This is a genomic window from Streptomyces boetiae, assembly GCF_031845405.1.
GTDB lineage: Bacteria > Actinomycetota > Actinomycetes > Streptomycetales > Streptomycetaceae > Streptomyces > Streptomyces boetiae.
In genome coordinates, this window is sequence record NZ_JAVREN010000042.1 from 1 (window position 1) to 42960 (window position 42960).

The window sequence follows — 42960 nt, forward strand, 5'->3', positions numbered from 1 at the left end:
AGTGACGCGTGGGGGTTGGGGGTTGCCAGGCGGCACGGGGGGCGCCGGCGACGGGCCGGGGAACGCCCGGCAAAGGTGGCGTCTCCGGGTCTCGTTCCGTCAGTTCGGCGTGGCACAATCCGAAGGGAGCCAGTTGAAGCCCAGTTAGGTGGTGAGTTCGATGGACGAAGAGTCCGACCAGGGAGACATCAACAACATCATCGGCGGCATTGCTCCTGACTGGGGGCCGTTCTCCGATCTCGGAGCCGAGGCCCGCACGATGGTCCAGGTCGTCATGGCGATCGCCATCCTCATCTGCCTCGCCATCGCCATCTGGGGCGCGGCGAAGCAGCGGATCGGCTCGACGGCGCTGCGCGACTCCTTCAGCGCCGAGCAGGGCAAGGGCCTCATCGTCGCGGGGCTGACCGGGATCTTCATCATCGGGTCGCTCGGCACGCTGTTCACGATCGTCTACGGGATGGCGATCTAGACGGCTCGCGAACGGCGTTGCCCGTCCGCGTCCCGGTGGGGCGGACACGTACCCGGCGCCTCGCCGGAGTTGACCCACTACCCTCTCCCCTGCGAGCAATTCCCGGAGAGGACCGAGGAGTCGTGGCGGATGGGACGAGGTGAGCGCCGGCGCCGCTGCGCCATACCCGGCGCGCTGGCGGCCGCCCTCGCCGCCGCGCTGCTCGCCGGCTGCTCCGTGGGCCCCGCCGAGCGTCACGCCGCGTCGCTGCGGAGCGGGACGGAGTCCGAGGGGCCCGGCGAGGAGTCCCCGGGCGAGGAGACGGACGACCCGCGCGTGCCCGAGGACCCCGCGGAGAGCTCGCCGCCGCCCCCGTCCTCCGCGCCGCCGCCCACCGCGGCCCCGGAAGAGGGAACGGCCGAGGTGACCGACACGGTGGACATCGGGTCCGAGGCCGAATGCTGCCTCGCCGCGCTCGGGGACGGCGCCTTCCTGACGGGCGTCCGGGACACGGGGGCGATCAGCCTGGTCGACGCCGAGGGCGGCATCACGGAGCTGGGCTTCCTTCCCAGCGTCGCGGCGGGGGACGGCTGGCAGATGCTCGGCCTGGCGGCTCAGCCGGGTCTGGCGGACGGCGACTGGATCTACGCGTACGTCCGGGGGCCCTCGACCGGGAGGATCCTCAGGTTCCCCTACGACGCCTCGGGCGGGGAGAGTCCCCAGCTCAGTCCCAGTCAGCTCGCCCCGGTCTTCCCCGCCCCCGCGGGAGACGGCGTCGGCGTTCTCGCGTTCGGCCCCGACGGGATGTTGTACGTGGGGACCGGGGAGGGCGAGGGGGAGTTGGCGGGAGCCGTGCTGCGGATGGAGCCGGACGGGGACATGCCGGAGGGCCAGGACTCCTACGTCTACTCCTCGGGATACACCGATCCGCGGGGCCTGGCCTGGGACGGGGACCGGATGTGGGCCGTGGACGGCGGGGAGGGGACGCGGCTGTATTCCGTGGTGCCCGGGGCGGAGCCGGCGTTGCGGTGGGAGTCGGAGGAGGAGACGGCTGCCGGACTGGCGGAGGACCGAGGGGTGTTGTGGGTCCCGGTCGGCGGGGACGGCACCGCGGCGCTGCTGCGTTTTCCGCTCGAAGGAGTCGAGCTGGTTCGCGAGGAGCCGCAGCGCCTGCTGGACGGCGGGGAGTTGGGCGCGCCCCAGGGCGCCGCCGCCGTCGGCGCGGGCGAGTTGTGGGTGCCGACGGACGACGGCGTCCTGCGGGTGGAGGTCGAGTAGCGGCCTCAGCCGTCGAGGGCGACCGCGGGCGGGCCCTCCTGGGCCGGCACGGCGGGGCCGGAGCCGGCGGCGGTCTCGGCGAGGAAGTCGCGGATCGTACCGGCGACCAGGTCCGGCGCCTCCAGCATCGGCACGTGCCCGGCCTTCGGCAGCGTGGTGAACCGCGCCTCCGGCAGCCCGTCGCGGAAGACGCGGCTGTGGGAGCGCGGCGGGAGCACGCGGTCGGAGGCGCAGAAGACGACCTGCGTGGGGCAGGTGATCTCGTCCAGGCCCCTGATGCCGCCGTGGCGCAGCGCGGACGCGATGAACGGCAGGTGCCCGGAGCAGTGGGAGCTGGCCCGGATCATGTGGTGGGCGTTCTCGACGGAGACCTTGCGCGGGGCACGGCTGACGCTGCCGAGGAACTGGCGGCGGACGAACTCGTTGCGCAGCGCCGCCGCGGCGAAGATCCGCGAGGAGGGGTAGAGGGCGAGGAAGAGCGCGCCGGTGCGCAGCTCCGTGAGCGACCACTGGCGCCAGCCGCCGCCGGGGGCGATGGCGGTGACGGTGCGCGCCCGGCCCCGGCGGGCGAGTTCGAGGGAGATCCAGCCGCCGAGGGAATTGCCCGCGATGTGGCAGGTGGACCAGCCCTCCGCGTCGAGCATCCGCTCGACCGCGTCCGCCAAGCCCTTGATGCTCACGTCGCGGGCCCGCATGCGGGGACCGCCCCAGTGCGCGGGGAGGGTGGGGGCGAAGATCCGGTAGGAGTCCGACAGCTCGGCCGCCACGTCGGTCCACACGTGGTGGGAGAGCATGAAGGGGTGCAGGAGGAGAAGGGGTTCGCCCGCGCCGGTGCGCAAGGCCGGCTCGGGGGTGCGCGTGGGGCTCATCGTGGTCCTCCGGTGAGGCCGGGAGGCGGGCTCCCATTTTCCGACAAGAGTGTCCGTAATAGAGTGGAGCCGGAGTCAGACCCATGTCAACCACCTCGCCGCGCGGCCGCGGCAGACCCCGCAAGCTGCCCGTGGACGAGCAGCGCTCCCGGGTGCTGGCCGCCGCCCTCGCGGTCTTCGCCGAGGAGGGCGTGGGGGCCGCCACCATCGGGCGCATCGCCGCGGGCGCGGGGGTCTCCCGGCAGGCCGTCTACGAGCAGTTCGGCGACAAGGAGGAGCTGTTCCGGGAGGTCGTCAGCGACCTGGAGGAGCGGGCCGCGCGGGCGATGACCAGCGCGGTGACGGGCGGCGGCGCGCACCCCGACCTCCAGCCGTGGATGCGGCGGATGTACCGGTGGATGTTCGACTTCGCCGCCGAGAACCCGGGGGCCCTGGCCGTGCTGGTGGAGGCGGAGCGGCGCGGCGAGCCGGCGCTGACGCGGATGCAGGAGCGCTTCGCGCGGGTCTTCTCCGGGCCCAGCAGCGAGCGCTGGGCCGAGTACGGGGTGGACATCGGGCGGGCGCAGACGGCGCTGACCTCAATGTACGTCGGCATGACCGCCCTCGTGGTGAGCATGACCTGGCCCGACGGGACCCGCCCCGACGACGGGGCGCTCATCGACCTGCTCACCGAGTTCACCCTGGGCGGCCACGCCCGCCTCCTCACCCCGGCCGGCGCCGAGGTGATCGCCCGCCTCCGCAGCGACCCGCCCGCCGACGGCAGAAACGACCGGGGCGACGGAAACGACCGGGGCGACGGAAACGGCGAGGGCGGCGCCGGCCCCCCGGGCAACGGCCCCTGCACCTGCACCTGCTGACCGGACGGCCCGGCCCGCCCGCCCGCCAGGGCACCGCTCTCACACCGGATACCCACACGTCCCTCACGCGCGGATGCCAGCATAGGTACCTCGGACGGGCGCGAGCGCGGCCCGCACGGGAAAAGGGGAACCCCCCGGCGCCGTCCGCCCGGCCTGACCAAGAAGCGGTTCTCTCACTGGGGGATTGGTGTCTTTCCTGAGATTTCTGGAGGATGACGTGCGGGAGATGGCCAGGCGACTGGCCGCGAGCGGGGAGGAGATGCGGGCCGCCTCCCGGCACCTGGCCGGGACGGACGCCGGGCGGATCGGCACGGCGCACCTGGCGAGCCGCTGCGAGGACTTCGCCGACTCCTGGGACTACGGCTTCGGGCGGCTGTCCGACCTGACCGAGGGCATCGGCGAGGTGGCGACGAACGCCGCCGAAGCTCTCGACCAGGCCGACGCCGACCTGGAGAACGCCGCCCGGGAGCTGCGATCGCGCGACGGGCAGGGGAGCTGACCGAGGATGAACGACACGTACCCCCACCTGGGCTTCGACCCATGCCCCGGCGACGTCTCCGAGGCGGGGCGCATCGCCGGCGTCATGCGCGACGTGACCTCCCAGAGCTCCGGCACCCACGCCGCGCTCCTGGCCATCAACACCGACGGCGGCTCCTGGGTGGGGCGCGCCGCCGACGCGTTCGGCGACGCCTTCTCCGAGGTGCCACCGCACCTGGAGCGCGCGGTGAACGCCCTGGACGCCGCCTCCCGCGCCCTCCAGTCCTGGGTGACCGAGCTGGAGACCTTCCAGTCCAGGGCCCGGTCCCTGGAGGAGGAGGCCGCCCAGGCCCAGTCCGCCGTGAACGCCGCGCAGACCGCCCTGGACGGCATGCCCCCCGACACCGAGGGCATGACCGACGAGGAGCGCACGGCGCACGAGGACGAGGCCGAGCAGGGCCAGAGCCGCCTCACCACCGCCAACGCCGACCTGGCGTCGATCCGCACCCGCGCCGAGACCCTGAACGGCGAGTTCGTCAGCGCCGCGGAGGACACCGCCCGCCGCCTGGAGCGGGCCGGAGACGCCGCCCCGCCCGAGCCGGGGCTGTGGGACCGCGTCGCCGGTGCCCTGGAGAGCATCGGCGACTTCCTGGCCGACCTCGGCGAGTTCCTCCTCGATCCGGCCGTCTGGCGCGCGCTGGGCGACCTGTTCTCCAATATCGCGATGGTCCTGGGCACCATCTGCCTGATCATCATGATCTTCAGCAACCCCGCCGGGTGGCTCGTCGGCGCGGCCTTCGCCGCCTCCGCCCTGGCCCTCGGCTTCCACGCCGCCGCCCGGCTCGGCGGCGAGGACGTGGGCTGGGACACGCTGCTGTGCGACAGCCTCGGCGTCGTCGGCGGCGCACTCGGCCTGGCCGCGGGCCGCGTCGTGCAGGCAGGGCGGACCGCCGTGAACGCGGGGCGGGCCCTGCGGATCAGCGGTTCGGGCCGTCTGTTCAGCATGGACAGCCTCCGGCACGCCGTCTCGCCCTCCAACTGGTCCCTGTTCGGGGGAGCCGGGCGGGTCTGGGGCATCGGCGAGTACTTCCGGGGCGTCGGGCAGACCATGCGCGGCTGGCAGCTCATCGGCCTGGGCCAGGGCATGAACTGGGGCGGCTCGGTCGGCGGGAACACGGCGGCCTTCACGGACCTGTTCCGCAACTTCTCCACGCCCTTCCTCGCGCCGATCGACACCCTCGGCGACCTGTGGCCGGACGAGGACGGCAGCACCTCTTCGGCCGCCGCCGCGGTCAACCCCTCGGAGCGGCTGACGGCCGCCGGCGACGCGTTCATCAGCGAGCTGGACCGGTCCGACGTGGTGACGGCAGCGTGACCGCCGCTCGGAACGCCGCGGCCGGAGCCGCGCCGGCGCAGCCGTTCGACTACCGGTTCGCCTGCGAGGTGCCCGAGGACTTCGTGCCGCTTCCCCGGGCCGGGACGGACGAGGAGTGGCGGGAGGCGCTGCGCGAGCTGCTGCCGAAGGCCGAGGAGGACGCGCTCCATCTGGCCGCCGCCGCGCTGCAGGAGGCCCTGGCCCGCCTGACCCCGGAGAACACCGTCCGCACCGCGCTGTGCGTGGGACACCGCGACGACACGCTGGTGCTCGGCTTTCTCAGCGTCTCCGTCGCCCACACGGGCCACCGCAACGACCTGGTCGCCGCGGAGACGGTCTACCGGACCCTGCGGCAGGACCTGATCGGCAGCGGCGACGGCGCGGCGGTGACCCCGATCGACCGGCCGCGGGCCAAGGGGGTCCAGGGCCCGCAGGACACGATCCTCGCCGTCCGGCTCCCCTGCGGGCCCGCCGTGTCCCTGACCTCGCTGCGCGCGATGGTGCTGCCCCGGCCTCCCGGCGCGCAGGCGGAGGTGCGCGTCGGCGTCGCGAACCAGCAGCTGATCGTTCCGGCGCCGGACACCTGGTCCCTGTACGTCACGCTGTTCACGCCGACCCTCGCGCACGTGGACCTCTTCGGCGCGCAGCTCGCCGCCATCGGCAGAACGGTCACCTTCGACGTTCCCTCTCCGGCAGCCCCCGGCCAGGACGGGAAGCATGACTGACCCGCGGGAGGAACTGCTCGGCGAGCTGAGGTCGTTGACCGGCAGGCTGGAGGCGCTGGACGAGGAACACGTGCGCGCCACCGGCCCCGGCGCCGCGCTGGCCGCCGTGGCCGCCGCGCCGGCGGCGGCCGTCGTGGCGGGCGCGGCCCTCGTGCCGCTGCTCGACCCGGCCGGCCTGGGGTGGCTGGCCCTGGTCACCGTCCCCGCGGGCGGCGCGGCCGTGGCGCTCGCGTGGCGCGTGATCCGCCGCACCACCACGCCCCACGGGCCGGTCGGCGCCGCCTGCCGCGCCCTGCTGCGGCGGCGGGACGAGGTGCTCGACGCGCTCTACGCCCTCCCCGGCGGAACGTCCGGCGCCCCGGGCGCGGAGCCGGAAGCCGAGTGGAGGCGCATCGCCGAGGTGTACCGGGAGGTCGCCGACGCCGACCGGGCGGCGGCGCTCACGCGGCCCGGGGACGCGCGCGCGTCCGCCGGGCGGCTGGGACGGAACGCGGGCTGGTTCCTCGCCGGGCTGCTGCTGACCGGCCTGCTCGCGCTGCTGTGCGTGGGCGTCCCGGTGGGCGTGGCCGCCGACCCGGGCCTGTGGATTCTGCTCATGCCCCTGGCCGTCTGGGCCGCGGGCTGGGCACCCGTGCTCCGCGTCGCCTTCCTGAAGTCCCTGGGGCCGCCGCGCCGTGTGACCCGGACCAGGAAGCGCGGGTGGCGGGACGAGCTGGCCTACCGCCGGCACCGCCTGACCAGCGGCGGCGGGGTGGCTCCCTGGCGTTTCCCCGCCTTCCACGCCGAGCGGCTGTGGCGCTGGCTCGGGGGCCCGCTGTGGAGGGCGCTCGGGCTCTCCGCGGCCCGCTCGCCCGCCGAGGTGCTGCGCACGATGCCGGCCGGCGCCTCGTTCGCCCGCAAGTGGTACTGGCGCTGGGTGGGGCCGGGAACGGTTGCGCTGGCGGCCGTCGTGCTCGCCGCGGTCGCGCTGACCGTCCTGCGCGGCACTCCCTGAGAGCGCTTCCGCACAGGGCCGGGGGCGGCCCGGGGGGCGCGTGCGGGCGCGGAGAGGCGCAACGGCCGGGTGCGCGACGGGAGTAGGGCTGAGGCGGGCGTCGTTGTCGGACCCTGGCGGTAGCGTGAGAAGCGGGGTGGCGGACGACGAGCGGGAGGATGGCCAGGATGTACCGGATCGACGCCGAGCAGGCCGCCCGGCTGGACTGGATTCGCGCGGAGGTTGAGGACGGGAGCGACGAGCACTGCTTCGAAGTCGCCGCCGGCGAGGGCGACTTGATCCACATCCGGCAGACCGACGAGCCGGAGAAGATCGTCACCACCACGCAGGCCAAGTGGAACGCCTTCGTCCTCGGCGTGAGAAACGAGGAGTTCGACCACTTCATCGAGGGCCTGGGCGGCTTCGAGGCCGGGCCGCCGGCGCCGGCGGGCCCGGCCGCGCGGACGGAGGGCCCGGCCGAATGATCCCCGTCATCGACCTGGGCCCCTGGCGCTCCGGCGACGCGGAGGCCAGATCCGCCCTGGCCGCCACCGTGGACGAGGCCCTCGGCCGCGCCGGCTTCCTGCTGGTCACCGGGCACGGCGTGGACGCCGAGCTGCGCTCCCGCATCCGCTGTGCGGCACGGCAGTTCTTCCGGCTCCCGCGGGACGCCAAGCAGAGGTACGCCGTCCGCGTCGGCGAACGCGGCTGGCTCGGCCCAGGCGCGGAGGCCAACGGGTACGCCGAGGGCACCCCCACCCCGCCCGACCTGAAGGAGTCCTGGTCCTTCGCCGCCGAGGAGCCCTGCGGCGACCCGGCCGTGGACGCCGAGTGGTTCCGGCCGAACGTCTGGCCCGCCGAGGTCCCCCAGCTCCGCCTGCTCGTCACGGACTACCTCGACCGGATGCGGCGGCTTGCCGACGACCTGCTGCGGCTGATGGCCGTCGCCCTGGGCGCCCCCGAGGACTTCTTCACCCGGCACACCGCTCACCCCACCTTCGGGTTCAACATCAACTGGTATCCCGCCCGCGAGGCCACCGGCGCGCCCCTGCCCGGCCAGTTCCGCATCGGGCCGCACACCGACTTCGGCACGATCACCGTGCTGGACCGCCAGCAGGGCCGGGGCGGCCTCCAGGTCTGGGCGGACGGGCGGTGGGCGGACGCGCCCTTCGACCCCGCCGCCCTGACGGTGAACATCGGCGATCTGATGGCCCGGTGGACGGGCGACCGCTGGCGTTCCGGGCGGCACCGGGTGCTGCCGCCCCCGGCCGACGCCCCCGCGGAGGAGCTGACCTCCCTGGTCTACTTCTACGAGTGCGACCCCGGCACCCGCGTCGAGTCGCTTCCGGCCCCCGCTGGGCGGCGGCGGTACGAGCCCGTGGACAGCCACGCCTATCTGCGCGGCAGGCTGGAGGCCATCGCGGTGGACTGAGGGAGGGGCCGGGGGGCTCAGACGCCAAGGCCGCGCACCAGGAGGTCGGCCAGGGCGAAGCCGAAGAGGCTGATGCCCACGAAGCCGTTGACGGTGAAGAAGGCCCGGTTGACGCGCGAGAGGTCGCCGGGCCGCACCAGGGCGTGCTCGTAGACGAAGGCCCCGGCCACCACCACCAGGCCCGCCCACAGCAGCGGCCCGCCGTCCGTGGCGAGGGCGTACCAGGCGAAGAGGGCCAGCGTCACCGCGTGGCAGGCCCGCGCCCCGTACAGCGCGCCGGCGATCCCGAAGCGGGCCGGCAGCGAGCGCACCCCGTGCGCCCGGTCGGCCGCCACGTCCTGGCAGGCGTAGATCAGGTCGAAGCCGCCGATCCACAGCCCGACCGCGAGCCCCAGGATCACGGCCTCCCCGGACCAGGAGCCGGTCACCGCCAGCCAGCCGCCGACCGGGCCCATCGCCTGCGCGAGCCCCAGGATGGCGTGCGGGTAGTCGGTGAACCGCTTGCCGTAGGGGTAGACGACCATCGGCACCACGGCCACCGGCGCCAGCGCCAGGCACAGCGGGTTCAGCAGGGCACAGGCCCCGAGGAAGACCACGAGCGCGACCAGCGCCCCGCCCCGGGCGGTCCCCACCGACACCGCGCCGGTCACCAGCTCGCGCCCGGCGGTGCGCGGGTTGCGGGCGTCGATCTTGCGGTCGATGATCCGGTTCGCCGCCATGGCGAACGTCCGCAGCCCCACCATCGCGACGGTGACCAGGGCCAGCGTTCCCCACTCCACGGACTCGTCGGGCCCGTCGAGGTACATCGCGGTCAGCGCGGCGATATAGGCGAAGGGCAGGGCGAAGACGGAGTGCTCGATCATCACCAGGCGCAGGAACGACCGCACCCGCCCGCGCTCCGGGGGCCTGGCCGCCACGGCGCCGCCGGCCGTCACAGCCCGTACTCCTTCCACCGGCGGGTGACGCGTTCCGCCGTGTCCGGGTCGGAGACGATCATGCGCGGCCAGCCGCCCTCGCGGGCGTAGCCCTCCTCCGGCCACTTCTCGGTGGCGTCGATCCCGGCCTTGCCTCCCCAGAACTGCTGGTAGGAGGCGTGGTCGAGGTGGTCCACCGGTCCGGGGACCACCTGGAGGTCGTGCGTGTAGTCGACGTTGCCCAGCGCCCGCCAGGCGACCTCCGTCAGGTCGTGCACGTCGCAGTCGGCGTCCACCACCACGATCAGCTTGGTCAGCGACATCATGTGCGCGCCCCAGATCGCGGACATCACCTTCTGCGCGTGCTTGGGGTACTTCTTCTCGATCGAGACGATCGCGCAGTTGTGGAAGACGCCCGCCTCGGGGAGGTGGTAGTCCACCAGCTCCGGCACGATGATCTTCAGCAGCGGCAGGAAGAAGCGCTCGGTGGCGCGACCGAGCGGCCCGTCCTCGGTCGGCGGCCGGCCGACCACGATGGACTGGAGCAGCGGGTTCCTGCGGGTGGTGACGCAGTCGATGGTCAGCGCGGGGAAGGGCTCCTGCGGGGTGTAGAACCCGGTGTGGTCGCCGAAGGGCCCCTCCGGCAGCATCCGGCCCGGCTCCAGCCAGCCCTCCAGCACCACCTCGGCCTGCGCGGGCACCTGGAGCGGCACCGTCAGGCAGTCGACCAGCTCCACCCGCTTGCCCTGCACGAACCCGGCGAACAGGTACTCGTCGATGTCGCCGGGCAGCGGCGCGGTCGCCGCGTAGGTGACGGACGGCGGGCAGCCGAAGGCGATCGCGACCGGCAGCCGCTCGCCGCGCCGGGCGGCGACCTGGTAGTGGTTGCGGCTGTCCTTGTGGATCTGCCAGTGCATGCCGATGGTGCGGCGGTCGTGGCGCTGGAGCCGGTAGAGGCCCAGGTTGCGCACCCCGGTCTCGGGGTCCTTGGTGTGGGTCAGGCCGAGGTTGAAGAACGGGCCGCCGTCCTCGGGCCAGGTGAACAGGGCGGGCAGCCGCTCCAGGTCCACCTCCTCGCCCTTGTGGACGACCTCCTGCACGGGCGCGCTCTTCACCCTGCGCGGCGGCACGTGCGCCATCGAGGCCAGCTTGCCGAACGCCTCGCGCACGCCGGTGAACCCCTGCGGCAGCTCCGGCTTGAGCAGGCCGCCGATCTTCTCGCTGATCTCCTCGTAGGAGCGCAGGCCCAGGGCCTTGAGCAGCCTCCGGTCGGTGCCGAAGACGTTCATCGCCAGCGGCAGGTCCGAGCCCCGGACGTTCTCGAAGAGGAGCGCGGGGCCGCCGGCCTTGTTCACGCGGTCGGTGATCTCCCCGACCTCCAGGTGCGGGTCGACCTCGGCCTTGATCCGCTTCAGGTCGCCGTCCCGTTCGAGCGCCTTCAGCAACGCGCGGAGGTCGTCGTAAGCCATGCCGTTCAGTATTCACGACGCACTACCCTGGGCCTTGTCCAGGGGCCGGGCACACCGCCCGGCCCGGTACGACCAGGGGGACTACGATGCTGAGGGTGCTGCTGTTCCTGGTACCGCTGGCGCTGGCCGTCTACGCCCTGGTGGACTGCATCAGCTCCGACGAGGAGGAGATCCGCCACCTGCCGAAGCTGGTGTGGATCCTGCTGATCGTCGTGGCCTGGGTGATCGGCCCCCTGGCGTGGATCTTCGTCGGCCGCCGCAGGGGCGGTGGCCGCGGTCCGCTGCCGCGCCGCAACGCCCGGGGCCGGGGCGGCTGGGTGGCGCCGGACGACAACCCCGAGTTCCTGCGCGGGCTCGCCGAGGAGCGCCGCCTTGAGGAGCGCCGCAAGGCCCGGGAGGGCGAGCGGGACTCCGCGGCGGAGGCCGCGGAGGAGCGTCCGGCGGAGGACCGGGCCGAGCCCGAGGGCGAGCCCGAGCGGGACGGCCGGACCGAGGAGGAGCTGCTCGCCGAGTGGGAGGAGGACCTGCGCCGCCGCGACGGCGGCGACGAGGACCCCCCGGGCGGCGGCAGCGGGCGGCCGTAAGGGCCCTAAGAGGGCGACCGACCGCCCACCGCCGCGAGCGGCCGTTACACGCCGCCGTACGAGTGCAGGCTGTCGAAGAAGATGTTGACGCCGTAGTAGTTCACCAGGAAGCACACGAAGCCGGCGATGGCCAGGTACGCCGCCTTGCGGCCCTTCCACCCGGCCGTGGCGCGGGCGTGCAGGTAGCAGGCGTAGGCGACCCAGGTGATGAACGCCCACACCTCCTTGGGGTCCCAGCCCCAGTAGCGGCCCCAGGCGCTCTCCGCCCAGATCGCGCCCGCGATGATCGTGAACGTCCACACGGGGAAGACCGCCGCGTTGATCCGGTACGCGAACTTGTCGAGCGTCACCGAGGAGGGCAGCCGCTCCAGGATCGAGGCGCCGCGCGGCCGGGCCTGCGGGTCGGCGGCGAGCGCCGCCTCGTGCCGGTCGCGCAGCAGGAACAGCGCGGAGGAGATCGCGCCGACGTAGAACAGGCCGCCGCAGACGATGGCCAGGGGGACGTGGATCCACATCCACACCGAGTCCAGCGCGGGCACGAGCTGCGCGGTCTCGGTGTAGAGCACGGTCACGGCCAGGCCCAGGTCGAGCAGCACGGTGGTGACCAGCGGCAGGCCCATCCAGCGGACGTTCTTGCGGGCGAGCAGGAAGGCGAGGAAGGCGGCGACGACCACCATCGAGAAGGCCGTGGAGAACTCGTACATGTTGCCCCAGGGCCCGCGCTCCACGGAGATCGCGCGGCTGAGCACCCCGCCGAAGTGGAGCAGGAACGCCAGCGTGGTCAGCGAGACCGCGATCCGCCCGTAGGTGTCCCCGCGCTCGTCGCCGCCCGCGGCGCCCGGCCCGTCCGGGACCTCGGGGCGGCCGGGGCCGGTGGAGCGGGTGACGACCTCCGGCGCGGCCGGGCGTTCCAGCACGGTGGTCGACCCGCCCTTGCGGACGGCCACGGAGATCGTCGCGGGGGCGGCGGCTGCCCGGGCCGGGCGCTCCGCGTCCAGGGCCGCGGCGGTGCGGCCCACGCGGCTGCGGCTGCCGAAGATCCATTCGGCGGTGTAGGCGAGGAACGCCACGGCGTAGACGGCCATGGCCGAGTAGATCAGCGCGTTGCTGACGTCGGCCAGGCCCTCGTTCGCGGCGAGGTTCACGGAGACGTTCGCAGCGAGATTCATGGGCGTGCTGCTCCTTCCGCGGCGGCGGATTCGGCGGGGGCGGATTCGGCGGCGTGCGGGGAGGGGACGGGGTCGGGGGGCGTGCCGGGGCCGTCGCCGGGGCCGTCGTCCGGGCCCTCCCCCGGCGGGGCGGCGGCTGGGGGCGCCTCGGGCTGGAGGCGGGCGGCGAGGCGGGCCAGCTCCTCGGGGACCTTGCCGGACTCGGTGCGGCCCAGGGCGGCCATCTCCACGACGGTGGTCCCGTCCCCGGCGGACGCGGCCCGCACCCACACGCGCCGGCGCTGGAGCAGCAGCGAGCCGGCCAGCCCCGCCACGGCGGCGAAGGCGCCGGCCAGCGCCCAGTCGTTGCCGGCCTTGGTGGTGACCTGGAAGGTCGCCCACTCCTCCAGCTCGCTGTCCATCGAGATGGTGCCCAGGCCGTCGGGCAGCTCGTAGCTCTGCCCGGGGTGGAGGTTGAAGCGCAGGGGCTCGCCGCTCTCGTCGGTCAGCTGCTCCATGTTGCGGGTCTGGAGCTGGTAGACGTTCTGCGGGATGCCGGAGTTGACCCCGAGGTCGCCGCGGAAGGCGGTGAGCGTGAGCACCGGGCTGTCGGGCTCGGGGAACGTCGAGTGCGGGCCGCGCACCGCGTCGAGGGCGTAGGTGGGGCTGAAGATGCCCTGGAAGCCGAGCTGGTCGCGCGCGCCCTCCGCGTCGCGGTAGTCGCTGACCTTGATCACGCCCGTGGAGGTGAGCGCGGCGTCCTGCGGGAGGAACGGCACGGGGCCGTGGAAGGCGGTGCGCCCCTGGCCGTCGGTGACCGTCACCACGGGGGCGTAGCCGTGGCCCAGGAGGCGGACGCGCGCGTCGCCCACGGTCAGCGGGTCGTTGACCGTGATCGTGGTCTCGCGCTCGGGGCCGTCCGGGGTCCAGTAGGTGACGTCGGCGCGGAAGTCGGTGGGGGTGCCCAGGTCGGGGCCCTCGCGGACGAACTCGGCCTCGAACTCCTCCAGCGTGAAGCCGAAGGGCTCCAGGCCGTCCACGTCGAAGAGCCGCCCGGACTCGAAGTCGTCGTACTGGGTGAGGGTGTTGCTGAAGCCCTCGCCCTGGACGATCAGCTTGCCGCCCTCGGCGTAGGAGAGGCGTCCGGCGGCGAAGGCGATCAGCAGCACGATCAGGGCGAGGTGGAAGACCAGGTTGCCGGCCTCGCGCAGGTAGCCCTTCTCGGCGGCCACGTGGTCGGCGGCGGCCTCGGCGCGGAAGCGGCGCCTGCGCAGCACGGCGCGCGCGGCCTGAAGCACGCGTTCCGGCGGGGCCTCGGTGCGCCAGGTGGTGTAGGCGGGCATCCGGTCCAGCCGGCGCGGGGCGCGGGGCGGCCGGCCGCGAAGCTGCCCGACGAACTGCCAGCTTCGCGGCACGATGCAGCCGATCAGCGAGACGAACAGCAGCAGGTAGATCGCGGAGAACCAGACGGAGGAGTAGACGTCGAAGAGCTGGAGGCGCTCGTAGAACTCCGAGAGGCCGGGGTTGCGGACCCGGAAGTCCTGGGCGAGCGTGGCGTCCACGTCGTCCTGGGGGATCATCGAGCCGGGGATCGAGGCCAGGGCCAGGAGGAAGAGCAGCAGCAGGGCGATCCGCATGGAGGTCAGCTGCCGCCAGAACCACCGCGCCCAGCCGGTCAGCTCGCGCAGCAGCCAGGCCGCGGCGCCACGCGCGCCCGGCGCGCGGACCCCGCCGAAGGTGCCCTCGCCGGCCGCGGGGGCGGGCGCGGGCGGCGGGTCCTCCAGCGGCGCGGTGGACAGGCCGAGGGCGGCCTCGGCCTCGTCGCGGCCCACCGTCCCGTCCGGGGCCGCCGTGGCGGTGGCGCCGGAGGCGGCGGGGGCGGCCGTTGCGGTCTCGTCCGTGGTCATGGCTGTCAGATCCAAACGTCGAAGTCCGAGGACCAGACCTGCATTTCGTAGACCAGGTCGGCCCACACGCCGGTGATCAGCAGCAGCCCGGTCGCGATCAGCATCCCGCCCCCGAGGCGCATCACCCACACGTAGTGCCGCTTGACCCAGGCGAACGCCCCGAGCGTACGCCGGAACGCGAGCGCGGCGACCACGAACGGCAGGCCCAGACCCAGGCAGTAGACGAACGTCAGCAGCGCGCCCCGGGCCGCGGTGGCCTCGTTGATCGCCAGGAACTGCACGGCGGCCAGCGTCGGGCCGATGCAGGGGGTCCAGCCCACCCCGAAGACCACGCCGAGCATCGGCGCGCCGGCCAGCCCTATCGAGGGCCGCAGGTGCAGGCGGAACTCCCTGCCGCTGAGGCGGGGCAGCAGGCCGGTGAAGACGATGCCCAGCACGATGGTCAGGGCGCCGACGACCCGGTTCAGGGTCTCCTGGTGGATCAGCAGCTCGCGCCCGAGCGTGCCGAAGAGGGCGCCGGTGGAGACGAAGACGGCCGAGAAGCCGAGCACGAACAGGACCGCGCCCAGGAGCATCCGCCCACGCCTGGCCTCGGCCAGGTCCGCGCCGCCCACACCGGTGACGTAGGAGAGGTAGCCGGGGACCAGGGGCAGGACACAGGGGGAGAAGAACGACATCAGCCCGCCGAACAGCGCCACCGGCAGGGCCAGCAGCAGCGCTCCGCTGAGGACGGTCTGGTTGGCATCCACGGTCCGTGTCCCTGTCTCTGTCCCTGTCCGTGTCCCTGTCCGTGTCCCCGGGCCCTCAGCCCTCGGTCGTGTCCTCGGCCAGCACGGGGGCGAGCGCGGCGCGCAGCTCCTCCTCGGTGAGGGGCTTCAGGGCGCGGGCGGCGATCCGGCCGTCCCGGTCGATGATCAGGGTGGTCGGGATGGCCTGGGGGTTCAGCGACCCGGCGGGGAACTCCAGCAGGAGGCGGCCGTCGGGGTCGTAGAGGCTGGGGTAGGGGACGTCGTGGTTGTCCTCGAAGGCCACGGCGTTCTCCCGGGAGCGGTCGCGGGTGTTGATGCCGACGAACTGCACGCCCTGGTCGGCGGTGTCGTTGGCGACCCGGACGAAGTTGTCCGCCTCGGCGATGCAGGGCGGGCACCACGAGCCCCAGATGTTCAGCACGACGACCTGGCCGCGGTAGTCGGACAGGGACAGCGGCTCGCCGTCCACCGTATCGCCGGTCAGGTCGGGGGCGGTCTCCCGGTCGGCCGCTGCGACCTGGGTGATCTCGCCCGTGCCCTGCACGATGCCTGTGTCGCCGCCGGAGGGGCCGGCCTGGTCACCGGAGCACGCGGTGAGGGCCAGGGCGGCGGCGCCGGCCCCGGCCGCCAGGGCCATGCGGACAGCCCGGAACTGGATCATGTGAAAAGTTTCCCATGCTGCTTCGGGCGATCTTCCCCGCCCCCCTGGTCCGGGATGTCTCCCTGGTCAGAGGGCCTTCCGGGCTTCCGGGACCGGCCTCCTGAGACACGCCTCTCGGGACCGGCCCCCTCCGGCCGGCTCAGGCCCCGTAGCCCGCGCCCGCGCCCTGGGGCGGCTTGGCCCGCGCCCCGGCCCGCAGGTGCGGGGGCACCAGGTCGAGCGCGGGCTCGCTGTAGGTGACCGCCACGATGTCGTCGCCGATGAAGGTGAAGGAGGTCAGGGACGCGAGGGTGCACTGCCGGCTGCGCGGGTCGTGCCACAGCCGCCGCCGCTCCACCTGGCTGCGCAGGATCCAGATCGGGAGCTGGTGGCTGACGCAGACCGCCTCGTGCCCGCGCGCCGCGTCCCGCGCGGCGTCCAGCGCGCCGCGCATCCGCACGGCCTGGTCCACGTAGGGCTCGCCCCAGGAGGGGCGGAAGGGGTTGCGCAGGTGGCGCCAGTTGCCGGGCTTGCGCAGCGCGCCGTCGCCGACGCCGAAGGCCCGGCCCTGGAAGACGTTCTCCGCCTCGATCAGCCGCCGGTCGGTGTCCGTGCTCAGGCCGTGGGCCTCGGCGATGGGCGCGGCGGTCTCCTGGGCGCGTTCCAGGGGCGAGGCGACGACGTGGGTGACGTCCCGCCCGCCCAGGTACTCGGCCACGCGCTCGGCCATCCGCCGCCCCAGCGCGGAGAGGTGGAACCCGGGCAGCCGCCCGTACAGGACGCCCTCCGGGTTCTCCACCTCCCCGTGCCGGAGCACGTGCACGACCGTGCGCTCGCCGCCGCGGGCTGCGCCGCCGCTGCCCCGGCCGGGGCCCGCCCCGGCGTGCTCCACCGCGCCGCCGCCGTCGTCGGCCCCGGCGCGCCCGTGGCCGTCTTCCGCGGCGCGCCCTCCGGCGTTCGCGGCGCCGTCGCCGCTGTCGTTCCCGCTGCCCGTCATCCTCGTCGCCTCTCCCCGTGTCGCTCCCCGTATCTCCGGCGGCCGGCCGCCCGGCTCCGCCCGGCTGCCGTCCTCCGCCGCGCCGCGCGGCAACGCGCCTGTCACGGCCGTTCCGCCAAGGCCGCCGCGCGGGCCGCGAACGGCAGCGCCTCCGCGATCCGCTCCAGCGCCGCCGCGTCGTGGGCCGTGGAGACGAACCACGCCTCGAACGCCGAGGGCGGCAGGTAGACCCCGCGCTCCAGCATCGCGTGGAAGAAGGCCGTGAAGCGGAAGGTCTCCTGCGCCCTGGCCGCCGCGAAGTCCGTGACCTCCCCGGCGCCGGGCGCGGTGAAGAACACCGAGAACATGTTGCCCGCCACGCCCACGTGGTGCGCCACGCCCTCCTTGGCCAGCGCCGCGGAGACCAGCCCGCGCAGCTCGGCGGAGGTGGCGTCCAGCCGCTCGTAGGCCGCCGCGTCCAGCAGGCGTAGCTGCGCCAGGCCCGCCGCGGTGGCCACCGGGTTCCCCGAGAGCGTTCCGGCCTGGTAGACCGGCCCGGCGGGCGCGAGCTGCGCCATCACCTCGGCCCGCCCGCCGAAGGCCGCGGCCGGGAACCCGCCGCCCATCACCTTGCCGAACGTCATCAGGTCGGGCGTCACGCGCTCGATCCCGTACCACCCCTGCGGGCCGACCCGGAAGCCGGTCATCACCTCGTCGGAGATCAGCAGCGCGCCGTGCCGCGCGCACAGCTCGGCCAGGCCGCGGGTGAAGCCGGGGCCGGGCGGGACCACGCCCATGTTGCCGGGCGCGGCCTCGGTGATGACGCACGCGACCGCGCCGGGGTGCGCCTCGAAGGCCGCCGCCACGGCCGGGAGATCGTTGTAGGGCAGCACCAGCGTCTCCCCGGCCTGCGCGCCGGTGACGCCCGGGGTGTCCGGCAGCGCGAAGGTCGCCAGGCCCGAACCGGCCGAGGCCAGCAGGGAGTCCACGTGCCCGTGGTAGCAGCCGGCGAACTTGATCACCTTGGAACGCCCGGTGTGGCCGCGGGCGAGCCGGATCGCCGACATCGTGGCCTCGGTCCCCGAGGAGACCAGGCGGACCTGCTCGACGGGCGCCACGCGGCCGGTGATCTCCTCCGCGAGCTCGACCTCGCCCGGGGTGGGCGTGCCGAACGAGGTGCCGCGGGCCGCGGCCTCCCGCACGGCCTCCAGCACGCCCGGGTGGGCGTGGCCGAGGATCGCCGGTCCCCAGGAGCAGACGAGGTCCACGTACTCCCGCCCGTCGGCGTCCGTCAGGTACGGTCCAGAGCCGGACACCATGAACCGGGGCGTTCCGCCCACGGCACCGAAGGCGCGCACCGGCGAGTTCACGCCGCCGGGGGTCACGCGGGCGGCGCGGGCGAAGAGCGTCTGGGAGACTGTCTCTTCGAAGGATTCGGAGGCTTGGGTCACGCGGTCCATGGTGACATCAGCCCCTCACAGCTCGGTGTCAGGGCGTTTCGCTGCCGTCTGGAAGGGGATGGGTTCAAACGATGATCGGGTCGCGCGGCGGGGGTCGCGGATAATCAGGTGGTGACATGCAGCGCGGTGGGGAGATCGGCGAAGGAGCCGGGGGCATTGACCCCGAGCCGGCGCCCCGCGCCCGTGCGCGCAGGGGCCGTCATCGCCGCCGGGTCGAGAGCGGTGAGTGGGAGCTGCGGAGCCGGGGCGGCGGGCGGATGACCGTTACCTACAAGTACTTCGGGGCGCCGGACGGCGCGACGGCGGCGCGGGTGCCGCTGTCGATGCGTCCGGAGGAGCTGGGCGGGGACGAGCTCGGCCAGGGCATGTTCACGCACATCAAGCCCGAGACGATGGCCGCCATGGTCCTCACCGGCATCGAGGGCATACCCCTGCACCGGGTGCCCCCGCTGGAGCTGGTCGTGCTGCACCCGGACTACGCGGTGGTGAAATTGCCCACAACGGTGGTGGACCCGCTGCGCGGCGTCGGCGACGAGACGGTCGGCGCGGCGGCGTTCATCTGGTCGACCGTGCCGGACCGCAGCGGCCCGAGCGACCCCTTCGGGGTCTACCGGCTGCTGCACGAGTGGCAGGACTTCTCCCGCCGCCTCCACGAGGCGGGGCACCAGCCGTACTGCCTGGTCTGGCCCTGAGGCGAGCCGCTCCGCTCCTGACATTCCCGGCATCCCGCGCGTACCGCCCCGCCCGGGGGACGCGCGGCGCGCCCGGTGCGGTAGACATGTGCTGGCCTTGAGCCAGCAGCCGTCAGCCGTCGTCGAGCCCCGGGAGGCGAGTCGTTGCCCCGCACGCGAGCCGCGAAGCGCCTCGGGCTCGCCGCCCCGCTCGCGGCGGCCCTCGCGGCCCTCCTCGTGGCGGCAGCCGCCTGCACCCCCGGCCTCGGCACCGAGGGCACCCGGGCCACCGGCGGCCCCGGCGGCCCCCCGCGCTCGGCCCAGGCCGGGCGTTACTCCGGGCTCCCCGAGCCCTGCGGCGCGGTGAACGGCGACACGGTCCGCGAGCTGCTGCCCGGCGCCGCCGAGGAGGAGTACGCGGGCGAGCCGATGACCACCTACGACACGGGCCGCCGCGTCGGCTGCACCTGGCACACCGCCGCCGCGACCGGCACCCACCGCCTGTCCGTGGACTACCTGCGGGTGGTCTCCTACGATCCCGAGGTCAGCGACGACGACCGGGCGGAGGCCCTGTTCGAGGAGCGCGCCGCCGACGCGGGCGTGCCGCTCGCGGAAGGCGCGGAGGACGGCACCGGGGACGGCACGGACGAGGGCGCCGAGGAGACCGCGGGGAGCGGCGCGGAGGGCGGCGCGGAGGGCGGCGTTTCCCCCTCCGACGACCCCGTCCGGCCGCGCGCCCTGGATGGCATTGGTCACGCCGCCTTCGTCGCCGAGGAGCTGACCAGCACCGATCCGGGAGAGCGCCGCGAAGTGGTTCTCGCGTTCCGCAATGCGAACGTTATGGTCACCGTGACGTACACCGTCTCGACCACGGCGGCCGAGCCCCCGCTGGACAGCACGCTGCTCCAGCAGCGGGCCAGGACCGTTGCGGGGCAGCTCGCCGGAGGTTTCGACGGCTGAGATACGGCAGGACGGGGGCGGGGAACGCGTGCCCTGCCGGGGACGCGGGCGCCCGGGGCGTACCGTGACCTCGCGGCCGGCACGCCAGCGCCCCGCGTTCCCGCGACACGTCAACCGGTAACTGGAGCGAAGAGGATCATGGACAGAACCGCCCTGCGCGGCCCGGCGCGCGTCGCCGGCCGCGCGCTGGCCTGGACGGCCGTACCCCTGCTGCTGCTCGTCGGCTGCTCGTCGGGCTCCGGCTCCGACGGGGGCACCCAGGACGACGAGCCGCGCGAGTCGGTGGCCCCCGAGCCGGAGCCGGTGCGGTTCTCGGCCCTGCCCGAGCCGTGCGCCACGCTGAACGAGGACGTCATCGGAGAGGTGGTCCCCGAGGCCGACCCGGCCGGGGGCGAGACGCTCAGCTCCTTCGACACCGCCTTCTCCGGGGCCTGCCTGTGGAACGGCCTGGAGCAGTACCAGTACCGCTCGCTCCAGGTGGCGCTGCGCCGCTTCGACTCGGACGTGGCCCTGGGCAGCGGCGACGAGCGGGCCGGGGAGTACCTGCGGCAGATGGCGGAGGAGGTCAGCGGCGACGAGGCGAACGGCGAGGTCGAGCAGGCCGAGCTGGACGACGCGGGCGACGAGGCGGCCACCCTCTCCTACACCGCGACCCGCACCCCCGGCGGGGAAGAGGACGACGAGGAGCAGGAGTACCGCCAGCAGCGGGTCGTCGTCCGCACCGCCAACGTCGTCATCACCGTGGACTACGCGGGCGCGGGCCTGGAGGGCGACGACATGCCCAGCGCCGACTCCATCCGCGAGGCGGCGGAAACGGCCGCCCGCGCCGTGACGGAGACGGTCAACGCCTCCACGGAACAGCCGGCCGAGGAGGAACCCCCGGCGGACGAGGGCTGATTCCGGCCCCCTCCCCCACGCGTTTCCCCACGCGACCGCGCCGCGCCCGGCTCAACGGGCGCGGCGCGCGTGTGTGTGGGGCCCGCCCGGGGGCCCGGCGCTACGCCTGGCCGCCGAGGAGCGTCCGGACCCGGTCCGCGCCCACCGCCAGCAGCAGCGTGGGCAGGCGCGGGCCCGTCTCCCGGCCGACCAGCAGCCGGTAGAGCAGCGCGAAGAAGCCGCGCTGCGCGGCCTTCAGCTCCGGAGTCGGCTTCGCGTCCAGGCTCAGCCCGGCCCGCAGCTTGGGAACGCCGTAGACCAGGGCCGTCAGGCCGGCCAGCGACCAGTGCTCCTCCAGACCGTCGAGCAGCAGCCGCAGCCCCTCGCGTTCCCCCTCGTCCAGCGAGGCCAGCAGCGCGGCGTCCGGCTCCGAACGCACCCGCGTGCGCTGCTCGTCCGGCATCTGCGTCTCCACCCAGCGCGCCGCCCGGTCCAGGCGCGGGCGCGCGTCGTCCAGCGAACGCACGGGGTCGGCCGGGTCGAGGTCGCGCAGGATCCGCAGCGTCTGCTCGGGCTCCCCGGTGGTGACGTCCACCACGGAGGCCAGAGTCCGGTAGGGCAACGGCCGGGGCGTGGCCGGCAGCGGGCCCGAGGCGGTGCGCACCGCGCGGGCGTGGGCGGCGGCGTCGGCCGGCTGCGCCTCGCCCGCCGCGACCTTGCGGGAGAGCGCGTCCCACTCGTCGTAGGTGCGCTGGATCTCGCCGTCGAAGGCGATCTTGAACGACTGGTTCGGGCGGCGGCGGGCGTAGAGCCAGCGCAGGACCGGGGCCTCCATGATCTCCAGCGCGTCGGCGGCGGTGGGCACCGCGCCCTTGGAGCTGGACATCTTGGCCATGCCGCTGATCCCGACGAAGGCGTACATCGGGCCGATGGGCTGCTTCCCGCCGAAGATCTCGGAGACGAGCTGCCCGCCGACCACCCAGGAGGAGCCGGGCGAGTGGTGGTCCACGCCGGAGGGCTCGAAGATCACGCCCTCGTACGCCCAGCGCATCGGCCAGTCCACCTTCCACACCAGCTTCCCGCGGGTGTGGGCCGAGAGGTTCACCGTCTCCTCGTGGCCGCAGCCGGAGCAGACGTACGCAAGCTCGGTGGTCTCCTCGTCGTAGGAGGTGACCGTCGTCAGGTCCCGCTCGCACACCGAGCAGTACGGCTTGTACGGGTAGTACCCGCTTCCGGAGCCCGCGGCGGCGCTGCCGTCGTCCTCGCTGGCCGCGCCCGAGCCCTCCACGGCCGCCGCCTCCGCTTCGTCCTCCGGCTCCGCCGGGGCCTGCGCGGCCTGCTTCGTGCGGTACCGGGCCAGGACGGCGTCGATCCGGTGCCGCTCGCGCATCGCGAAGAGGATCTGGTCGCGGTAGGCGCCCGCCGTGTACTGCTCGGTCTGGCTGATCGCGCGGACCTCCACGCCCAGCTCGGCCAGGGCGGCGGTCATCGGGGCCTTGAAGTGCTCGGCCCAGGAGGCGTACGGGCTGCCGGGCGGCGCGGGAACGGCCGTCAGCGGCTTGCCGATGTGCGCGCTCCAGGCCGGGTCGATCCCGGCGGGCACCTTGCGGAAGCGGTCGTAGTCGTCGAAGGACAGCAGGTGGTCGCAGGGGATGCCGCGGCGCCTGATCTCGTCGGCCACCAGGTGCGGGACCATGATCTCGCGCAGGTTGCCGAGGTGGATCGGGCCGGAGGGGCTGAGCCCCGAGGCGCAGACGACGGGTTTGCCCGGCGCGCGGCGCTCCGCCTCGGCGATGACGTCGTCCGCGAGTCGGGAGACCCAGTCGGCCTCCGGGGTGGTACCGGCCACGGTTTCGGCACTTCCTGTCTGGGCTGCGGCGGTTTCGGGGTCTGAGGGGTCGCGACGGTCGGGGTGCGGGCCCGATTCTCTCACTCCGGAACGGGCCTCCCGCACGTGGAATACTGCCCGTATGACCGGCGTCCCCTCTCTCAGCACCGTCATCGACCAGCGGCTGGCCGCCGCCATCGCCGACGCGCTGCCCGAAGCGGCAGGCGCGGACCCGCTGCTGCGGCGCAGCGACCGCGCCGACTTCCAGGCCAACGGCCTGCTGGCGCTGGCCAAGCGCCTCAAGGGGAACCCGCGCGAGCTGGCCGGCCGCGTGGCCGCGGGCGTCGAGTCCGGCGCGGGCGCGGAGGGCGGCGAGAGCCCGATCCGCGAGGTCGAGGTCTCCGGGCCCGGCTTCCTCAACATCACCGTCACGGACGCCGCGTTGCTGCGCACCCTCGCCGCGCGGGCCGCCGACGACCGCCTCGGCGTGCCGTTCGCCGCGCACCCGGGCACGATGATCGTGGAGTACTCGCAGCCCAACGTCGCCAAGGAGATGCACGTCGGGCACCTGCGGAGCACGGTGATCGGCGACGCGCTGGTGCGGATCATGGAGTTCCGCGGCGAGAAGGTCATCAAGCGCAACCACGTCGGGGACTGGGGCACGCAGTTCGGCATGCTGATCCAGTACCTGATCGAGCACCCGCACGAGCTGGACCACGAGGGGGCGGAGGGCGCGGAGGCCGCGGGCGGCGAGGCCGAGACCGGCGGCGAGTCCGGCAGCGCCGCGATGTCCCGGCTGAACCGGCTCTACCGCGCCTCCCGCGAACTCTTCGACGCCGACCCCGAGTTCAAGGAGCGCGCCCGGCGCCGGGTGGTGGACCTCCAGGCCGGGGACGGGCGGACGCTGGCCCTGTGGCAGCGGATCGTGGACGAGTCGAAGCTGTACTTCAACGCCGTCTACGACCGGCTCGGCGTGCTGCTGACCGACGAGGACCTGGTCGGCGAGTCGGCGTACAACGACGACCTGGCGGACCTCTCGGCCGAGCTGGAGGAGTCGGGGGTCGCGGTCCGCTCCGACGGGGCGCTGTGCGTCTTCTTCGACGACATCAAGGGCCCCGACGACAAGCCCGTGCCGCTGATCGTGCGCAAGGCGGACGGCGGCTTCGGGTACGCCGCCACCGACCTGGCCGCGATCCGCAACCGCATCGGCACGCTGCACGCCGACACCATGCTCTACATCGTGGACGCCCGGCAGGCCCTGCACTTCCGGATGGTCTTCGAGACCGCGCGCCGCGCGGGCTGGCTGCCCGAGGGCGTCGCGCACCACCTGCCGTTCGGCACCGTGCTGGGCAAGGACGGCAAGCCGTTCAAGACCCGCTCGGGCGAGACGGTGCGGCTGATGGACCTGCTGGACGAGGCCGTTGCCCGGGCGCGGGCGGTGGTCGAGGAGAAGGCCACCGGGCTGACCGAGGCGGAGGTGGCCGAGCGCGCCACGGAGGTGGGCATCGGCGCGGTGAAGTACGCCGACCTGTCCACCTCGCGGACCCGGGACTACGTCTTCGACCTGGACCGGATGGTCTCCCTCAACGGGAACACCAGCGTCTACCTCCAGTACGCCTACGCCCGCATCCGCTCCATCCTGCGCCGGGCCGAGGGCGAGGGCGCGCACGCGGAGGCGCGTCTTGAGCTGCCGCTCGCGCCGGCGGAACGGGCGCTGGCCCTGCACCTGGACGCCTTCGCGGAGACGCTCCAGGACGTGGCGGACGCCTACGAGCCGCACCGGCTGGCGGCGTACCTGTACGCGCTGGCCTCGCACGTGACGGCGTTCTACGACCAGTGCCCGGTGCTGCGGGCCCCGGACGAGGCGACCCGGGCGAACCGGCTGTTCCTGTGCGAGCTCGCGGGCCGCACGCTGTCCCAGGGCATGGCACTGCTGGGCATCAAGACGCCCGAGCGGCTGTAGCCGAGGGGCCCCGTAGCCGAACAGCGGCGGCGGGCGAACGGCCGGGCGCGCCCCGGACGTTCGCCCGTTCTCCCCTCACCGCCACCCCCTGTGCGTGACATTTACATGACAAACGCGTGTCCTCCCCGGACGCGCCCTTGCCGCACGCCCGCGGCCCGGCAAATCATTCGGACAGACGGGCATCTGCCGCCACCGCGGTTGTCATGAACACGCCCGTTGCGCGTCCCCCACACCGCACCACCGACGAGGAGGAACCCTCCCATGGCAGTGCTGCGCACCACTCGCCACGCCGTCGCGGCCACCGCCGCGGCGCTCGCCCTCGGCGCCGGGCTCGCCCTGCCGGCCGCCGCCGCCCCGGCCGCCGACGGCCCCGGCAAGGCCGAGATCCGCGCCCTGATACCGAACGCCGACGGCCCCCGCACCGTCGAGGACAGCTACCTGGTGACGCTGGCGGACTCGGCCCCCGCCGCCGGCACCGCCGCCGCCGAGGCCCTGGCCGAGCGCCACGGCGCCGAGGTCACCGATACCTTCGCCCTCACCCTGGGCGGCTACGCCGTCGAGGCCACCGAGGCCGAGGCGCTGGCCCTGGCCGCCGATCCGGCGGTCGCCGAGGTCACACAGAACGAGAGAGTCAGCGCCGCGGCCACCCAGATCAACCCGCCCTCCTGGGGACTCGACCGCATCGACCAGCCCGACCTGCCCCTGGACGGCCGCTACACCTACCCCGACCACGGCGGCGACGGGGTGACGATCTACATCGTGGACACCGGCATCCGCTACAGCCACCAGGACTTCGGCGGCCGGGCCACCTTCGGCTACGACTACTTCGGAGGCAACGGCAGCGACGGCCACGGCCACGGCACCCACGTAGCCGGCACCGCCGCGGGCACCGCCTACGGCGTGGCCAAGAACGCCGACCTGGTCTCCGTGCGCGTGCTGAACAACTCCGGCTCCGGCACGGTGGCCTCCGTGGTCGGCGGCGTGGAGTGGGTCACCGCCAACGCCGACGGCCCCTCGGTCGCCAACCTCAGCCTGGGCGGCGGCGCCAACGCCACCATCGACGCGGCCGTCCGCGCCTCCATCACCTCCGGCGTCACCTACGCCGTGGCCGCGGGCAACAACTACGGCGCCAACGCGGCGAACTACTCCCCCGCCCGCGTGGCCGAGGCGATCACCGTCGCCTCCAGCACCAACACCGACGCCCGCTCCGCCTTCTCCAACATCGGCTCCGTGGTGGACCTCTACGCCCCCGGCACGAACATCACCTCTGCCTGGCGCACCAGCGACACCGCCACCAACACCATCTCGGGCACCTCCATGGCAACCCCGCACGTCGCGGGCGCCGCGGCGCTCTACCTCGCCGAGAACCCCGCGGCCTCCCCGGCGGCCGTGCGCAACGCCCTCGTGGCGGCGGCGGAACCCGCCACCATCAGCAACGCGGGCGCCGGCACCACGACCAGCCTGCTCCAGCTCCCCTGACCGGGGACCGGATCCGGGGCATCCCCTAGGGCGACGGCCGCACGGCCGCCGCCAGTTCACGCGCCGGGGCGCGGCGGTACGCACCGTCCGCGCCCCGGTCGCGCGAAGGGTGCACGCGGTTGGTCAGAAGCACCAGCAGCACCCCGGTGGCGGGGTCCGCGACCAGGCTGGTGCCGGTGTAGCCGGTGTGCCCGAACGCCGTGGGCGAGGCCAGGTCCCCCATCCAGCGCGGCGCGTTCAGCTCCCAGCCGAGGCCGCGCCCGCCCCCGGCGTCCGCCAGCATCTTCCGCGCCCAGCGCTCGCCCAGCACCCGCGCGCCGCCGTACGCGCCGCCGTTGAGCATCAGCTGCCCCAGCGCCGCGACCTCCGCCGCCGTCCCGAAGAGGCCGGCGTGCCCCGCGACGCCGCCGAGGTGGTGGGCGTTCTCGTCGTGCACCTCCCCGCGCAGCACCCCGCGCCCCGTCCACGGCTGGTACTCGGTCGCGGCGGCCCGCCCCCGGCGTTCCGGCGGCGGCGCGAAGCCCAGGGTGTCCAGGCGCAGCGGCCCGGCGACCAGGTCGTGCACCAGCGCCGGGAGCGTACGCCCCGAGGCGGCCTCGGCCGCCGCGCCCGCGAGGATCAGGCCCAGGTCGGAGTAGACGGGCGTGCCGCCCGGGGTCAGGGGCTGCGCGGCGATGGCGGCCAGCCGCGCCGCGTTGTCCGGGTAGGGCCCCAGATCGATCTCCGGGGGCAGCCCCGAGGTGTGGGTGAGCAGCGCGCGCACGGTCACGGAGGGCGCCAGGCCCGCGCCCAGGTAGCGGGAGACCGGCGCGTCCAGCGCCAGCGCGCCGCGTTCCGCCAGGCACACCACCACCAGCGCGGTGACCACCTTGGTCAGCGACGCCAGGTCGAAGAGCGTGTCCGTCCGCATCGCCACCGCCCGGCCGGCCGGCAGCTCCGCCACGCGCCCGGCGCGCTCCTCGTACGCGAGCGCCCACCCGCGCGCCGCGTGCTCCACCACCACCCCGCCCCGGGCCGCCAGCAGCACGAACCCCGGGTAGGCCGCGGAAGGACCGGTCCCCAGGCGCTCCTCCGCCGCCGGGACCATCCGCGCCACCCGCGCCGGGTCCAGGCCCGCCTCCTCAGGGGAGCCGGGCCGCAGCACGGGGGCTGTCACGCCGGTGCCCCGCCGGGCGCGCGCCGGCTCATCCGCCCCGGTGCACCTTCGTGTTGGACGCCTGGGCGCGCGGGCGCACCACCAGCAGGTCGACGTTCACGTGCGGCGGCCGGGTCACCGCCCAGGCGATGGTGTCGGCCACGTCCTCGGCGGTCAGCGGTGCGGCGACCCCCTCGTACACCTTCGCGGCGCGCTCGGCGTCGCCGCGGAACCGGGTCAGCGAGAACTCCTCGGTGCGCACCATCCCCGGCGCCACCTCGATCACCCGCACCGGCTGCCCGACGATCTCCAGGCGCAGCGTCTCGGCCAGCACGTGCGCCCCGTGCTTGGCCGCCACGTACCCGCCACCGCCCTCGTAGGTGCCGTGCCCCGCCGTGGAGGTGACCACGACGACCGTCCCGGCGCCCGAGGCCGCCAGCGCGGGCAGCAGGGCCTGGGTCATGTGCAGCACGCCGATGACGTTGACCTCGTACATCGCGCGCCAGTCGGCGGGGTCGCCCTCGGCCACGGGGTCCAGGCCCAGCGCGCCGCCGGCGTTGTTCACCAGCACGTCGCAGCGGCCCTGGAGCGCGGAGGCGAAGGCGTCCACGGCGGCCCGGTCGGTGACGTCGAGCGCGTGGGCCTCGGCGGCGTGTCCGGCGGCCCGCAGCTCCCCGGCCAGGGCCTCGATCCGCTCGGCGCGGCGGGCGGCGAGCATCACCCGGTAGCCGGCGGCGGCCAGTTCGCGGGCGGTGGCGGCGCCGATGCCGCTGCCCGCGCCGGTGACGACCGCGGTGGGCGTGGCCCCGGGCACGGCGGTGGTGGTGGTCACGTGGCGTTGTCCCCTCGTGCGTGGTGTGCGTGCGGTGTGCGTGCGCCCCCGCATCATCCCGGGGCGCCCCCGACGCCTCCTCGGGGGCGCGCGGGACGCGTGTGGCGCGCGGGTCAGGCGTCGCGCAGCCGCCGGGCGGCCTCGGTCGCCCAGTAGGTGAGGACCATGTCGGCCCCGGCCCGCTTGAACGCCATCAGTGTCTCGTCGATCGCGCGCTCCCGCTCCAGCCAGCCGCGTTCGGCCGCCGCCTCGACCATCGCGTACTCCCCCGAGATCTGGTACGCCGCCACCGGCACCGGGGAGGCGTCCGCGACCTGCCGCAGGATGTCGAGGTAGGGCAGGCCGGGCTTGACCATCACCGCGTCCGCGCCCTCGGCCACGTCCAGGGCCAGCTCGCGCAGCGCCTCGCGGGCGTTGGGAGGGTCCTGCTGGTAGGTCTTGCGGTCCCCGGTGAGGGAGGAGTTGACCGCCTCGCGGAAGGGCCCGTAGAAGGCCGAGGCGTACTTGGCGGTGTACGCCAGCAACCCCACGTCCGCGCGCCCGGCCGCGTCCAGCGCCCGCCGCACGTGCCCGACCTGGCCGTCCATCATCCCGCTGGGACCCAGCAGGTGCGCCCCGGCCTCGGCCTGCACGCGGGCCATCTCGGCGTAACGCTCCAGCGTGGCGTCGTTGTCCACCCGGCCCGCCGCGTCGAGCACCCCGCAGTGGCCGTGGTCGGTCACCTCGTCCAGGCACAGGTCGGACATCACCACCAGGGCGTTGCCCGCCTCGGCGACGACGGCGCGCAGCGCGCGCTGCAGGATGCCGTCCGGGTCGGTGCCGGGGGTGCCGACCGCGTCCTTCTTCTCCTCCTCGGGCACGCCGAAGAGCATGATCCCGCCGACCCCGGCCTCCGCCGCCTCGGCGGCGGCCTTCCGCAGCGAGTCCAGCGTGTGCTGCACCACCCCGGGCATCGAGGACACCGCCACCGGCTCCGCGATGCCCTCGCGGACGAACGCCGGCAGGATGAACTCCGCCGGATGCAGCCGGTGTTCGGCCACCATCCGCCGCAGCGCGGGCGTCCCGCGCAGCCGCCGGGGCCGCACCCGCGGAAACTCCTGGGCAAACCCGCCGCCCTGCATCCTCGTCGCTCTCCCTCTCACGCCGTGCGCGCCCGGCGGCGCTGGGGCCGCTTCTCGCTGGGGCGCTTGAGGACCTCACCCGCCTCCAGGGCCGCGGCCCGCCGCTCCGCCCCGTACTCGGCCAGCGCCTCGGCCAGCTTCAGCACGGACGGCTCGGGCGCCATCACGTCCACCCGCAGCCCGTGCTCCTGCGCGGTGCGCGCCGTGGCCGGGCCGATGCACGCGATCACCGTGACGTTGTGCGGCTTTCCGGCGATGCCCACCAGGTTGCGGACCGTGGAGGAGGAGGTGAAGAGCACGGCGTCGAAGCCGCCGCCCTTGATCGCCTCCCGGGTCGCCGCGGGCGGCGGCGAGGCGCGCACGGTCCGGTAGGCCGTCACGTCGTCCACCTCCCAGCCCAGCTCGACCAGGCCCGCCACCAGCGTTTCCGTGGCGATGTCGGCGCGCGGCAGGAAGACGCGGTCGATCGGGTCGAACACCGGGTCGTAGGGCGGCCAGTCCTCCAGCAGCCCGGCCGCGGACTGCTCGCCGCTGGGCACCAGGTCCGGCCGGACCCCGAAGCGCTTCAGGGCCCGCGCGGTCTGCTCGCCGACCGCCGCGACCTTGATGCCCGCGAACGCCCGCGCGTCCAGCCCGTACTCCTCGAACTTCTCCCGGATCGCGCGCACCGCGTTGACCGAGGTGAACGCGATCCACTCGTACCGGCCCGTGACCAGGCCCTTGACCGCCCGGTCCATCTGCTGCGGGGTGCGCGGCGGCTCCACGGCGATCGTCGGCACCTCGCTGGGCACCGCGCCGTAGGAGCGCAGCTGCTCCGAGAGCGAGGCGGCCTGCTCCTTGGTGCGCGGCACCAGCACCTTCCAGCCGAAGAGCGGCTTGGACTCGAACCACGCCAGCTGCTCGCGCTGCGCCGGCGCGCTGCGTTCGCCCACGACGGCTATCACCGGAAGGTCGCCCTCCTGCGAGGGCAGCACCTTGGCGGACTTCAGGGTCCGCTCGACCGTGCCCAGCGTCGCCGTCCACGTCCGCTGGCGGGTGGTCGTGCCGGCCACGGTCACCGACAGCGGGGTGTCGGGCTTGCGGCCGGCCGCGACCAGCCGGGCCGCGGTGACCGCCACGGCGTCCAGCGAGGTGGAGACGACCACGGTCGCGTCGCCCGCGCCCACCTCGTTCCAGCAGCGCTCGTCGGCGGTGGGGCCGTGGACGAACCGCAGGTCCCCGCCCTCCGGGTCGCGCAGCGGGACGCCCGCGTACGCGGCCACGCCCACGGCGTTGGCGATGCCCGGGACCACCTCGAAGGTGATGCCCTCGGCGGCGAGCGCAAGCATGACGGCGGTGGCGTCGGCGTCCATGCCGGGGTCGCCGGCCACCGCTCGCACCACCCGCTTGCCGCCGCGCGCGGCCCGCATGACAAGATCCGTGAGGTCGTCGGTCCCCGGCTGGGCGTGGGGCCCCGCCGCGGGGGCGCCCTCCCCGGCCGCGTCCTGGGAGCGTTGCAGCGGGGTGTCGGTGCCGGCCCCGATGTGGGGCCGCACCACCTCGAAGGCCTCGGGATCGGCGATCAGCACGTCGGCCTGCGCCAGCACGTCGACGGCTCGCAGGGTCAGCAGACCCGGGTCACCGGGTCCGGCACCGAGGAAGGTGACGTGTCCGGGAGCGGATACCGCGGCTGCCGCCGGGGCGCCGGACGGCGTGCCCTGGGGTGGCGGGGCGTCCGCGGGCCCGGCGGCGGTGGCCGGGACGGCCGCCGCGGTGGCGGCGGTGCTGGTGCGTGCGGTGGTGGGGCTCAATGTTCTCGCTCCCCCATGAGGCCGGCCGCGCCCTTGGCGAGCATCTCGTCGGCGAGCGCGCGGCCCAGGGCCGCGGCCTCCCCGTCGGACGCCGGCACGGGGCCGGTGATGGACAGCTGTACCAGCGCGGAGCCGTCGGGGGTGCCGACGGCGCCCCGCAGGCGCATTTCGGTGACGGTCCGCCCGCCGTCCGGGAGGTCGGCGTACGCGCCCACCGGGGCGCTGCATCCGGCCTCCAGGGCGGCGAGCAGAGAGCGCTCGGCGGTCACGGCGACCCGGGTGAGCGGGTCGTCGAGCACGGCGAGCCCGGCGGCCAGCGCCGCGTCCGAGGACGCGCACTCGACCGCGAGCGCCCCCTGGCCGGGGGCGGGCAGCACGACGTCCGGGGCCAGGAGGTCGGTGATCTCCTCGCCCCGGCCGAGCCGGTGCAGGCCGGCGGCGGCGAGCACGACCGCGTCGAGCTCGCCGTCCCGGACGTATCCGATGCGGGTGTCGACGTTCCCGCGGATGGGGACCGTCTCGATCTCGCAGCCCAGGGCGCGGGCCCAGGCGTGGAGCTGGCCGGCGCGGCGCGCCGAGCCGGTGCCCACGCGGGCGCGGCCCGCGGTGACGGCCAGCCGCTCGAACGTCAGCCCTCCGCGCGCGACCAGGGCGTCCCTGGGGTCGGCGCGGGGCGGCACGGCGGCCAGCGTCAGGCCCTCGGGCTGCGCGGTGGGCAGGTCCTTGAGCGAGTGCACGGCCAGGTCGATCTCCCCGGCCAGCAGCGCGTCGCGCAGCGCCGAGACGAAGACGCCCGCGCCGCCGATGCTCGCCAGGCTCTCCCGGGAGACGTCGCCGTACGTGGTGATCTCCACCAGCTCGACGGGCCGCCCGGTGGCCGCCGTGACCAGCTCGGCGACCGTGCCCGACTGGGCGAGGGCGAGCGCGCTGCGGCGGGTGCCGAGCCGCAGCGGCCCGCCGGCGCACGGAGTGGCGTTCACCGGACCACCTCCCCGTCCCGGGGCAGCACCCCGGCGGGCGTCCGCGTCTCCTGCGCCCTGCCGCCGGCAGCGGCGGGAACGCCCGGGGCGGGCGCGACGGCCGGGGCCGCGGGCCCCGTGGGCTGGGTCGGCGCCGGGTCGAGGTCGAACAGATGCCGCAGCGCCGTCGCGTAGTGGTCGCCACCCGGCTCGCCGGCCAGCTCCTTGACGCGGACGGTGGGGGCGTGCAGGAGCTTGTCCACCACCCGGCGCACGGTCCGGGTGATCTCCTCCCGCTCCTTCTCGCCCAGGGCGGGCAGGCGGCCCTCCAGGCGGGCCAGCTCGGCCGCCACCACGTCGGAGGCCATGGCGCGCAGCGCGACCACCGTCGGGGTGATGTGCGCGGCGCGGCGGGCCGCGCCCAGCGTCGCGGTCTCCTCGGCGACGATCCCGCGCACCGCGTCCACGTCGGCGGCCATCGGCGCGTCCGCGGAGGCGGCGGCCAGGGACTCGATGTCCACCAGCCGGGCGCCCGGCAGGCCGTGCACCGCGGCGTCCACGTCCCGGGGCATGGCCAGGTCCAGGAGGGCGAGGGGCTCGCGGGCGCCGGGGCGCTTGCGGCGCTCGGTCAGGGCGTGGGCCACCGTCCCGGCGGTCAGGACGAGTCCGGCGGCGCCGGTACAGGAGACGACGATGTCGGCAAGGGCCAGCTCGGCGGTCAGCGAGATGGCGTTGATCGGCACCGCGCGGGCGCGCAGGCCGTCGCGCGCGAGGGCGGCGACGAGCCGGTGCGCGCGCTCCACCGTGCGGTTGACGATCACCAGTTCGGCGACCCCGGCGCGGGCGAGGGTCGCCGCGGCCAGGGAGGACATCGAGCCGGCGCCGACGACCAGCGCCCGCCGCCCCCCGGCCCAGGCGGCGGCGCTCTCGGCGCCCGCGGCCCCGCCCGCCCCCGCCGTCGCGGGAGGCGCGAGCTGGGCCAGGCCGAACGTCACCAGCGACTGCCCGGCCCGGTCGATCCCGGTCTCGCTGTGGGCGCGCTTGCCCACCCGCAGCGCCTGCTGGAACAGCTCGTTCAGCAGCCGGCCCGCGGTGTGCTCGTCCTGGGCGCGGGCCAGGGCCGCCTTGATCTGGCCGAGGATCTGGCCCTCGCCCACCACCATCGAGTCCAGGCCGCAGGCCACCTCGAACAGGTGCCGCACGGCCCGGTCGTCGTGGTGCGTGTACAGGTGGGGGCGCAGCTCGGCCGCGGGCATCCCGCAGTGCCGCGCCAGCAGCGCGGTCAGGCCGGCGATCCCGGCGTGGTAGTGCTCGACCTCCGCGTACAGCTCCACGCGGTTGCAGGTGGCCAGGACGGCGGCCTCCACGGCCGGGCTGTCCACGGCGTCGCGCAGCAGCGCGGCCTGCGCGGGCGCGTCCAGCGCGGCGCGCTCCAGCACGGTCACGGGCGCGCTGCGGTGGCTGAGGCCGAGGGCGACGAGGGTCATGCCGGCATCACCGCCGGGATGTCCCCGTCCCCGCCCTGCTCACCGCGCCCGCCCTCGGGCACGGCCACCCCGCGCGGCCCCTCCTCGTCCCGGCGGGAGAGGTCCTCGGCGGCCTTGCGCTGCTCGTGGAACGCCAGGATCTGCAGCTCGATGGACAGGTCCACCTTCCGCACGTCCACGCCCTCGGGGACCTGGAGCACGGTGGGGGCGAAGTTGAGGATCGAGGTGACCCCGGCGCCGACCAGGCGCTCGCAGACCTGCTGGGCGGCGCCGCCGGGCGTGGTGATGACACCGATGGAGACGCCGTTGGTGTGGACGATCGACTCCAGGTCGTCCACGTGCTGCACGGGGATGCCGGCCACCTGCTTGCCGGTCATCGAGGGGTCGGCGTCGATCAGCGCGGCCACCCGGAAGCCGCGGGAGGCGAAGCCGCCGTAGTTGGCCAGGGCGGCGCCGAGGTTGCCGATGCCGACGATGACCACGGGCCAGTCCTGGGTGAGCCCCAGCTCGCGGGAGATCTGATAGACGAGGTACTCGACGTCGTAGCCCACGCCCCGGGTGCCGTAGCTGCCCAGGTAGGAGAAGTCCTTGCGGAGCTTGGCGGAGTTGACCCCCGCGGCGCTGGCCAGCTCCTCGGAGGAGACCGTCGGCACCGAGCGCTCGGAGAGCGCCGTCAGCGCCCGCAGATACAGCGGAAGCCGGGCGACGGTCGCCTCGGGGATTCCCCGGCTACGGGTCGCCGGTCGGTGATTTCGGCCAGTTGCCACGATGCTCCTGCCGGTCGGGCCAAGCGGAGCGCCACCGGGCGCGCGGCACGTGCCGGGCGGGCTCCATCGGCCCCAGGCTATGCCTTTGTGAACGCGTGCACAAAGGTGCCGTCCGTTTTGTCCTGTCAAAGTGACCGGTGCCACATGCAACAACAGGGCCATCGGACCACCCTCCTCACACGGGCACCCGGCCCGTGTGCCACGGGCCGGCTCGGCGGAACGGCCGTTCCGCGGGCGTTCTCCGGACGTTCCCCGACCGGGCCCTCAGGCCCCGAGCGCACGGCGCAGCCGGGCCGCGTCCACCCGCCAGAAGTCGTGCTGCTCACCGTCGACCAGCACCACGGGGATCTGCTCCCAGTAGAGCCGGTGCAGCCCGGCGTCGGCGGTGATGTCCCGCTCCTCCCAGGAGGCGCCGGTCTCGGCGCACACCGCGCGGACCACCTCCCGGGCGTCGTCGCACAGGTGGCAGCCGGGCCTGCCGATGAGAGTGACCACCCGCTCGGAGGGCGGGCGGGCGTCACGGCCGGCTCGGCGGGGGCGCAGCAGCGGAGTCATGCCGCCCATTGTGCCGCGCGGGGCAACCCCCGCGTCACTCCCGGGACACCGGGAGCCTGCCCCGGGATGACTATGCTCGGGGCATGGCCAGGCACCGTTTCCCCCGCCTCGACGCCCCCCTGGCCGCCGCCGGGCTGGGCCGCTTCGGCGCGCGCCGGGCCGCCGCCACCGAGCGCAGCAGGCTGGCCGGCGAGGCTTCCGCCCAGGCCGCGCGGGAAGCCGTCGCGCGCGCCGAGGCCGAGGAGGCGGGCGCGGCGGGCGCCGAGCAGGCCGCCGGGGCGCCGGAGGAGCCGCTCGCGACGGCGGGCGAGGGGGAGGCCGAGCCGCGCTTCCCGGCCGCCGGGGACCCGAAGGCCGCGGCCTTCTTCGACCTGGACAACACCGTGATGCAGGGCGCGGCGATCTTCCACCTCGGCCGGGGCCTGTACAAGCGGAAGTTCTTCCGCAAGCGGGAGCTGGCCAAGTTCGCCTGGCAGCAGGCGTACTTCCGGCTGGCGGGCGCGGAGAACGCCGGGCACATGGCCGACGCCAAGGAGAGCGCGCTGTCCATCGTGCGCGGCCACCGGGTCGCGGAGCTGATGGCGATCGGCGAGGAGATCTACGACGAGTACATGGCCGGCCGCATCTGGCCGGGCACCCGCGCGCTGGCCCAGGCGCACCTGGACGCCGGGCAGCGGGTGTGGCTGGTGACCGCGGCCCCCGTGGAGACGGCGACCATCATCGCCCGGCGCCTGGGCCTGACCGGGGCGCTGGGAACGGTCGCGGAGTCGGTCGGCGGGGTCTACACCGGCCGCCTGGTGGGCGAGCCGCTGCACGGCCCGGCCAAGGCCCTGGCGGTGCGCGCGCTGGCCGAGGCCGAGGACCTGGACCTGGAGCGGTGCGCCGCCTACAGCGACTCGGCCAACGACATCCCGCTGCTGTCGCTGGTCGGCCACCCCTACGCGATCAACCCCGATCGCCGACTGCGGGCGCACGCCCGCGAGATGGGCTGGCGCCTGCGGGACTACCGCACGGGCAGAAAGGCCGTCCGGGTGGGCGTTCCGGCCGCGGCCGGGGCCGGAGCGGTGGCCGGAGGGGCCGCCGCCGCGTTCGCCCTCCAGCGGCGTCGCCGATAAGCGCACATTCTGCACCGATCAAAATCGGTCATCCCTTTGGCAAGTGCGATCATCCCCTGATCATCAATGCCATGGCGTTTCCGTGGCGCATCGGACACAAGCCGTCACACCACAACCTGAATCGGCGAATTTCCCAACTACGCGTAGTACGGCCAGTACGAAGCGTTATTCTCCTCAGACGCATGTGACGGATCCGCCACTGCGAGTGTTGGAAGCTAAAGCCTCTGGGAGTCCCGTGTACCCACACGTCGGGGTTGACGCCTCGGGCCTGGCTACGCTGCGCACGACGGTCGTCGACCGGCTGCGCACCCTCGTCCCCACCGCGTACGCCGTCCCCACCCTCGCCACACCTGCCACACCTGTCCCCGCAGCCCCCGCCTACTCCGTGGCCCACAGAGCCCGCTCCGGAGCCGCCGGCGCCTCCGCCGCCCGGTCCACGAGCCCCAGCGACAGCCGCCGCATGATGGACCTCGTCGAACGGGCCCAGGGCGGCGAGGCCGAGGCGTTCGGCTGCCTCTACGACCACTACTCCGACACCGTTTACCGCTATATCTATTACCGCGTGGGCGGCCGGGCCACCGCCGAGGACCTCACCAGCGAGACCTTCCTGCGGGCACTGCGCCGGATCGGCACCTTCACCTGGCAGGGCCGGGACTTCGGCGCGTGGCTGGTCACCATCGCGCGGAACCTGGTCGCCGACCACTTCAAGTCGAGCCGCTTCCGACTCGAAGTGACCACCGGCGAGATGCTCGACGCCAACGAGGTCGAGCGCAGCCCGGAGGACTCGGTCCTGGAGTCGCTGGCCAACTCCGCCCTGCTGGAGGCCGTGCGCAAGCTCAACCCCCAGCAGCAGGAGTGCGTCACGCTCCGGTTCCTCCAGGGCCTGTCGGTCGCCGAGACCGCCCGCGTCATGGGAAAGAACGAGGGGGCCATCAAGACCCTCCAGTACCGGGCCGTGCGCACCCTGGCGCGGCTGCTCCCCGACGACGCCAGATAGCCCCGGCGCACTCCCCCGACCCCCCTCCCCGGCCCGGCGAGGGCACGGACCCATGGCGCACACACTGTGCGGAGAGTGAGCAGACTCTCCCAATCGGTCACATAATCTGCCAGCCGTAACCCGAGTGCGTGTCTGCTCGTTGTCGGGTTCGCAGGCTCCTCACGGCCAGATTCCGCCCACGTCTTCTTCACCTGATCGGGTGTACGTGGTCAGAATCGGAAACTTCCATCCGTAGTGAGGAGTCGTTGGTGTGACGAGAGGAGGTGCCGCCCGTGATCGGATCCGTGTCGACGAACCGCCGGGCCCACGCCTTCGCCCATCTTCTCGACGGGTCGCGGCTCGGCGAAGGGCCGCGCTCCGTCGAGGACGAGGAGGCGACGGCTGACGGTCCCCGGCCCGGGGTCCGTCCCGAGTCCCCCGCGGACGGGGCCGAGGCAGCCCTGCTGTCGCTGGCGGACCGGCTGTCCGCCCTGCCGAGACCGGAGCTGAGTGCGGAGACCAAGACCGCGCAGCGGGCCCGGCTGGTCGCGGCCATGGAGGCCGCCGACCTCGTCGCCCGCGGCGCCCCGGCCGAGCCCGGCGCCGACCGGGTGCCGGAGCAGCGCGGCGCGCGGGGCCCCCGCGCCGCCCGCGGCGGGGAGGGCGCCCCGCGCGGCCTCCCCGGCGTCCCGCTCGCCCGGCTCCGCCCCAGGAGCCGGCTGTCCAAGGGCCTGGCCGCCGGCGGCCTGACCGTCGGCGTCGCGGCCGGCGCCTTCGGCGGCGTCGCCGCCGCCAGCACCGACGCCCTCCCGGGCGACACCCTCTACGGCCTCAAGCGCGGCATGGAGGACCTGCGCCTGGACTTCGCCCGCGGCGACGTCGACCGCGGCCGTCTCTACCTCGACCACGCCGCCACCCGGCTCGGCGAGGCCCACCGCCTGCTGGAGCGCGACCGCCTCGGCCGGCTGGACGAGGAGTCCCTCGGCCGCATCCGCCGGGCCCTGGCCAGCATGCGCGACGACGCCGCCGAGGGCCACCGGCTGCTCTCCCAGGCGTTCCACGCAGACGGCGGCCTGGACCCCCTGGAGACCCTCTCCGCCTTCTCCGAGCGGCACGGGGTCACCTGGGCCGCGATCCGCGACCGCCTCCCCGCCCAGCTGCACGACGTCAGCGCGGAGGTCACCGAGGTCTTCGACGCGATGGAGGACGAGATCGCCCCGCTCCAGTCCCTGCTCCCCGACGAGCGGGCCGGGGCCGCCTCCTCCGGCGGCGGCGAGGACAGCCTCCCCGTGCGCGCCCCCGAGCGCACCGCCGCCGAGCCCACGGACGGCCCGGCCGCGCCCGAGGCCCAGGAGGACGGCGGCGAGAAGGGCGTCGGTGACGCCGGCGCCCCGAGCGACCAGCCCGCCGAGGAGGACGGCGGCGGCCTGCTGGAGGGCACCGGCCTGCTCGACGGCGTCGCGCCCGAGCCCACGGACGAACGCCAGGAGACCCAGGCCCCGGACGGGCTCAAGCCCCGCCTCCCGCAGCCCGAGATCACCATCCCGCCACTCGTGGAAGACCTGCTGCCCAGCCTCGGCCTCGATGTCGGCGAGGCCGAGTGACCCGCACCTGACGGCACCCGGGGGCCGCCACGCGCGCTGCACGGCGGCCCCCGGCCCGGCTTCCCAACGGCCGACCGCGGCCCGCCTCAGAAGAACACCGACCGCCGCGCCACCAGCAGCTTGTAGAGCGTGTGCTGGATCGTCTCCCGCACCTGATCCGTCAGCTGGAACATCAGCATCGGATCCTCCGCCGCCTCCGGCGGCTGGTCCGCCGTCTCCACCGGCTCACCGAACTGGATGGTCCACTTCGTCGGCAGCGGGATCGCCCCCAGCGGCCCCAGCCACGGGAACGTCGGCGTCACCGGGAAGTACGGCAGGTTCAGCACCCGCGCCAGCACCCGGGCGTTCCCGATCATCGGGTGGATCTCCTCCGCGCCCACGATCGAGCAGGGCACGATCGGCACCCGGGCCCGCAGCGCCGTCGAGACGAACCCGCCCCGCCCGAAGCGCTGGAGCTTATACCGCTCGGCGAAGGGCTTGCCCACGCCCTTGAAGCCCTCCGGCATCACCCCGACCAGCTCGCCCCGCTCCAGCAGCTCCTGGGCGTCCTCCGCGCAGGCCAGCGTGTGCCCGCCCTTGCGCGCCAGCGCTCCCAGCACCGGAAGCTGGAACACCAGGTCCGCGGCCAGCAGCCGCAGGTGCCGCGCCGCCGGATGCCGCTCCCGCACCGCGACCTGGAGCATCACCCCGTCCCACGGCACGGTCCCCGAGTGGTTCGCCACGATCAGCGCCCCGCCCTCGTCCGGTATGTTCTCCAGCCCGCGCACGTCCACCCGGAAGTACTTCTCGAAGACCGGCTTCAGCACCGTCCCCAGCACCGCGTCCGTCAGGTGCTCGTCGAAGCCGAAGTCGTCCACCTCGTACGAGCCGGTCAGCCGGTCCCGCAGGAACCGCAGCCCCCGCTCCAGCGCGCCCTCGCCCGCCGCCTCCGCGGCCCCGCCGCCCGCGCTCGACTCCCCGGCCCCGCCCGGACGTTCGGCCCCGGGCCCGCCCGGACGTTCCGCCGGGGAGGGCACGCCGGGACGCCCCTCGCGCCCCCGCGCCCGCCGGCCGCCCTCGTCGAACGGAATCACCTTGGCGTCAGCCACGACGCAGCACCTCCTCGATCCGGTCCGCGGCCCTGGCGATCAGCTCCGGCCCCAGCAGGCCCCGCCCGCGCGCGGCGACGAAGGACGCGAACGTCTCCGGCGTGCTGTACGCCAGCGGCCCGCCCATCGCCTCCCGCAGCGCCGCCGTGCGCACCACCCGGCCGTGCACCAGCGACTTCAGCTGCTCCGCCGACACCCCGGGAACGCCCAACGCGCCCAGCGCCGAGCCCAGCCACGGCGCCAGGGGCCCGGCCACCGGCACCGTCGGCCGCCCCAGCCGCCGCGCGGCCTGGGAGAGGAAGAGCACGCCGTCACCCGCGACGTTGAACGTCCCGGGCCCCACCGCGCCCGGCCCCGGCGCGCGCACCGCCCGCGCCAGCACCTCCAGCACGTCCTCCTCGTGCACGAACTGCAGCCGCGGGTCGAAGCCCAGGACCACCGGCAGCACCGGCAGCCCGAAGTACGCGGCCAGCCGCGAGTCCACCGCGGGCCCCAGCACGGGCGCCAGGCGCAGCACGGTCACGTGCACGTCCGGCCGGCGCCGCGCGAAGCCCCGCGCGTAGCCCTCGATCTCCGCGACGTCCTGCGGGAAGCCGCCGCCCGGCGGCGACTTGGGGAGGTCGGTCTCGCTCAGCACGGCCGGGTCGCGCGCCGCCGTGCCGTAGATCTGCGTGCTGGACTTGATCACCACGCGACGCAGCGTCGGCACGCGCTGGCAGGCGCCCAGGAGTTGCAGCGTGCCCAGGACGTTGACCTCCTTGACGGAGGCCCGCCCCGCCCCGGAGCCGCCCGGCGGCGTCGCGTGCACGTCCAGGTGCACCACGGTGTCCACGGCCCGCTCGGCCAGCACCGCGGCGATATCCGGCTGCCGGATGTCGGCGCGCACGAACTCGGCCCCGTCGGGCGGGGTCTCCTCGGGAGCGCGGGAGTCCACGCCGATCACCCGGTCCACCGCCGGGTCGCGCGTCAGATGCCGTACGAAACGCCCGCTCAACTGACGGGCGGCGCCGGTCACCAGCACCGTCCTGCCCACAGCTCTCCCCACCGAGCCCCGCCAAGCGCGCAGGGCCCTCCCGTCATCGTGCGGACGGGAGGGCCCTCAGCGGCGCTCGCTCACTTCTTGTTGCGGCGCTGGACGCGCGTGCGCTTGAGCAACTTGCGGTGCTTCTTCTTCGCCATCCGCTTGCGCCGCTTTTTGATCACAGAGCCCACGACTACCCTCGCTCACTTCGCTTACTCGGTGCGGGGCGTCCGAGCCCACACGACCTACATGCGGGTCAGCCTACCGTTCACCGAGTGGTGCCGGTTAATCGAGGGGTGCCGAGGGGCCCGAACTGCCGTTACGCGCTCTCGGCACCCACGAACGACTCTCGGAGGTACTCGTGTACGGCCTGCTCGGGCACCCGGAAGGACCTTCCCACCCGGATCGCGGGCAGATGACCGGCGTGCACCAGGCGGTACACAGTCATCTTGGAGACTCGCATCACCGCGGCGACCTCCGCCACGGTCAGGAACTTGGCCTCGCTCAGAAGCCTTTCACCAGCAGCCATGTTCACACCTGACCTTCCGCACATGTCGGACACCGGCTTCCCCTCCGGTGACTCCCTCTCGCATGTGCGCTCCTCCCCAGATTAGGGGCGCGTGATGCGAGTGGGGAAGAGGTGCAGCAACCTGCCCATTCGCCGGGATGCTGTACGTAACGTGACAGAGACCCCCTTTGGTCGCTTTGCGCGACGGGGGCGGCGGATCGCCGCGGGCACGCGATCCCCGAACGGCCCGGCGGACACCGGCGGATCACCCGCCCCGCCCGACTCCCTCCCTCACTACCCCCCTGACCAGGGCCGCAACCTCCGGGGCGGAAAGCCGCCACGGCCCCAACCACCGGGCCGGGGCCGGGAGATGAGCGGCGGGGGAACGCGCGCCCGGCGCCCGTCACCGTCCGCACCCGTCCACGCGCCGAACGCCGCCGCGAGGAGGGCGTCTACGCGGAATCTCGTCGTTTTGTCGATAGATCTCCCCCGCATCGGGGGGAGGCGGGCCGGCCGGGCCGACGACGGGGGCGGACGAACGGCCGTAGTCCCCGGCCCCTGACCTCAGGGCAGGAGCCCCCGCAGGGGATAGACGGCCTGCCGGGTGGCGAGGATGGCCTGGTCCACGGCGTTGCCGGGATCGTATCCCGCCGCCCAGTCCTGCCAGCGGGGGACCCTGCCGTCCGTCATGCGGTGGGGCCCGGGCCGCTGGGTGAGGGTGTGGACGAACCGCCGCCACTCCTCGGGCACCTCCTCGGAGGGCGCGACGGGGGCGTGGGCGGCGATGCCGACCAGGTGCGTCCACAGCCTGGGGACGACGTCCACGACGGCGTACCCGCCGCCGCCGAGCGGGAGCCAGCGGCCGGAGGCGTGCTCGTGCGCCCAGGCGTGACAGGCGTGGGCGGCGGCGCGCTGGGCGTCGAGGCTCAGGGTGAGGTGGGCGAGGGGGTCCTCGAAGTGGGTGTCGGCGCCGTGCTGGCTGACGATCACCTCGGGCCCGAAGTCGGCCAGCAGCTCGGGGACGACGGCGTGCAGAGCCCGCAGCCACTCCTCGTCGGAGGTCCCGGCGGGCAGGGCGAGGTTGACCGCGCTGCCCGGGGCGTCGTCGCCGCCGGTCTCCTCGGGCCGCCCGGTGCCGGGAAAGAGCGTGCGCGGGTGCTCGTGCAGGGAGATGGTCAGGACGCGGGGGTCGTCCCAGAACGTCTCCTGGACGCCGTCGCCGTGGTGCACGTCGGTGTCGAGGTAGGCGACGCGGCGGGCGCCCAGCTCCAGGAGGCGGGCGATGGCGAGGGCGGCGTCGTTGTAGACGCAGAACCCGGAGGCCGCGGCCGGCATGGCGTGGTGCAGGCCCCCGGCGAAGTTGACGGCGTGCTGGATCTCGCCGCGCCAGATCGCCTCGGCGCCGGCGAGGGACTGCCCGGCGATGAGCGCGGAGACCTCGTGCATCCCCTCGAAGGCGGGGGTGTCCTCGGTGCCCAGCCCCCGGCGCGGGTCGGCCTCCCAGGGCTCGCGCGAGGCCAGGCGCACGGCCTGGACGTACTCGGGCCGGTGCACCAGCCCGAGCGTGGAGTCGCCGGCGGGCGGGGCCGCCGCGACGTCGATGCGCTTGGGGAGCGCGAAGGCTTCGACCAGACGCATCGTCAGGGTCAGCCGTACCGGGTCCATCGGGTGGCCGGGGCCGAAGTTGTACTTGGTAACGTCCTCGTCCCACATCAGCCGTGCCTCACCGCTCATGAGAGACACGGTAGCGGAACAGCCGTGGGCCCCGGGGGGAGGCTAACTCCCCACGGGGCCCACGGCATTCAATATTTGCTGCATTCAATATTTGTCCGGCGGTGTCCTACTCTCCCACACGGTCCCCCATGCAGTACCATCGGCGCTGGAAAGCTTAGCTTCCGGGTTCGGAATGTAACCGGGCGTTTCCTCTCCGCCATGACCACCGGA

Annotated in this window: 41 protein-coding genes and 1 rRNA gene; 18 read left to right on the forward strand and 24 right to left on the reverse strand. The window is 74.5% G+C overall.

Annotated features, from left to right (window positions below; translation table 11 throughout):
* Positions 1–160: 160 nt before the first annotated feature.
* Positions 161–469 (forward strand): hypothetical protein, encoded by a 309-nt coding sequence (locus tag RM780_RS22005; protein ID WP_311632575.1) that lies wholly within the window; start codon positions 161–163, stop codon positions 467–469.
* Positions 470–598: 129 nt separating this feature from the next.
* Positions 599–1726 (forward strand): PQQ-dependent sugar dehydrogenase, encoded by a 1128-nt coding sequence (locus RM780_RS22010; protein WP_311632576.1) that lies wholly within the window; start codon positions 599–601, stop codon positions 1724–1726.
* A gap of 5 nt (positions 1727–1731) precedes the next feature.
* On the opposite strand, the gene RM780_RS22015 is transcribed toward RM780_RS22010, so the two are convergent.
* A complete protein-coding gene (locus RM780_RS22015; protein ID WP_311632577.1) occupies positions 1732–2595 on the reverse strand; it encodes an alpha/beta fold hydrolase in 864 nt (287 codons plus the stop codon).
* Between the two features lie 83 nt (positions 2596–2678).
* On the opposite strand from RM780_RS22015, the gene RM780_RS22020 reads away from it, so the two are divergent.
* The 7 genes from RM780_RS22020 (at position 2679) to RM780_RS22050 (ending at position 8434) form a co-directional block, all read left to right on the forward strand.
* Positions 2679–3452, forward strand: coding sequence for a TetR/AcrR family transcriptional regulator (locus tag RM780_RS22020; protein WP_311632578.1), 774 nt, complete (start codon positions 2679–2681; stop codon positions 3450–3452).
* 226 nt (positions 3453–3678) lie between these two features.
* Positions 3679–3951: a hypothetical protein gene (locus RM780_RS22025; RefSeq protein ID WP_311632579.1), complete on the forward strand. Its 273-nt coding sequence runs from the start codon at positions 3679–3681 to the stop codon at positions 3949–3951.
* 6 nt (positions 3952–3957) lie between these two features.
* A complete protein-coding gene (locus tag RM780_RS22030; RefSeq protein ID WP_311632580.1) occupies positions 3958–5304 on the forward strand; it encodes a putative T7SS-secreted protein in 1347 nt (448 codons plus the stop codon).
* Positions 5301–6029, forward strand: coding sequence for a hypothetical protein (locus RM780_RS22035; RefSeq protein WP_311632581.1), 729 nt, complete (start codon positions 5301–5303; stop codon positions 6027–6029). Before RM780_RS22030 ends, RM780_RS22035 begins: the two co-directional genes overlap by 4 nt.
* Complete coding sequence (locus tag RM780_RS22040) at positions 6022–7023, forward strand: hypothetical protein (RefSeq protein WP_311632582.1); 1002 nt, start codon at positions 6022–6024, stop codon at positions 7021–7023. Before RM780_RS22035 ends, RM780_RS22040 begins: the two co-directional genes overlap by 8 nt.
* A gap of 158 nt (positions 7024–7181) precedes the next feature.
* Entirely contained in the window at positions 7182–7487 is a 306-nt protein-coding gene (locus tag RM780_RS22045; RefSeq protein ID WP_311632583.1) for a DUF397 domain-containing protein, read from the forward strand.
* Entirely contained in the window at positions 7484–8434 is a 951-nt protein-coding gene (locus RM780_RS22050) for an isopenicillin N synthase family dioxygenase (protein ID WP_311632584.1), read from the forward strand. The genes RM780_RS22045 and RM780_RS22050 overlap by 4 nt, the downstream gene beginning before the upstream one ends.
* 17 nt (positions 8435–8451) lie before the next feature.
* Here the strand turns inward: RM780_RS22050 and mqnP are convergent, their stop codons facing one another.
* Positions 8452–9369: a menaquinone biosynthesis prenyltransferase MqnP gene (gene mqnP / locus RM780_RS22055; RefSeq protein ID WP_311632585.1), complete on the reverse strand. Its 918-nt coding sequence runs from the start codon at positions 9367–9369 to the stop codon at positions 8452–8454.
* A complete protein-coding gene (locus RM780_RS22060; protein WP_311632586.1) occupies positions 9366–10817 on the reverse strand; it encodes a menaquinone biosynthesis decarboxylase in 1452 nt (483 codons plus the stop codon). The genes mqnP and RM780_RS22060 overlap by 4 nt, the downstream gene beginning before the upstream one ends.
* Positions 10818–10903: 86 nt before the next feature.
* Here RM780_RS22060 and RM780_RS22065 point away from each other — a divergent pair, with 86 nt between their 5' ends.
* Positions 10904–11401, forward strand: coding sequence for a PLD nuclease N-terminal domain-containing protein (locus RM780_RS22065; protein ID WP_311632587.1), 498 nt, complete (start codon positions 10904–10906; stop codon positions 11399–11401).
* A gap of 44 nt (positions 11402–11445) precedes the next feature.
* Here RM780_RS22065 and ccsB read toward each other — a convergent pair whose 3' ends face one another.
* The 6 genes from ccsB to hemL form a co-directional block, all read right to left on the reverse strand.
* Positions 11446–12570, reverse strand: a complete 1125-nt coding sequence (gene ccsB, locus RM780_RS22070) for a c-type cytochrome biogenesis protein CcsB (RefSeq protein ID WP_311632588.1) — start codon at positions 12568–12570, stop codon at positions 11446–11448.
* Complete coding sequence (resB, locus tag RM780_RS22075) at positions 12567–14456, reverse strand: cytochrome c biogenesis protein ResB (RefSeq protein WP_311632589.1); 1890 nt, start codon at positions 14454–14456, stop codon at positions 12567–12569. Before resB ends, ccsB begins: the two co-directional genes overlap by 4 nt.
* Before the next feature lie 5 nt (positions 14457–14461).
* A complete protein-coding gene (locus RM780_RS22080; protein WP_311632590.1) occupies positions 14462–15205 on the reverse strand; it encodes a cytochrome c biogenesis CcdA family protein in 744 nt (247 codons plus the stop codon).
* A 55-nt stretch (positions 15206–15260) separates the two neighbouring features.
* The gene (locus tag RM780_RS22085; protein ID WP_311632591.1) at positions 15261–15866 is read right to left on the reverse strand and encodes a TlpA family protein disulfide reductase; all 606 of its coding nucleotides are present in this window, start codon (positions 15864–15866) and stop codon (positions 15261–15263) included.
* A gap of 139 nt (positions 15867–16005) precedes the next feature.
* The gene (locus RM780_RS22090; RefSeq protein ID WP_311632592.1) at positions 16006–16842 is read right to left on the reverse strand and encodes a histidine phosphatase family protein; all 837 of its coding nucleotides are present in this window, start codon (positions 16840–16842) and stop codon (positions 16006–16008) included.
* Between the two features lie 101 nt (positions 16843–16943).
* The gene (gene hemL, locus RM780_RS22095) at positions 16944–18272 is read right to left on the reverse strand and encodes a glutamate-1-semialdehyde 2,1-aminomutase (RefSeq protein WP_311632593.1); all 1329 of its coding nucleotides are present in this window, start codon (positions 18270–18272) and stop codon (positions 16944–16946) included.
* Between the two features lie 125 nt (positions 18273–18397).
* Between hemL and RM780_RS22100 the strand changes: the two genes are divergently transcribed.
* From RM780_RS22100 to RM780_RS22110, 3 genes are all read left to right on the forward strand, one after another.
* A complete protein-coding gene (locus RM780_RS22100; protein ID WP_311632594.1) occupies positions 18398–18973 on the forward strand; it encodes a hypothetical protein in 576 nt (191 codons plus the stop codon).
* Between the two features lie 144 nt (positions 18974–19117).
* Complete coding sequence (locus RM780_RS22105; RefSeq protein ID WP_311632595.1) at positions 19118–19912, forward strand: DUF3558 domain-containing protein; 795 nt, start codon at positions 19118–19120, stop codon at positions 19910–19912.
* Positions 19913–20050: 138 nt separating this feature from the next.
* The gene (locus tag RM780_RS22110; protein WP_311632596.1) at positions 20051–20809 is read left to right on the forward strand and encodes a DUF3558 domain-containing protein; all 759 of its coding nucleotides are present in this window, start codon (positions 20051–20053) and stop codon (positions 20807–20809) included.
* A 100-nt stretch (positions 20810–20909) separates the two neighbouring features.
* Here RM780_RS22110 and lysS read toward each other — a convergent pair whose 3' ends face one another.
* Positions 20910–22637 (reverse strand): lysine--tRNA ligase, encoded by a 1728-nt coding sequence (gene lysS / locus RM780_RS22115; protein ID WP_311632597.1) that lies wholly within the window; start codon positions 22635–22637, stop codon positions 20910–20912.
* A gap of 121 nt (positions 22638–22758) precedes the next feature.
* On the opposite strand from lysS, the gene argS reads away from it, so the two are divergent.
* Together argS and RM780_RS22125 are read left to right on the forward strand one after the other, a co-directional pair.
* Positions 22759–24579: an arginine--tRNA ligase gene (argS, locus tag RM780_RS22120; RefSeq protein WP_311632598.1), complete on the forward strand. Its 1821-nt coding sequence runs from the start codon at positions 22759–22761 to the stop codon at positions 24577–24579.
* A gap of 261 nt (positions 24580–24840) precedes the next feature.
* Entirely contained in the window at positions 24841–26058 is a 1218-nt protein-coding gene (locus RM780_RS22125) for a S8 family peptidase (RefSeq protein ID WP_394813049.1), read from the forward strand.
* Between the two features lie 25 nt (positions 26059–26083).
* On the opposite strand, the gene RM780_RS22130 is transcribed toward RM780_RS22125, so the two are convergent.
* The 8 genes from RM780_RS22130 to RM780_RS22165 form a co-directional block, all read right to left on the reverse strand.
* Complete coding sequence (locus RM780_RS22130; protein WP_311632599.1) at positions 26084–27214, reverse strand: serine hydrolase domain-containing protein; 1131 nt, start codon at positions 27212–27214, stop codon at positions 26084–26086.
* 28 nt (positions 27215–27242) lie between these two features.
* On the reverse strand, positions 27243–28007 hold the full coding sequence (locus RM780_RS22135) for an SDR family NAD(P)-dependent oxidoreductase (protein WP_394813050.1): 765 nt from the start codon (positions 28005–28007) through the stop codon (positions 27243–27245).
* A 131-nt stretch (positions 28008–28138) separates the two neighbouring features.
* Positions 28139–29146, reverse strand: coding sequence for a porphobilinogen synthase (hemB, locus tag RM780_RS22140; RefSeq protein WP_311632601.1), 1008 nt, complete (start codon positions 29144–29146; stop codon positions 28139–28141).
* A 17-nt stretch (positions 29147–29163) separates the two neighbouring features.
* Positions 29164–30936: a bifunctional uroporphyrinogen-III C-methyltransferase/uroporphyrinogen-III synthase gene (locus RM780_RS22145; protein ID WP_311632602.1), complete on the reverse strand. Its 1773-nt coding sequence runs from the start codon at positions 30934–30936 to the stop codon at positions 29164–29166.
* On the reverse strand, positions 30933–31916 hold the full coding sequence (gene hemC / locus RM780_RS22150; protein WP_311632603.1) for a hydroxymethylbilane synthase: 984 nt from the start codon (positions 31914–31916) through the stop codon (positions 30933–30935). The genes RM780_RS22145 and hemC overlap by 4 nt, the downstream gene beginning before the upstream one ends.
* A complete protein-coding gene (locus RM780_RS22155) occupies positions 31913–33382 on the reverse strand; it encodes a glutamyl-tRNA reductase (protein ID WP_311632604.1) in 1470 nt (489 codons plus the stop codon). The genes hemC and RM780_RS22155 overlap by 4 nt, the downstream gene beginning before the upstream one ends.
* A complete protein-coding gene (locus tag RM780_RS22160) occupies positions 33379–34149 on the reverse strand; it encodes a redox-sensing transcriptional repressor Rex (protein WP_311632605.1) in 771 nt (256 codons plus the stop codon). The genes RM780_RS22155 and RM780_RS22160 overlap by 4 nt, the downstream gene beginning before the upstream one ends.
* Before the next feature lie 264 nt (positions 34150–34413).
* Entirely contained in the window at positions 34414–34704 is a 291-nt protein-coding gene (locus tag RM780_RS22165) for a glutaredoxin family protein (protein ID WP_311632606.1), read from the reverse strand.
* Between the two features lie 83 nt (positions 34705–34787).
* Here RM780_RS22165 and RM780_RS22170 point away from each other — a divergent pair, with 83 nt between their 5' ends.
* From RM780_RS22170 to RM780_RS22180, 3 genes are all read left to right on the forward strand, one after another.
* The gene (locus RM780_RS22170) at positions 34788–35819 is read left to right on the forward strand and encodes an HAD family hydrolase (protein ID WP_311632607.1); all 1032 of its coding nucleotides are present in this window, start codon (positions 34788–34790) and stop codon (positions 35817–35819) included.
* A 235-nt stretch (positions 35820–36054) separates the two neighbouring features.
* A complete protein-coding gene (locus RM780_RS22175) occupies positions 36055–36816 on the forward strand; it encodes an ECF subfamily RNA polymerase sigma factor, BldN family (RefSeq protein ID WP_311632608.1) in 762 nt (253 codons plus the stop codon).
* Positions 36817–37088: 272 nt separating this feature from the next.
* Complete coding sequence (locus RM780_RS22180) at positions 37089–38399, forward strand: DUF5667 domain-containing protein (protein ID WP_311632609.1); 1311 nt, start codon at positions 37089–37091, stop codon at positions 38397–38399.
* 86 nt (positions 38400–38485) lie between these two features.
* Here the strand turns inward: RM780_RS22180 and RM780_RS22185 are convergent, their stop codons facing one another.
* From RM780_RS22185 to rrf, 6 genes are all read right to left on the reverse strand, one after another.
* A complete protein-coding gene (locus RM780_RS22185; RefSeq protein ID WP_311632610.1) occupies positions 38486–39487 on the reverse strand; it encodes a lysophospholipid acyltransferase family protein in 1002 nt (333 codons plus the stop codon).
* A complete protein-coding gene (locus tag RM780_RS22190) occupies positions 39480–40520 on the reverse strand; it encodes an NAD-dependent epimerase/dehydratase family protein (protein ID WP_311632611.1) in 1041 nt (346 codons plus the stop codon). The genes RM780_RS22185 and RM780_RS22190 overlap by 8 nt, the downstream gene beginning before the upstream one ends.
* Before the next feature lie 80 nt (positions 40521–40600).
* Positions 40601–40699 carry a 30S ribosomal protein bS22 gene (locus RM780_RS22195; protein WP_003948845.1) on the reverse strand — a complete coding sequence of 33 codons (99 nt, stop codon included), beginning with the start codon at positions 40697–40699 and terminating at the stop codon, positions 40601–40603.
* A 128-nt stretch (positions 40700–40827) separates the two neighbouring features.
* Entirely contained in the window at positions 40828–41037 is a 210-nt protein-coding gene (locus RM780_RS22200) for a helix-turn-helix domain-containing protein (RefSeq protein WP_093841768.1), read from the reverse strand.
* 543 nt (positions 41038–41580) lie between these two features.
* The gene (locus RM780_RS22205) at positions 41581–42750 is read right to left on the reverse strand and encodes an acetoin utilization protein AcuC (RefSeq protein WP_311632612.1); all 1170 of its coding nucleotides are present in this window, start codon (positions 42748–42750) and stop codon (positions 41581–41583) included.
* Between the two features lie 93 nt (positions 42751–42843).
* Positions 42844–42960: ribosomal RNA gene (gene rrf, locus RM780_RS22210) — 5S ribosomal RNA — on the reverse strand.

Coding starts and splice junctions, on each gene's coding strand:
- RM780_RS22110 (WP_311632596.1), top strand. CDS start 20,051: ATGGACAGAACCGCCCTGCGCGGCCCGGCGCGCGTCGCCGGCCGCGCG.
- RM780_RS22085 (WP_311632591.1), bottom strand. CDS start 15,866: ATGATCCAGTTCCGGGCTGTCCGCATGGCCCTGGCGGCCGGGGCCGGC.
- RM780_RS22010 (WP_311632576.1), top strand. CDS start 599: ATGGGACGAGGTGAGCGCCGGCGCCGCTGCGCCATACCCGGCGCGCTG.
- RM780_RS22125 (WP_394813049.1), top strand. CDS start 24,841: ATGGCAGTGCTGCGCACCACTCGCCACGCCGTCGCGGCCACCGCCGCG.
- RM780_RS22200 (WP_093841768.1), bottom strand. CDS start 41,037: ATGGCTGCTGGTGAAAGGCTTCTGAGCGAGGCCAAGTTCCTGACCGTG.
- RM780_RS22170 (WP_311632607.1), top strand. CDS start 34,788: ATGGCCAGGCACCGTTTCCCCCGCCTCGACGCCCCCCTGGCCGCCGCC.
- RM780_RS22045 (WP_311632583.1), top strand. CDS start 7,182: ATGGCCAGGATGTACCGGATCGACGCCGAGCAGGCCGCCCGGCTGGAC.
- RM780_RS22025 (WP_311632579.1), top strand. CDS start 3,679: ATGGCCAGGCGACTGGCCGCGAGCGGGGAGGAGATGCGGGCCGCCTCC.
- RM780_RS22155 (WP_311632604.1), bottom strand. CDS start 33,382: ATGACCCTCGTCGCCCTCGGCCTCAGCCACCGCAGCGCGCCCGTGACC.
- RM780_RS22020 (WP_311632578.1), top strand. CDS start 2,679: ATGTCAACCACCTCGCCGCGCGGCCGCGGCAGACCCCGCAAGCTGCCC.
- RM780_RS22165 (WP_311632606.1), bottom strand. CDS start 34,704: ATGACTCCGCTGCTGCGCCCCCGCCGAGCCGGCCGTGACGCCCGCCCG.
- argS (WP_311632598.1), top strand. CDS start 22,759: ATGACCGGCGTCCCCTCTCTCAGCACCGTCATCGACCAGCGGCTGGCC.
- RM780_RS22090 (WP_311632592.1), bottom strand. CDS start 16,842: ATGACGGGCAGCGGGAACGACAGCGGCGACGGCGCCGCGAACGCCGGA.
- RM780_RS22005 (WP_311632575.1), top strand. CDS start 161: ATGGACGAAGAGTCCGACCAGGGAGACATCAACAACATCATCGGCGGC.
- ccsB (WP_311632588.1), bottom strand. CDS start 12,570: ATGAATCTCGCTGCGAACGTCTCCGTGAACCTCGCCGCGAACGAGGGC.
- RM780_RS22030 (WP_311632580.1), top strand. CDS start 3,958: ATGAACGACACGTACCCCCACCTGGGCTTCGACCCATGCCCCGGCGAC.
- RM780_RS22205 (WP_311632612.1), bottom strand. CDS start 42,750: ATGAGCGGTGAGGCACGGCTGATGTGGGACGAGGACGTTACCAAGTAC.
- RM780_RS22040 (WP_311632582.1), top strand. CDS start 6,022: ATGACTGACCCGCGGGAGGAACTGCTCGGCGAGCTGAGGTCGTTGACC.
- RM780_RS22050 (WP_311632584.1), top strand. CDS start 7,484: ATGATCCCCGTCATCGACCTGGGCCCCTGGCGCTCCGGCGACGCGGAG.
- RM780_RS22100 (WP_311632594.1), top strand. CDS start 18,398: ATGCAGCGCGGTGGGGAGATCGGCGAAGGAGCCGGGGGCATTGACCCC.
- RM780_RS22060 (WP_311632586.1), bottom strand. CDS start 10,817: ATGGCTTACGACGACCTCCGCGCGTTGCTGAAGGCGCTCGAACGGGAC.
- RM780_RS22065 (WP_311632587.1), top strand. CDS start 10,904: ATGCTGAGGGTGCTGCTGTTCCTGGTACCGCTGGCGCTGGCCGTCTAC.
- RM780_RS22015 (WP_311632577.1), bottom strand. CDS start 2,595: ATGAGCCCCACGCGCACCCCCGAGCCGGCCTTGCGCACCGGCGCGGGC.
- hemB (WP_311632601.1), bottom strand. CDS start 29,146: ATGCAGGGCGGCGGGTTTGCCCAGGAGTTTCCGCGGGTGCGGCCCCGG.
- resB (WP_311632589.1), bottom strand. CDS start 14,456: ATGACCACGGACGAGACCGCAACGGCCGCCCCCGCCGCCTCCGGCGCC.